A 57,671-nucleotide genomic window follows, 5' to 3' on the forward strand; every position below is an offset into this window, starting at 1 on the left:
GGGGGTTTAGGTCCATCCTGACCCAAACATGACACTAGAACCCCTAGTCAGGAAAGGATAAGCTCCTCAAAAGTTCTTCGAAAAAAGTTTAAAAACCTTCAAAAGAACCCAAAAAACCTGCAGAATGCCCTCTCGGAGCATCCAAACAGAACAGACAGCGCCCATCAAACAACCAGGCAGCGCCGACCAACTCGAGAAGCGTACAACGGAGGAACACCTGGACAGCAAAGATACAGAACGACATATATGTAGAGCCTCTCCTGACGAAGGGGCTCTACATATATAGGGGACAGAAAAGGAGGAGCACTCCCCCACCGAACTGTCAGTACCAAACACTCAGTACTAAACACTCAGCAGAGAAGACTCCTCCCCTTCTATATATCGAGAAGACTAAATCAACTCTGTATTAGATAAGCTCTACAGCCCCCTGGTTCTTCTTGCCACGGCGAACCATCGCAAAACGACCGTGCAGCAGATCATCCTTAGAAATAGCTGCGTCCTCGCCCTGAACCTTCACACCGTTCACCGAAGCACCGCCTTCCTTCAGAATGCGACGAGCCTCAGAGTTAGACTTCGCAAAGCCCAGCTCAGTCAGAACAGAAATCATGTCCAGACGATCCTCGGACAGCTTAGCTGAAGGAAGCTCAGCAACCACAGACTCCAAGGTAGCCTCATCCAGAGCAGCGAAATCGCCCTTACCGAACAAAGCCTCCGAAGCAGCCACAGCCTGATCAGTAGCCTCAGTACCGTGAACCAGTGAAGTCACCAGGTATGCCAGAGTCTTCTGCGCCTCGCGCTTAAACGGCTCCTTCTCAACCTTCTCCGCAAACTCAGCAATCTCAGCACGAGTCAAGAAAGTAAAGACCTTCAAACGATCCACTACATCCGCATCCGCAGTGTTCAGCCAGAACTGGTAGAAAGCGTACGGCGAGCACATCTGCGGGTTTAGCCAAATAGCGTTACCCTCGCTCTTACCGAACTTAGTACCATCAGAGTTAGTAATCAGCGGAGTACCAATAGCGTGAACGCTCTTACCCTCCACCTTACGAATCAGCTCAGTACCGCTCGTCAGGTTACCCCACTGATCAGAACCACCGGTCTGCAGAGTACAACCGAAACGACGGTTCAGCTCCAAGAAGTCCAAGCCCTGCAGAATCTGGTACGAGAACTCAGTGTACGAAATGCCCTCATCAGAGTTCAGACGCTTCGCAACAATCTCCTTCTTCACCATGGTGCCCACGCGGAAATGCTTACCAACATCGCGCAGCAGCTGCAGAGCAGACATCTGACCGCTCCAATCCAGGTTATTCACCATACGAGCAGCGTTCTCACCCTCGAAAGATAGGAAACGCTCAATCTGAGCGCGCAGAGACTTAACCCACTCAGCAACAACCTCAGGAGAGTTCAGCACACGCTCAGAAGTCTGACGCGGATCACCAATCAAACCGGTGAAACCACCTACCAGACCCAGCGGCTTGTGACCAGCAAGCTGCAGACGACGCATCACCAGCAGCTGCACCAGGTGGCCCAGATGCAAAGAAGCCGCAGTCGGATCATAACCCGTATAGAAAGTCAGGCTCTCCTCGCTCAGCGCCTTCTCCAGAGCAGCCTCATCAGTGCTCACGTGCACCAGGCCGCGCCACTTCAGCTCCTGCCAAATATTCTCGAAGGTATCGTCATTATGCTGCGCGTTGAGGATCTCGGCAGACATGCTTCTCCCATTCACAAGGTAACAACGCCCGAAGGCGCTCGAACAAAATATGTAACAAGCCTAGCACCGCACCAGCCCAATCGCTCAGAAAAAACCAAGCGAGCGCCCAAACCGGTGCGGAACCGGCTCAAAGAAATAGAAATAACCGATAGAGGCTACACGAGCCACAAAGCTACAGACCCGCAGGCATCCGCGAACCCACCATGTGCAGGCGCTGAGTCGGACGAGTCATCGACACGTACAAATCACCCACAGCACCATCAGCATCATCAATCAGCTTCTGCGGCTCAACAATCACCACAACATCAAACTCCAGCCCCTTCGCCTCCCACGGAGTCAAAACCAGCACCTGATTCTCCAGCGCTGTCTGCGCAGTACCCGTACGATCAGAATGAGCACGAGCCACAGCCTGAACCGTCTGAACATACAGGCTCGGCGGGCACACCACACCAATCAGAGCACCACCCGAATGAGCGACCTCCTCACTGACCACAGACACGGTCTGCTCCACAACAGACTCGGAAGCAACCTCATGAACCAGCGGAGCCCAACGGCCCTCACGCACCGCACGAGGCGCAGACACCTCATAGCCAGCAGCCTGAGCAACCGACACCGCCGCCTCAGCAATCTGAGCCGGGGTACGGTAATTAATCGTCAGCTCCTCCAGAGTGAAACGCTCACCCACAAACGGCTCCAACGCCTGCGACCACGACGAAGCAGCCGCAGCAGAAGAAGCCTGAGCAATATCGCCCACAATCGTGAACGACTTCATCGGACAACGACGCATCAACAGACGCCACTGCATAGGTGAGAGCTCCTGAGCCTCATCCACCACAATATGGCCATACGCCCACGTACGATCAGCCGACGCCGCAGTCGCAGCAGTCATACGCTCGCCACGAACCTCATTCATCATCGCAATCTGCTCTGGAGTAATTACGCCATCGGCGCCAATATCCTCCAGCGACTGGTGAACATTCTCCAGAGCCTTCGCCGCATTCTCAAGGTTCGCACGATGCTCCGCCGCAGCACGAGCCGCAGCAGCCGCACCGGTCACCTTCGAAAAATCACCCAAAAGTTCAGCAGCCTCATCCAACAGAGGAACATCAGCCTCCGTGAAAGGGGCATCCGCCGGGCGAACCAGCAGCTCACGCTCAGGCTTCGACAACTCACGAGTCGCAGACTCCAGATAGTGCGGCTTCGAGAACAGCGAACGCAACAGAGTCTCCGGCGACAGCGGCATCCACGCCAAGTTCAAGGCACGGCGCACATCCATCGAGGCACGCACATCATCCTGCAGATACGGACGCTCCACCACACGACCCGCCGCACGGTTCAGCTGATCATCCAGCTTCGCGGTCAGTTCCTTCAACAGAATCTTCACGAACGTCTCACGAGCCTCATTATGCGGCTTGCCAGTCGAACGAGCGCGAGAACGAGCCGAACGAACCATCTCCGGAGTCAGCTCAACATCAGTACCCTCAACATTCAGACGCTGAACCTGAGCCAGCACCTTCTGACGATCCGCCACCGCACGCTTAATAACCTTCACCATGCGCAAATCGCCCTTCAACGCAGCAACCGCGCGATCCTTCTCAGGCACAGCACGCAAACCCGGGTACAGGGTCGCCAACGAAGACATCACCACGCCGGTCTCACCCAGCGAAGGAAGCACACGTTCGATATACCACATGAACGAATTCGACGGACCAACCACCAGCACGCCAGCCTTCGACAGGCGCTCACGGTTCGTGTACAGCAGGTACGCCGCACGATGTAGCGCCACAGCAGTCTTACCGGTACCCGGACCGCCCTGCACAACACGCACACCCGGTAGCTCCGAGCGGATAATAGCATCCTGCTCAGCCTGAATCGTCGCCACAATATCGCCCATGCGGCCCGTACGCTTCTTATTCAACGCCGCCAACAGAGCACCCTCACCGTGGAGAGTGTCCTCATCCTGCAGCATCTCCGAATCGAAGACCTCATCCTCAATATTTACGACAGTGCGGCCCTCAAGCATCAGGTGACGGCGGCGGCGCACGCCCATCGGCTGAAAGGCAGTCGCCTGATAGAACGTACCCGCCTCCGGGGCACGCCAGTCCATCAGCAGACGCTGCTGATTGCTATCCGTAATACCAATACGACCGATATATCGCACCGCATCAGCGCCCTCACGGTCCATATCCAAACGACCAAACGTCAGACGAGAATCCACAGCATTCAGCTGCGCCAAACGATCCTCATAGTGAGTAGCAAAAGAGTCACGCTCCGAACGGTTCTGATGACCGCCCACCGCCTGATTCTTACGAACAGCAGCCAGCATCTCAGCCGTCTCCTCACGGAGCTTATCCAGACGAGCATACACGCGAGCAACATACTCACGCTCCGCAGCCATCTGCTCGGCAAACAGCTTCTCAGCCGCCGAAGAATCAGCAGACTTCTGGGGTAGAGATTCAGATGACACGTAAGCTCCTTAAACCTATAGTGTCTCAAAGACAGGGTGCGACAGACACCCAAAAATACGGGTCACTATTTTACAGGACAGGCTCCGAAGGGCAGAAATATTGCCCCCACAGAAAAGTACCCCACCGGTTCAACCGGCGGGGCACCCCTCATCAATATCAGCTACACACACCCAAACGGCGGTAGCCTCAAACTCTATAAAACTACTTCGACGGCAGCGGGTACTCAGACACCAAGCTCAGCGTCTCAAGACGGTAACCGTCCAACGCCTCACGACCGCCCAGGCCCTCCAGCTCCAGAAGAGCGCCAACGCCGGCAACCTTCAGGTTCGCGCGCTCCACCAGCTTCGCGGCAGCCACCAGGGTACCGCCAGTCGCCAGCAGATCATCCAGCAAAAGAACACGGGTGCCCGGCGCGAAATCATTACAGTGAATCTCAATCGCAGCACTACCGTACTCCAGTGCATACTCCTCACGGTACGTCTCACGCGGAAGCTTACCCGCCTTACGAACCGTCATAATGCCAGTGCCCGTAGCGTATGCGAGTGCAGAAGCCAGCAAGAAACCGCGAGCCTCAACACCAGCCACCACATCAAACTGACCCTCAAAACGAGCAGCCAGCTCATCAATGCACGCCTTGAACACCTCAGCATTAGCGAAGAGAGTGGTCACATCGTAAAAGAGGATACCCTCGTGCGGGTAATTCGGAATTGTAGCGCAAGCAGCCGGAATCAACTGCTCAATAGGGGTTCGCGAAGCCTCAGAAGCGGGAACGCTCATGCTCTCTCTTTCGTGAAGGGGATAGCCCCGGAAAAACCGTCCGGGAACAATAGCGCGGTAGAAGCCGCCTACAAGATTCTACCCTCTTCATCTACAGTTGTCCTCAGATGAGCACCAAGAACTCCCTATCGGAATTAGCCCCGCTGAATCAAAACCCGCAAGTCACGCTTAAGAATCTTACCGGTCGGGCCCAAAGGCATACTCTCCACCATCACGTAGCGGCGAGGGTACTTATACGCCGCCAAACGAGTACGAGCCAACGCATTCAACTCCGCCTGCAGCACACCCTCATCAGCACCCGGACGCGGCATCACCACGGCGACAACCTCCTCGCCCACTCGCTCATCCGGCACGCCCAACACCGCTGCAGACTGCACCTGCTCATGGGTATAGAGAACATCCTCAATCTCACGCGGATACACCGAATAGCCGTTACGCAGAACCATGTCTTTAATACGATCCACAATAAAAATATTGCCCTGCTCATCGACACGAGCAACATCGCCGGTCGCAAACCACTCGCCGTCAAAAACCTCAGCAGTAGCCGCCGGGTTATTCCAGTAGCCAGCCATCACGTTCTCACCGCGCACCCACAGCTGACCGCTCACACCCGGAGCGCACTCGGAGCCTTGCGGGCAACGGACCTGCACCTGCACACCCGGCAGCACACGACCCACCGAACCGAGCACCATGCCAAACTCCGCCTGATTAAACGAAACCACCGGCGACGTCTCACTCAAACCGTAGCCCTCATATACCGGGCACTCAATCAGCATTTTCAACGCAGAATGCACCGGCGCAGGCAACGGCGAACCGCCCGAAATACCGAAACGGATGCAACCACGCAGCGAGCGTGCACGCTCAGGCTCAGCCTCCAGCGCCGCCGCTAACGACACATACATGCTTGGGACCGCAGCCAACACCGACACCCCTGCACCCTCAATCAGATTCAGCGCACCATCAGGGGTAAAACGTGGCAGCAAAGCCACAGTAGCCGACGCCGCAAACGCCGCGTTCATCGACACCGTCTGCCCAAACGCGTGGAATAGCGGAAGTCCACCAAAAATGACATCCTCAGCGGTAAAACCAAAAACGCTGACACAGCTACGAGCATTCGAGAGGATATTCGCGTGGGTCAGCGTCGCACCCTTCGGTTTGCCCGTCGTACCCGAAGTGTACAGAATAATCGCCGGCTCGCTCACCGCCACCGGGACAGGCTCCAGAACAGTAGCCAACAGCGCACTATCGGCAGGCGTATCAAAAGGAGCCACCGGCGAGCCCTCTCCCCCGGTGAAAATCTCGCAATGAACCGAACCGTTCTTCACCGGAACCGTCGAGGATGCCACCGACGCCAGACGAGTACCCGCAAAAGCAAAAAGTACCTTCGCCCCGCTATCGCGCAGATGATACTCCAACTCAGCACCCGACAACAGCGGATTCAACGGAACACAAATCGCACCCGCAGCCACAATGCCGTAATACAGCGCCGGCATCAACGTCACATTCGGCATAGACAACGCCACGCGGTCACCACGCCCAACACCGAGCGCCGCCAAATGACGCTGAACCTGCGCGGCCGCAGACGCCAACTGCGCGTAGCTCACTACCCGCACATCAGCAGAGTCAGAAGCCGGAATCGCCAAAGCTGTCTTAGCTCCCGAACCAGAAGCAGCCTCCGCCAAAAGGTAGGCAATATTGTTCGCTGAATCGTGCATTTCAGACATAATAGAAAACTCTCACCACAGAAAAATCGGTATATCTAGAAAAGAAGTCGAGCTAGAAGCCCGGCAAAAAGCCCGAAGACAGCAGAAGGGCGTACCTTCAACCGCTCTCCCGAAACATCAGAAGAACAGGCAAGATACGCCCCAGCTACTACTGAGCAGCAGACCAATCCAAGAAGCTCTCGGCAAGCGCAGCCCCACCATTGGGGTCACGAGTAACCACTATTACCGTATCGTCACCGGCAATAGTACCCATAATCGCTTCGAGACCGCCCTGATCAATAGACGACGCCAAGAACTGCGCAGCACCCGGAGGAGTACGCAGAACCGTAATATTTGCCGAACCCTCAGCGGTAATCAGCAGTTCCTTAAACAGGGAAATCATACGGGCGTCAGGTGCAGTACCGCTGCCACGACGAGCAGGGTAATTCGGCACAGCATAAATCAGGCCAGCGCCTTCATCACGGATGCGCTCAGCGCCAATTTCAACAAGATCACGGGAAAGGGTGGCCTGAGTAACCTTCATACCATCATCGGTCAGGTACTGCGCCAGTTCAGCCTGGGAGCGGACACGTCGGGTCTGCAGCAATTCAACGATGCGTGCCTGACGCGCGATCTTGGTCGAGGGGAAAGGCATAATATCTCTTCTTCCTACGGTGCCAATCACGAATTCAGAACGGAGCTGCCCAACGGTGGCGCAGCGCAACATTCTTTACTACCCAAGATAATACATATGCACATAAATATGCGCACCAAATATGGATTATTCCAAGATATGGGGGAAATTTCAGGGTTTATCTCACCAACTGTCACGCAAAATGCCGTGAATGTAGCGTGTATCTACACATTCAGGCGCATAACCTCGCAATGAATGCATAGCATGCAAGAACATTGTGGACTGGTCCGCTGCGCCCATCAAGAGGCCTCCGGCAGGTGAGCACAAAAAAGGAGCCCGCCTCCAGCACACCACGTGCACCAGAAACAGGCTCCCTCAACAAAACATCAACCGGTCAATCCTCAAGATTCAGAACGCCTAGCGCTCATCCTCCACCAGACCATCCAGGTCCTCATACTCGACATCGCGCGAACGGCGGTTCAGCCACACAGCAAAACCCATACCCAGCAGAAGCACCAGCACCGAACCAACAATACTTGCGATACCGGCAAAGCGCTCAGCATTCACGCTGTCCTCAGTCACAGGCTTCAACGTGCCCTTCTCAGCGGTATACACAACTTCAAGGCTACCGTTCTTCTCCACCAGCAGGCCGTCCACCTCACGCGGGAACTCGGAGGGAACATCTCCAGTCTGCGAACCTCGGAACTCAATCGGAGCCCCCGAAGTCACCTGATACTTATCCTTCAGGTTCGACACATACGTCTTACCATTCAGCGCATCATCAGCCGGCAGGTTGCCCTTATAGCGAGCCACATTACCCTTCGTAATCAGGTCAGGAGTCAAATCCTGATAAGTGCCCTGAATAACCCAGCTCTTGCCAGCATACTCGGCGTTATTATTCACCGACGCAAAAGCACGAACACCCACAACAGCCAAAACAATGGAAAGAATAACTGCAACAACAGCAGAAAGAACCGACAGCCAATTCACGCCCGGACGGTGATCCAGCTCTTCCTCACTCATCGCGAAAAGAGAGGAGTTCTCTTCCTCATCGTCGTCGTAATCCTCGGGCTCGTCGTACTCCTCATACTCAGAATCTTCAAAGTAGGTTTCTTCGACCTCAGGCTGCGACAGCTCATCCTGTTCGCGCGAGTTCTCTAGATTAGCCATTACTCTCTCCCTCACTTCATCTATCCTCTAGGGTACCCATAACCACATGAGTTCATCAATGAAAGCGCTTATCAACGCTTCATAAACCAACCCAACAGATAAACCCACCACGCAACGCCAAAAGCTACGGGGCGGGAGCCAACAACTCCCACCCCGTCAGCACTAAGCGTTACGTCATAGGGTCAGCCCCGGTTAGACACGCGGTTCTGCACCCAGCTGCTCAACAGTCGCAGCCACAGCAGCCTCACGAGCAGCCGACGCCTCATCAGCAGTTAGCGTACGATCCGGCGCACGGAAACGCAGAGCAAACGCCAAAGACTTCTTTGACTCATCAATACCGACACCTCGGTAATCATCAAAGACGCGGATATCCTCCAGCAGCTCACCAGCGCCCTCACGCAGAACACGCTCCACTTCAGAAGCAGGCAGATCGCGGCCCACCAGAAGCGCCACATCCTGAGTAGCAGCCGGGAACGTCAGCACCGGAGTAGCCTGACGCGCCTCAACACGATCAGCAAACAGCGCCGAGAAATCCAGCTCAAACGCGCAGGTACGCTCCGGCAGGTTCAGCTCCTGCAGTAGCTTCGGATGCAGCTCACCAGCGAAACCAACACGCTCACCAGCAGCACTCAGAACCTCAGCCACACGGCCCGGGTGGAACGCGGTATGCACACCGTTACGCACCTGAATCTCAGCCGAAACAGCGGCAGCAACCAGACGCACAGCGTCCAGAGCGTCACGCCAATCGTAAGCGCGCGGAGCAATGCCGGGCATTACCTCATGTTCAGTACCAGCAAACAGGCCACCAATGAACGTGGGCTGCTGCGGAATACCGGCATTCAAATCAACCAGAACCTCATCCGAAGGACGAGCACCCAGCGGCGGAATAGACTCCGAACCCAGCTGCTCACCCGGAATGAACACGTGACCCGTCTCAAAAATAGCCAGGTTCTTGAAACCGCGAGACAGGTTACGCTTCAAAACCTCAACCAGGCCAGGCAGCAGCGAGCGGCGCATCCAGCCCTCAGCCGAAGAAATCGGGTTCTCCAGGCGAACCGAAGGAACCTCAGTTACCGGATTCTCAGGGGTGCTCACCCACGGAGCCGACCATAGGTTATTCGCATCAGCCGACACGAAGGGGTACGCGAAAACCTCAGTCAGGCCCGAAGCTGCCAGCGCATTCAGCGCACGACGCTTACCCGCCTGCTCCGGAGTGTAACCGCGACCCGCAGGAGCCACCGGCAGAGTCGAGGGGATGTTCTCGTAACCGTCAATACGTGCGATTTCCTCAGTCAGGTCCTCCTTCGCACGCAGGTCAGTACGCCATGACGGGACAGTCACCGCGTAACCAGACTCGGTACGCTCCACCGAGCAACCAATCTCACGTAGGCAAGACTCAATCTGCTCCGGCGAGTAATCCACGCCAATACGACCGGCAGTGTAATCAGCAGGCAGGTCAATCACGACCGGCTCATAGCCAAGTGACACATCAGTAACGCCCGGCTCAGCCTGGGCGTCAGCCAGCTTAACCAGCAGCTCAACCGCACGCTGAGCAGCCGCAGTCTGAATCTGCGGATCCACGCCACGCTCAAAACGCTTCGAGGACTCAGAAATCAGCTTGTGACGGCGAGCAGTACGAGCAACCGACACCTCATCAAAACGAGCAGACTCCACCAGAATGCGGGCGGTCGAATCGGTCACCTCAGTCGAGGCGCCACCCATCACACCGGCAAGACCAATCACCCCGGAACCATCAGCAATGACAATATCCTCGGGATGCAGAATACGCTCGACACCGTCCAGGGTCACCAGCTTCTCACCAGCAGCGGCGCGGCGCACCACAATCTCACCCTGGACCTTGTCAGCATCGTAGAAGTGCAGAGGCTGACCGGTCTCCAGCATCACGTAGTTCGAAATATCTACCGGCAGCGACAGTGAACGCACACCCGCCAGACGCAGACGCGAAGACATCCAAGTCGGAACTGGCGCATCCGCCTTCACGCCCGACACCTCACGCATCACAAAACGAGTGCATGCGGGGTTACCGTGAATCGGGGCCTCATCACGCAGAGAAACCGCGTGACCGGACTTGTTCGCCTCCGGGGCACGCTCGCCGTACGCCAGCACAAAATCCTCAAAAGAAGAACCGGTAGCGTGGCACCACTCGCGAGCGATACCGCGCAGAGAGAACGCGTAACCGCGGTCCGGAGTCACGTTCACCTCAGCAGCCTGATCGTACAAGCCCAGCAGCTCCATCGCATCGGTGCCGACCTCCGGGTCCAAGCCCAGGGTCGAAAGCACCAGAATGCCACCGTGATCATCGCCAATACCCAGCTCACGGGTAGAGGCAATCATGCCAGCCGACTTATGACCATAGGTCTTACGGGCGGTAATCGCGAAACCGCCGGGCAGAACAGCACCGGGCAGGGTCACAACAACCTTGTCACCGGGCTTGAAATTGTGGGCACCACAAATAATGCCCTGCACTCCGGAAGGCTCAATGCCCTTACCGGTCAGAGTCTGCTCCTGGCCCTCCGGAACAACACGCACCTGGCACCAATTCACGGTCTTGCCATTAGAGTGGGTCTCCGGCTCCATAGAGAGCACCTGACCAACCACAATCGGGCCGGACAGCTCATCAGAGGGGCGGTGAACGTCTTCTTCTTCCAGGCCAACCTTCACCAGGGTTGCCATCAAATCTTCAGCGGAAGCATCCTCAGCTACAGGCACGAACTCGCGCAGCCATGACAGGGGTACACGCATAATTTAGATCTCCATCCCGAACTGTTCAGAGAAACGGATGTCGCCTTCAACCATGTCATGCATGTCAGCGACGTTGTTACGGAACATGAGGGTACGTTCAATACCCATACCGAAAGCGAAGCCCGAGTACTCCTCAGGATCAATACCCGCAGCACGCAGAACATTCGGGTTCACCATGCCGCAGCCACCCCACTCAATCCACTGCGGGCCGCCCTTAGCGTTCGGGTGCCACAAATCCAGCTCCGCGGAAGGCTCAGTGAACGGGAAGAAGTTCGGGCGCAGGCGAATCTTAGCGTTCTCACCGAACATGGCGCGTGCCATATACTCCAGGGTGCCCTTCAGATCAGCCATGGTCAGGCCCTTATCCACGGCAAGACCCTCAATCTGGTGAAAGACCGGGGTGTGGGTCGCGTCCAGCTCATCGGTGCGGTACACCTGACCCGGGCACACAATGTACAGCGGCAGATCACGCGAAAGCAGCGAGCGCATCTGCACCGGCGAAGTGTGAGTGCGCAACAGCAGGTGAGCGTTCTTCGGCTCAACGTAGAAAGTGTCCTGCATTTCGCGTGCCGGGTGGTCCGGCTTAATGTTCAAAGCGTCAAAGTTGTACCACTCAGACTCAAGCTCCGGGCCGTCAGCAACTTCCCAGCCCATACCGACGAAAATGTCGGTCAGGCGCTCCTGCATCAGAGCAATCGGGTGGCGACCGCCCAGGGAACGGCGAGCCGAAGCAGCAGAAACGTCCACAGCTTCCTCAGCCAGGATGCGAGCCTCACGCTCAGCCTCCAGCTCAGCGGTGCGAGCCTCAATAGCCTCAGTCAGGGCGGCACGAGCCTGACCCATCAGCTTACCCACCGGGCCCTTGTGCTGGTTCTGAAGATCACGCATCTGACGGTTAGCGATGCTCATGATGCCCTTCTCACCGAAGAAGCTCAGGCGCACCTCCTTGAGGCTGTCAAAGTCCTTAGCCTTCTCGCGAATCTCCTGCTTGGCACGCTCACGCTCAGCCTCAAAGGCCTCACGGATAGCGTCCAAAGCGTTCTCGGGGTTCTCCTCCAGAACCTGCGCAATGCGGGCGAGAACCTGAGCCGGGCCGTTAAGACCCTCGTGTTCCTGCACGGAATCGGTCATTGTCACTCTTCTCTGCATACCACCGGCCGAATGCCGGCTGGCTCGTTATACAACTTAGGCAGCACCGTCTGCTCTCTCCCGACTGCCCGCACAGGGTGCGGAACAAAGGTAGGCGACGGGCGCATATCCTATCCATTTTAGACCAGAGAAGGAAGCGCAAACAGCAGAACGCCCGGATAATCCATCCGGGCGTTCTAGAGTATATCTTTTCAACAATAGGGTTGAAGGGGTGCTTCTACTTCAGAGCCTGCTTTACAGCCGGGTCGAAAGAAGCACGAATCCACAGCACGTTCGCAATGAACCATGCCGCGTACAGGGGCACAAAGCCGTAACGCTGAGCGTCAATAACATTACCAATCAGAGACATAATCGCCACGAACGCACCCAGAATTGCAAAAACCAGACCGACGGTTAGGCCCTGACGCTTGCCCTTCTGAATCGTGAAGTACACCCAGATGTACACAACCGCAGAAACGACCAGCAGAGCGATACCGCCGACAATACCAAACTGCGGCAGCCCATGTAGCGGGGACAAGTTACCCGGCGCCAACGAGGAAATAACACCGTGGATAAAGCAGAGCAGTGCGGAGATAATCATAATCTCCTGCAGACGCAGAATCTTCGGGTGCTTGGTCGGCGAGTGGAACAGAATTCCGCGCGGCTCAGCGCCGCCTTCCTGAATATAAATAGCTTGAGTGTCCGAGGGAACCGCGTCGGAGCGGTAGGCACCCGGATCAAACGGGGGTTGAGCAGTCATCATTGTCTCCCAATACGTATGTGATTTCTCCCTCAATACTACCCGCCTACCGGTTGGTTTCCAAAGTATGCCCCCGTGTTGAAACCATATATGACAAAATCCCCTCCCTCACAAAAACCCACAAAGAGTCAATCCAGGCACCCCCAACACCCGCAAAATAGTGGCTGTGCACGCATTAACAAGAGAAAGCAGGAGGTGACAGCACCTCCTGCTTTCAACAGCATAAACACGCCGCTTAGCAAGCCTAAGCAGGCGCTAGTCCCACACATCCACTAGCTGAAAAGACCCGAACAGATGTAGTCGTTCTCATCCTTCACACCCGGAGGCACCGCAAACAGCCCACTACCGGTATGACGCAGATACTCACTCAACGCATCCGAAGAAGTCATCGTGCTCAGCATCGGAATAAAATGCGTGCGCGGATCGCACACGTACGCAATGAAGAACAAACCAGCATCCAGGCGGCCCAGTTCATCAGTACCATCCGTGTAGTTGAATCCGCGGCGCAACATCTGCACACCCTGATTCTGGTCAGGATGCATCAGACGCATATGCGAATCTGCTGGAATCAGAGGACCCGAGCGGCCCTTCTCCGAAAAGTTAGGAGCCGTGAACTCGTCACCACCAGACAGCGGCGCGCCACTGACCTTAGTGCGGCCCACAATCTCCTCCTGCTCACGCAGACGAGTGCGGTCCCACGTCTCAATATTCATACGGATACGACGAGCAGCCAGATAGCTACCACCCTCCATCCATGCCGGGCTATTCGCCGAATTCTCAGAAGAAGTCCACACATGCTTCTTCAGCAGATTCGGGCTCTCCACCTTCAGGTTATTTGTACCGTCCTTGAAACCGAACAGGTTACGAGCCGTCACCTGGCTCGTCGAGGTCGAAGAAGTACGACCAAAGCCCTGCTGATTCCATGCCACCACAGCGCGACCGCCAGCAATGCGAATCAGATTACGAATCGCATGGAACGCCACCTGCGGGTCATCAGCACAAGCCTGAATGCAAATATCACCGTTGCTACGCTTATCTTCCAGCGCATCACCGGTCATATGAGGGATGCGGACCAGCGCCTCCGGGAGCTTGCTCGCAAAGCCAAAGCTATCCTTACCCTCATCATCAACGAAGAAGCTACGACCCAGCCCAAAGGTGAGGGTCAGGTTCGCGGCAGACAGGTCCATCGCCTCGCCGGTGTCCTTAGGAGGCACCTCATAGGAGCGGTCCTCCCCCACCAGCTCACCCGCCTGCAGCTTCGCAGCAGCGGCACTCCATTCCTTGAACAGGGACTGGATTTCGTCACGGTCGGTAGTCTTCAGGTTCAGCGCCGCAAAGTACATGCGGTCCTGAACCTCAGTAGAGATGCCGCTCTGATGCTCCCCGTAAAACGAGTGGGAATCTTTCACAGCGGTCGAGGAAGCACTCGCAGAAGTCTGCGCGCTGGAATTGGAGGAGCAGCCGGCGAGCGCGCCAAGGGCACCCAAGGCACCGGCACCAGCCAGTGCGGCACCGAGAGCACCGCGGCGGGAGGTGCCCGCAGGCTTAGCTTCGGGGGCTATTTCCGGGGTGTGGTGGTTAGATTCGGTAGGCATGGGAAGGCCTTTCGTATGATGTGTGAATAATGAATAATGCGCCCGTGCCGGGCAGAGACACGAATCAACCGTAGTCCCCACCCGGCATCACCCGCATTCAAGCGCAGTGAGGTATCAACCCGCAGGGTACTACTTAGTACCCGCGCCGGTCACAACCTCAGTCATCTTCGAAACCGGCTCGGAGAGCGCCTCGACAGCATCGGACAGCTCACGCACCTGTTCCTTGGTCAGCTCATCGTAGGAAGCGAAACCGTTGCCCTTCTTGTGGTGGTTCAGCAGCTTCTGCACGGCGTCGAACTTCTTCTCGATGTCCTCCGCCAGCTTCGGGTCCTTCTGCTTCAGAATCGGCAGAACATCCTCGTAGGCCACGCGGGCACCATCAATATTGCCCTGGAAGTCGGAGAGGTCGGTGTGCGACCAGGTTTCTTCCTCACCGCTAATCTTGGTGTTTACCACTTCGTCCAGCAGTTCCTTGGCACCGTTAGAAATCTGGAAAGCCTCAAGCTTGAACTCGGAGGAGTGAACCTCGTCGTAGAGCTTTTGAGTGTCAGCAACAAGCTTCTTCGCCAGCTCAGCGCGCTCCTGCTCAGTCAGCGGAGTGTATTCCTTACCACCATTCTTCTCAGCGGTGGGCTGCCACAGGTCCTTCTCAATCTTGTGCCAGCCGGTCCACTCCTTGCCCTCCTCCACGTCTGTTTCACGTGCATCCAGGGCGGGGTCCAGGTCACCGAAGGACTCAGCCACCGGCTCAATGCGTTCGTAGTGCAGGCGTGCGGAAGAGTACAGAGCCTTCGCTTCTTCCGCCTTACCGGCGGTGTACAGCTCAGCGAACTGCTCAGTCTTAGTCTTCAACGACTCCACCTGGTCCTTGACGTAGGCGGTGTACTGGGAAACAGCGGTGTCGCGCAGAGCCTGCTCATCAGCGGAGATTGGGATTGCGTTCTCGTTCTTGGTCACAGGGTTCGCGGCCAGTCATTGCCGCAAAATCTAGGAGTGCCTTCCCTCAAAAAGTGGAGGCTAGTTTCGGTTGAGGATGCCGGCTATTAGGCCGCAGCCTTTTCGGTTTCCGGCTTCTTAACCGATGCCTTCACACCCGAGCGCTGCGCACGGATAAACAGAGGCATCACGATGCCCACGTACAGGATCCAGGCGCCCGCCTCAAGCCAGGTGGTGGTCGAAGACAGGTTGAATACAGCCTTCAGCAGTGTGCCAACAAAACTGCTCGGGTCGATATAACGGTAGGACTCAAACGCGATGTTGTTCAGACCCGGCAGGATAGCCGCCTCCTGCAGATCGTGAATACCGTACGAGAGTACGCCCGCCGCCACAATGACCAGGAACGCGCCGGTAATCGTGAAGAATCGGGAGAGGTTAATACGCATCATGCCGCGCATCATGCCCCACGCCATGACAACAGCGATTGCGATACCGACCAGCGCACCGAGCATGGGGATTGCGTTAGCCTCCTGACCGGCGGTGCGGGTAGCCGACCAGATAAAGAGGGTGGTTTCCAGGCCTTCACGGCCCACGGAGAGCGCTGCCAGCAGAACCACAGCCCAGACGCTGGTCTGCACAGCGTCCAGTTTGCCCTTGAGCTCGGCGGAGAGTATGCGGGCGTTTTCAGCCATCCAGAAAATCATCCAGGTGACGAAGCCAACCGAAATGATGGACAGGGAACCACCGATGGCTTCCTGCGCTTCGAAGGTGAGGGTTTGGGGGCCGAAAGTCAGCAGGGCGCCGAAGCTGAGGGACAGCAGCACCGCCACACTGACGCCAGCCCACATCGGGGCCAGCAGGTGGGTGCGCTGCGTTTTGCGGATGTAGGCGAGCAGGATACCTACGACCAGAGCCTCTTCGAGGCCCTCACGTAGGCCAATCAAAAAGTTTCCGAGGAAGGCCCCCAAAAGTTCATCTCAGTATCACCAATTAGTTAGTTTTCTCTTACCTAATAAACATACGGTGATTGGTGCTAGATTGCATCCCGGATGATGGGGCTACACATGCCTAAAATCGCCTATATCTTTACGGTGCCGGTTCTTAGACACGACCTGTCGCCATAACTTTACGCACTTTGAATAAACACCCTAATAAACACGCAAGTCAGGATCACATGGCGCATAAATCACCCTTAAAACATGAATAAAGGCGGGACTCCCCACAGGGAATCCCACCTTCAAACAGTGTCAAAAAAAGATAGAGAAAATTTATCCTGTTACCGCCGCGAACTTGTTACACAACGGGAATTAGCCTTGCACCAAACTAACACAGAGTCTTAGCACTACGGCATTAGGATTATGCCTCGCCAACACCTGCATCCTGCAATTGCTGAAGAAGAGCCACAACAATCGGCAAATCCGCCGGAATCCACGGCAAACCCAGCAAATCATCATACGCCTGCGTGTCATCCCTAGAGTTCGGTAGCGGCATCCACCGCAGAGCACTGTGATCTTCCAAAGTATCCGGAGTACCAGAAAAAATCTCAGCAAAGAACACACGCATCGCCAGGCGCTCGTTTAGTGGCCAACCTTGAACGTGCGGTCCGGGCACCTCAGCACCCACAAGAATCCGTACGCCCAGTTCCTCACTCAGCTCACGCGCCAGAGCCTGCTCGCAGCTCTCTGCCGCCTCGACCTTCCCACCGGGAAATTCCCAGAGGCCCGCCAGGATGGGTGGCGCCGAGCGTTGGGCAATCAGCAGGCGGGTGGGATTCTTGAAAGAATCCAAAACTGCTGCACCTACCACCTGCACTTCAAAGTGTTCGGGCACCTGGTTAGAGGTAGACACTACTGCTCCTTCTTCTCCTTAGGGGCCACCTGAGCGTCAGTAGCCTTATCCATGTCCTCAGAATTGCCGTCCTGCTGTTTATCAGTTTTCTCGATGCCTGTCTTCCACTCTTCTTCCTCGTCATTCATATTCGAGGTTTCTACCACCTCACGGCGAATATTAGTGCCGTCGTTCAGCAGAATCAGCAAGCGGTTGCCGTTCTTAAACTCCATAAGGAAGATATCCTCAAGCTCAACCTTAGCTGCACGTAGCTGCAAACGCACCCAATCCTCAGTCTTGTGAGCATCCGCAATATCGCGAGTCACCAGGGTTCCCTTCACCACCAGGGTAAAGTTTGGAACACCGTCACCCTTACGAATCACGCTCAGCGCGCCATTCAGCTCAATCTGAGCGAACTCAATTTCTTCCAGGTCGTAAATACCTTGCGCACGCAGATCTGCTACCAGACGCATCGGGTCAAGTACCACGTCGGACTGTTGGAAGCTCTTAATATCGATATCGCCATCAGTAATGACCGGCACGCGCTGCTCACGCACCGCCATATGCAAAAAATGAATCTTCGAAGTCGCCACATTCAGCAGCTGAATCATACACAACGTAAAGACCAGGTAAACGATGAAGTAGAACAGACTAATCTGCTCGCTATACAGTACACCACCAATCAGACCACCAATCACAAAGTTACCGATGGTATCAATCGGGGTCTGGTGCCCCGCCTGAGAACGGTGGGTCAGGCGTAGATACACCAGGATGATGACCAGACCGAAGAAAATCTTCAGCAAGCCGTCAGTCACCATTTCGACAGTCATGAATCGTCTCTCCTATACGTTTGTGTGTTTAAGTGGATATGCCTCACCTGCTGTGTCTGCGCGGTATGATACGCCCACAAGAGGCGCCAGCACAGGTGCCGCCCCAAGGAACCAGTATCTAGGCGTCGGCCCGCAAAATATCCGGCTCCAGGTAGATTATGCGGGCAGCAGGGACAGCCTCGCGAATACGAACCTCAGCCGCATCAATCTCATCAGCCACAGCGCGGCCAGTATCAGCATCATGAATACGGATCTTAGCCGCCACCAGAATCTCCTCAGGACCCAGGTGCACGGTCTTAATATGGATAATGCGCTCGCTATCGCCATCCTCAATTGCTGCACGGATCTTCGCCAAATCCTCAGCAGAAGCAGCCTCACCCAAAATCAGCGACTTCATCTCCACGGCAAGGAACACAGCGATAAAGACTAGCAGCACACCGATAGCCAGCGTACCGAACGCATCCCACAGACCGTTACCGGTCAGCAAGGTCATACCCACACCGAAGAGCGCAAACATCAGACCCAGCAACGCACCCGCATCCTCCAGCAGAAGAACCGGAAGCTCCGGGTTCTTCGAAGTACGCAAGAAACGCATCCAGCTCTGCTTGCCCTTCAGCTCACGCGACTCCTTCACCGCCACGCGGAACGAATTACCCTCCAGCAGAATCGAACCCACCAGAACAGCCACCGGAACCCACTGCCACTCAGTAATACCGTGCGGGTCATGTAGCTTCTCATAACCCTCATACAGAGCAAATAAGCCACCCAGGGCAAAGATAATAATCGACACAATAAACGCGTAAATATAGCGATTACGGCCATAACCAAACGGGTGCTCCTCATCAGCTTGCTTCTGCGAAGCACGACCGCCCACCAGAAGCAACACCTGATTACCGGAATCAGCCACCGAATGGATACCCTCCGCCAGCATCGACGAGGAACGAGTCAGCGCAAAAGCCAAAAACTTCAGCGCCGCAATACCCAGGTTCGCACCCAGCGCAGCAACAATCGCGCCCGAACCCGAATGACCAGAAGGAGCAGACATAATTTCCCTTTCTACAGCCCTAATCCTGCATTCTCAAACCTATACGGTCGAGGCGGCCCGCCACTGTTTCACAGCTACGAACCGCCCCGAAACCTCGTAAAAATATAGCGAGATAAACCCTAGCGAGAAACACCACGCTGAGCCATCGCCGAAGCATACAGACACACAGCAGCAGCCGTACCCACATTCAAAGACTCAGCCGAACCATAGACAGGCACCGCCACGCGCATCGTGGCGGCAGCCTTCTCCTCAACATTCAGGCCCTGAGCCTCATTACCAAAAAGCCACATGGTCGGCTTAGAAAGATCAAAATTACCCTTCACACCGGAAGGGGAACTCGCCTCCACACCGGCACGACAAGCCGCCGTGTACTCACTCAGCTCCTGCAGATTCACCGCACCGTAGCCGTCAGCAGCCAGCACTACAGTACCCTGAGACTTCACATCCTCCGCGAAGTCCTCCAGCTGCACACCCTGAATAACTGGCACGTGGAACAGAGAACCAGCAGTAGAACGCACCGTCTTCGGGTTATATAAATCCACCGAACCCTTAGTCGTAATCACCAGGTCAGCACCAGCCGCATCAGCCACACGAAGAATAGTGCCCGCATTACCCGGATCCTGCACACGAGACAGCACAGCAATCAGCTTCGGGTTCAACGCGCCCTCACCCCACAGCAGCGCGAACGACGCATCAACCATAAAGGAAACCGCAATAATGCCCTGCGGGTTCACCGAATCAGCCATCGCCTCCAGCACCTCATCGGTCACCACACGCATAAAGACGCGGCGGCCCTCCTCCGGGGTGGGGGTGCCGTACACCTGCTCCAGCAACTCAGCGATATCCTCGTGACGGTCGAAAGCCGCCTCCGTGACATAGACAGCATCCAGAATCGGCTTCTTCAGATGCGCCTTCAACGCCTCACGCACAGCCTGCGGGCCTTCCACCAGGAACTGGCCCTTCTTCGTGCGGGCAGCGCGGGTACGCAGCTTGGCAATATCACGCACACGATCTGCCTGCGGATTGGACATCACAACGGGGGTACTAATACGTTCAAAAAAGTTCACTCTTAAAGGGTACACAGCCAAAGGCACACCCAAAAAACGCAGAACAGTCACGCAAGCAACCCCCAGATACGCAGAAAGCGGCCGCCCACACTCAAAAGTGCAGACGGCCGCTCACGACGCTTACGCATCTTACCCCGAACCTAGATCTTCGAGGTAAGAACACAACCTAGGCTCATTAAGCCTTGGGAGCCGAGGTGTCCTCGGGCAGGTTGTTCTTAGCAATCTCAACCAGTGCGTTGAAGGCAGCGGGCTCGTTAACAGCCAGCTCAGCCAGCATACGGCGGTCAACCTCAACACCAGCAGCCTTCAGGCCCTGGATGAAGCGGTTGTAGGTCAGGCCCTGTGCGCGGGAAGCAGCGTTGATACGCTGAATCCACAGGCGACGGAAGTCACCCTTCTTCTTACGACGGTGGTCGTAGCTGTAAACCAGCGAGTGAGTGACCTGCTCCTTAGCCTTACGGTACAGGCGAGAACGCTGACCGCGGTAGCCGGATGCACGATCGAGAATAGTACGGCGCTTCTTGTGCGCGTTAACCGCGCGCTTCACACGTGCCACGTGTGTCTCCTTCGTCTTATGTCCTGAACAGCTCACATATCACGCTGAACAGGAGCGAGTCTTTAATCAGTGCGCACCGCTATCGGTACGCCAGGTGCAGAGAGTAAGCGGTGCTTACTTACCCAGCATCTTCTTGACAACCTTTGCCTGGCCGCCGGTAACGATCTGGTCAGAAGCCAGACGACGGGTCAGACGAGAGGACTTGTGCTCCAGGTAGTGGCGACGGTTCGCCTGCTGGCGCTTAACCTTGCCGCTACCGGTGAGCTTGAAGCGCTTCTTAGCACCAGAGTGGGTCTTCTGCTTCGGCATAGCTGCCGTTCTCCTTACATTCATCCCCCACCACAATGGCGGGGTAGCTTAGTGGGGTTGAGCGATAGACGCATCAGCCCCAAGGACCAAAGATGAGGCACTCCTGAGGAGGCGCCTCGGAACCGGCACCGGGTGAACCCGCAACACCCACCCAACGGTGGAGGCGCGTGCCCATCCTAAAGTGACGACCCGGTTCCCTACTCGGCGGAAGCCTGTGCCTTCAACTCGGCAGGCATAGCGTCTGCCAGAGAATTAGTTACGGGCTTCGCCTTGGTCGTGTCAATACGCTCGCGACCCTTGCGACCGCCGGCGCCCTGCTCACGGCGAGCCTCTGCCTTACCGCGAAGCGGAGCCAGAACCATCACCATATTACGGCCATCCTGACGGGGGCGAGACTCAACAGTACTCACCTCAGCCAGCTCAGCCGCCAGACGCTCCAGCAGACGCACACCCATCTCGGGGCGCTGCTGCTCACGACCACGGAACTGAATCATTGCCTTGACCTTGTCACCACCGGAAAGGAAACGACGAGCGTGTCCAACCTTGGTTTCGTAGTCGTGGGTATCAATCTTCAGGCGGAAACGGATCTCCTTCAGAACGGCATTAACCTGCTTCTTGCGGGATTCACGAGCCTTGATTGCGGCTTCGTACTTGTACTTACCGTAATCCATGAGCTTGCACACGGGCGGCTTCGCGTTCGGGGCAACCTCGACTAGGTCGAGTTCAGCGTCCTCAGCCAGACGCAGAGCGTCCTTCAGAGGGACAACGCCTACCTGCTCGCCACCGGGACCGACAAGACGGACCTCGGGAACGCGGATACGATCGTTAATGCGTGGTTCGCTAATGACTAGCTCCTGTGCTCTGTGGGTTTCCCCGTGAATACTATCCGTTGCGGGCACTAAAAAAGCCCCCGCAGTTACACAAGCGGAGGCACAAACCAGCGTACGCCGAAAGCGGTGGACAAACCCGTTCACCTCAAAACTCGCAAGCTAACGCCTGCAGCGGTCAACCGGGTGGGAGGCATGCTCCACTTGCAAACTGCCTACAACCATACCGCAGAATCCCCGACAGACGCAAGGATTTAGACGTAAAACACCATAAAAATTGCGGGAAATCGCGCAGGTGGCTCGCCCGACGGTCACGCTTAAGGACGCATTTACCGAAACAAACGAAATATGAGATTCTAGGACTATGAGCACTGAAAACACGAGTTTCCGCTTCACAGCGGAAGAAGAAACCCCCGTACACGGACACACCGACCTCACCGAAGAGCAGGTCGAAGCCGTCAACGAACAGCTTCGCGACATTGCAGACGTACCCGCCATCGAAGTCATCAGCTCCGCAGCCATCCACATGATGAGCGCCGCAGCCGTCAAGTGCGGCCTGGCAGCCGAGGAAAACGCTGACGATCTCAAGGACCTCGACGAAGCACGCAAGCTTATCACCGCACTGGCAGGCCTCGTCACCGCCGCCGCACCCGAAATCGGCTCCCAGCACGCAGCACCCTTGCGCGACGGCCTGCGCACCCTACAGCTCGCCTTCCGCGAAGCGTCTCCCTTCCCGGACGAGCCCGGCAAGGGCCCCGGCGAAAAGCTCACCGGCCCGGTGTACTAAACCAAACTGGTGCACTAAGCCAGGACGTGCACTAAACCAGCTGGTCTACTAAGCCGTATCTGGTGTATGTCATCACGAAGCCCCGCCTCCCTTGTGCTGAGGAAGGCGGGGCTTCGTCATACATAAAACCTATGCGGATAAGAAATCTACTCGGATTTGAGCGGAGCGGTAACTTTAGCGGGAGCCAGCGGCCTCAAGAGCCTGCTCAAAACTAAAGTTACCCACATACAGCGCCTTACCAAGCACCACGCCCTCCAAACCAGAAGGCACAATAGAACGCAGCTTCACAAGATCAGCCAGCGACGCCACACCACCAGACGCCACCACCCGACAGGCAGTCTGAGCCAATACCTCATCCAGCAGCTCCGCACCGGGGCCCGCCAGAGAACCGTCCTTACTGACATCCGTGACGATATAGCGGCGCACGCCCGCGCTCTCCAGCCACGCCAGCGCCTCCGCCAAATCAGGACCCGACCAGTCGGTACCGCGAGCCACCGTCACCCAGCCCCGCTCGGGGTTGTAACGGGCATCGAGGCCAAGAGCCAGAAGATCAGAATTGGCATAACGAGCCAGAACACCTTCAAGCCAGGAAGAATCCGCCAGAGCCGCACTAGTCACGTTTACACGGTCCGGGCTCAAGCTCAGGGCGCGCTCCAGACTCTCAGCATTACGCACACCGCCGCTGACCTGAACACGAACCGGAGCGGAGCCGGTCATCCGGGCATTCTCAGCACGGACAGCGGCAACCACCTCAGCCAGAACCTCAGTATTCGTGCCACGACCAAACGCTAAATCAAGATCAACCAGGTGAATCCAGCGAGCACCAGCCTTCACCCAGGTCAGAGCCGCCTCAACAGGGTCAAGGCGCTGCTCACCACCGGAGAGGGTGCCGCCCACCGGGCGCACCGCGTAGCCTTCAGAAATATCAACAGCGGGCAGAAGTTCAAGAATGGGTGCAGACATTAGTTACCTCCCGCAGCAGTAGCGGAGCCCTCAGAAGACAGGCGACCAGTCACCGCCAGGGATGCAACCCAGCGGCGCATAAACTCCGCACCCAGCTCGCCAGATTCCACCGGGCAGAATTGCACCGCCGTCAGCGGACCGTTCTCAACTGCCGCGATATAGGCAGGTTCGGTGACAGTCCAAGTCACCGCGGGAGGGGCAATATATTCAATGCTCTGATCAAAAGCCCACTCAAAAACGGCGTGCTCAGATTTGAAGTGAGCCTCACCCTCAAGATCCTTGAGCAGCGCGCTATCGGAGGATGAACGCAGGGCAGACACACCGGGCACCAGGTCGCGGGTAGAAAGCTCCACACTCTCACCGGGCCATTCCCCCATGCACTGCACCTGAATCTGCCCCATCTGCGGATGCTTCACCGTAACGGAGTCGAAGAGGCAAGTCAACGCTGCACCGGCAACCAACACCGGACGACCGCCAGCCACACGGCGACCAATCACGCGCTCAGCATCCTTAGCTTTCAGATCTTCGTACGCCTCGAGAGAGCTCGCACCGCCGGTAACCACCATTCCGTCAGCCTCACGCAACTGATTGGGCACAGCGGTCACGATAACCTGAGCCCCCGCATTCTGAAGAAGCTTCACCAGGGCGCCACGAGTTCCGGGTTCCCCCAAAACAGCAACCACAGGACGAGTGGTCTGAGCACTCTGTACAGATTCAGTTTCGACGGGTGTGGGTTCAACGGGAACAGGCATCGGTGCGCTCCTATTTCATAGGCTCAAGAATTTGGCTCAAGCGCTCTAGCTTGAGAGATGAAGAGTTCGGAGTCAAGACACCAACCTCATGCAGAAGCCAACCACACACGGGTCCATGCTTAGCGCTGAGTCTGAGGAATTTCCAGATGCTGACCGGTATCAACAGAGGTGCTAGTCAACGAGTTCAACTCCATAATACGAACCACAGTATCACGGGTGTCACCTTGCGGATCCACCGCCTGAGCAATATCCCACAGGGTCTCGCCGTGCTTGACCACAACGATGGTTCGAGTCGCCGAAGCGTTCTCCACGGAAGCAGAAGCCGCCGGGCCAAAGAAGCTAATAGCACCGAGCACAATCAGCACCGCCAAAGTCAGCAGAGGCAGCCCTTTCAGGAAACCGCGCACAGTACCAAGACGACGGATAGAAGAGGGAATCGCACGCAGAAGCTCGCCGCCCTTAGCCTGAAGAACGCTCTTCAGTCGAGGCGCCTGTGGATCAGAGACAGCCTGCACACCAGAAGCTACAGAGCGAACCGGCGCCTGAGTGGAAGCAACGGTGGCAGAAACGGTAGGAGCATGGGTAGGCAGAGCCACCGGCACAGGGCGGGGTGCATGAGCCGCACAAGAAGAGCGAACAGACTGCGAAGATGCAGGCACACGAGAACGCCCCTGCACGGTGCGGGCGGACACAGTGCGGGCGGGGTGAAGTACCACCAAACCTGCCGGAAGGTGTGCAGAAGTGCCACGAGAAGCAATAGGTGCTGCAAGAGTCATTGTGGTTCCTTTCTCTCAGCTCGCCCCGGGGTTACCCCGCGGGTCTAGCAATGCCGAGCGATACCCGCTCGGAGGTCCTAGTTGAGTGATAACTATGGAGTGGTGATTGTTAAGCAATAACTATTGGATAGCTATTCTCTAGTTAGGTCAGAGCGCCGGATACACCGGGTTGCGTTGGGTCGCCCCAGCACCCCCATCCCCTGCGCTCTCTCTTCGCCAGATGACCCCTAGAGCATCCGGGGTAGATAGTGCGAAGAGAGACAGAGGATTCGAATACATTCGAACACCCATTCACTCACCCCTCCTGGAAGACTCCGGACCGAATCTTCGAATATTTTTCGAACATTCACCCGCAAATCCTGAGTTTCAGGAGAGATTCAAGAGTATATACGAAATTTTATTCTAAAGTATAGCAGATATGTACTAAAAATTTCTTCGAGCTTCGAAGAAAAAATCTAGAATATTTGTTTGAGTTTTTCGGTGTAGTGTTCTACACTGGTGTCAAGAGACGTTCCACACGCTCCTGATGAGTCCTACTCACAGCAGGTTTCTGTACCCGTTACAGCTTGGTTCTGTATCAAAATGCAGGTGCTACTGAGTGAGTTTTATAGGGCGGAGGCGCATACTCGTTGCCCGCGTATCACTCCGGCACGGATAGAATTCCTCCACCCCCTGACGAGATAAGACCCATTTCGGCAGAACCAAAAAATCTTTAGGACACCATCGGAAAACGTGTGAAGCACCCATCCGTGCCCCGACCGGACTGTGTCTCAAACAGACTACAGAGACCGGAGTACAGAATTCGGGGCACAGACCGAAGGAAAAGAAATGGCAACAGCACCCCGTCCGGCGCTGACCGCGCGCCAGCAGAAGATTCTTGACGCGATCCGCACCGAGATTGAACAAAAGGGTTACCCGCCGTCCATGCGCCAGATTGGTGACATGGTGGGTCTTGCATCCCTATCCTCGGTCACTCACCAGCTCGGTCGTCTCGAGACCATGGGCTACATTCGTCGCGACCCGAAGCTCCCCCGCGCCATTGAGGTGCTGGATGAGAACGGCGTCGGCATCCACGGTAGTTCCTCCTCGTCCCTGCCCGAGCTGCCGAATTTCGAAGTCGGCGATGAAGACCTCGTACCCGTTCCCCTGGTTGGACGAATTGCAGCGGGCGGACCTATCACCGCCGAGCAGTCCGTGGAGGATGTGCTTGCCCTGCCCCGCCAGCTGGTAGGTAACGGCAAGCTCTTCATGCTCAAGGTCAAGGGCGATTCCATGATTGACGCCGCAATCTGCGACGGCGACTGGGTGGTTGTCCGCGAGCAGCACACCGCAGACAACGGCGATATCGTTGCCGCTCTGCTCGACGATGAAGCAACCGTGAAGGTGTTCCGTCAGGTTGACGGCCACACCTGGCTCATGCCGCGCAACTCTAACTACGAGCCGATTATGGGTGACCGCGCAACCGTCATGGGTAAGGTCGTCTCCGTGCTGCGCAGTCTCTAGAAGACGCGGGCTCTCACCAGCGCAGCCTCTAAAAGCAGCTGGGTCTAAATAGCACGACTTCTAACAGACATAACCGTTAGGCCTTTTAGCTCTCTATAGAAATCATCCCGGTGATACTTGAACGTTCACGTATCACCGGGATGATTCCTATATGTCCAAATTTATAGCCCAAAGCGGAGCGGCGGTGCGGCATGGAATGATCTCGCCCGAGCTAACGCTCAATACTTGCTGAAAGACGAGCCAGCGCACCCATCACGGCTGCCTTATTCTGCGTCGACCACATCGGCGGCATCGCCTTCATCAAGAAACCGCCGTAACGTTTAGTCGCAACACGAGAATCCAGCACAGCCACCACGCCGCGGTCAGACACCGAACGAATCAGGCGGCCCGCCCCCTGCGCCATACGAATCGCCGCATGGTGAGCAGAAACCGCCATAAAGCCGTTACCGCGGTGACGGTTCACCGCCTCCGTACGCGCCTGCGCAATCGGGTCATCCGGGCGCGGGAACGGAATGCGGTCCATCACCACCAGGCGGCAAGAGTCACCCGGAACATCCACGCCCTGCCATAGGCTCATCGTGCCGAATAGGCACGAGTCAACGTCCTCGCTGAACTCCTCCACTAGAGCCTTGAGCGAAGACTCACCCTGCAGAAGAATGTTCAGGTCGCTATGCTCACGCATGTACTCGGTGGCACGCTCGGCGGCACGCTTCGAGGAGAACAAGCCCAGGGCACCGCCCTCCGACGCCTCGCACAGCTCACGCAGACGCTCCAGCTGACCTTCATGCACACCAAATCCCGGAGGCTTCAAATCCCCGGCAACGTACATGATGCCCTGCTTACGGTAGTCGAAAGGTGAACCCACATCGATACTCGTCCAGCGCGGCGCACCCTCGCCCTGCAGTCCCAGGGCAGCGGCTGCAACATCAAAAGAGTCACCCACCGTTAGGGTCGCACTCGTCAAAATCACGGTGCGGTCAGCGAACAGTCCGTCACGCAACTGCAGACCAACGCTCAACGGAGCGATATTCAGGGTCGCCGGGTCGGTATCGGAAGCAGCCACGTAGCGGCCGTTCTCCCAACCACCCTGACGAGAAATCCACAGCACATCCTGCTCAGCAGATGCCTCCAGAATGCGGCTACTCATATCGTGCACCTCAGAGACACGCGAGCGCGCCATCTGCAGGCCAGCGTCAACGTCCTGACCGTCCGGTTTGGTATCGGACAGGGCGGTGCGGGCGGCATCATTTACCGCAGAAATAGCGGTCAAAAGGCGACCGTCCAGGCCCTTCAACAGGCCTTCAGCAAGACCCTCGAAAGCAGTCTCCAGGGTGCCGGCAGCCATTTCCAGTGCGCCGGAATCAGCCTTCGAATGCTTCTTCACGCTACGTGCCGCACGGCGAACCATCGCAACCGTCAAAGAACCAGACACGGCACCGGTCACACGGTCCACCAGCTCATGAGCCTCATCAATAATGACCGTCTCATGTTCGGGTAGAACCTTCATGCCTTCAAAAGCGTTAATCGCCAGCAGGGCATGGTTCGTAATGACAATGTCAGCCTCAGCGGCGCGGCCACGCGCCATCTCGCTAAAGCACTCTTCCACCAGCGGACAGCGGCGACCCAAACACTCGGCGGCGCTGACCGATACCTGAGCCCAGGCGCGGTCAGAGACGCCGGGCTTCAGCTCGTCACGGTCGCCGGTCTCCGTGCGGTCAGCCCACTCGCGCAGGCGCACCACTTCCTCACCCACGCGGGAAGTCGAAGAAGGCATGTCAAAGAGAGCATCCGGCTCGTCTTCCGGGTAGCCGCCCTCCAGCTTGTGCAGGCAAAGGTAGTTATTCCGGCCTTTGAGCAGAGCCACCTGCGCCTGCGACTCCGGGCGCGGTTCAAGCGCTTGTAGAAGACGCGGAATATCGCGGTTTACAATCTGCGCCTGCAGTGCGAGGGTCGCCGTCGCTACCACAATCGGCTGGTCTGACTCCCCCACCCGCGCCAGGGCAGGAACCAAGTAGCCCAGGGACTTACCGGTACCGGTACCCGCCTGGACCAGCAGGTGACGTTGCAGTTCAAGAGCCTGCGCCACATGCGCCGCCATGGTGCGCTGACCGGCACGGTTCTGACCGCCAGTGGCGGCAACCGCTTCATCCAGCAGGGTCAGGGTATCCTTCGCACCGGGCAGGGTCTCAAGCTCCTGCCCGGTAAATCGGGTGCCACCGGTTGCCAATCCGGGTACGGTTCCCGGGGCGTTTTTGGGCGCGTTGATGCTCTCGGTCACGCTCATCCGCCCTTAGATAGCCTCGGAGGTAGAAGACTGCTCGGAAACAGAAGCGGTCGCTTCAGCCAGGGCGTGCGCCTCCGCAAGTTCTTCCTCCAGAACCTCCAGCAGGTCGCCTTCCAGCACATACTCGGACAGTTCGGAGGCGACATCCTCACGGACCAGAGCAACCACGAAGGTACCGTCCGATACGAAATCGGTGCTCCTAATTTCGGCATCCCACTCGTGCAGGCGCGAAATAATCTCACCGTGCGAGTACGGAATCAGCAGCTTCACCTCAATGGAGGGGCGCGGAATAGTGTCCGCAATCTTCTGCTTCAGCTCCTCAATACCCTCACCGGTACGCGCCGAAACAATCACGTGCTCCGGCTCGCGCTGACGCATACGCTCCAGCACGAACGGGTCGGCGGCATCCGCTTTATTCAGCACAATGATCTCGGGGATATGGCGGGCGTCAACCTCCGCGATGACCTCGCGGACAGCACGAATCTGCCCCTCCGGGTCCGGGTGCGAAGCATCCACCACGTGCAGGATAACGTCAGCGTCAGCGACCTCTTCCAGGGTGGAGCGGAACGCCTCCACCAGCTGGGTCGGCAGCGAACGCACGAAACCCACCGTGTCAGAGAGGGTGTAGCCGATACCGTCCGGAGTCTGAGCCTTACGGACGGTCGGGTCCAGGGTCGCAAACAGGGCGTTCTCCACGAGCACGCCGGCATCGGTCAGACGGTTCAGCAGGGAGGACTTACCCGCGTTCGTGTACCCGGCGATAGCCACCGAAGGCACGCGGTTACGGCGACGGTTCAGACGCTTCGTCTCACGCGCCGGCGCCATCGCAGCGATCTCACGCTTAAGCTTCGCCATGCGAGCGCGCAGGCGGCGGCGGTCCATCTCAATCTTGGTTTCACCGGGACCACGCGAACCGATACCCTCACCGGCTGCGGCGCGGCCACCCGCCTGACGGGACAGGGAGGCACCCCAACCACGCAGACGCGGCAGCATGTACTCCAGCTGAGCCAGCTCAACCTGCGCCTTACCCTCGCGGGACTTAGCGTGCTGAGCGAAAATGTCGAGAATCAGGGCGGTGCGGTCAATGACCTTGACCTTCACGATATCTTCGAGGGCACGACGCTGCGAGGGAGCCAGTTCGGAGTCGACAATGACGGTGTCGGCGCCGGTCGCCTCGACAATGTCCTTGAGTTCCAGCGCCTTACCGGAGCCGAGGAAGGTGCCGGGGTCCGGCTTGAGGCGGCGCTGAACCAGGCCGTCCAGAACCTCGGAACCTGCGGTTTCAGCCAGTGCCGCGAGCTCACGCAGGGAGTTCTCTGCGTCCTCTACGGTGCCTTCAGTCCACAGGCCAGCCAGCACCACGCGCTCCAGGCGCAGCTGGCGGTACTCGACCTCGGTGACGTCTTCAAGTTCGGTGGAGAGGTTCGCGATACGGCGCAGTGCGCGGCGCTCAGCGAGATCTTCCTGGTCACCGTCATATTCGGAGTGCTCGCGCTGAACGTCAGAAATTTCGCGCGCACGAGTATCCAGCACACGGCGGCTATTGTTGCCGTGGGTGCTGGAAGAATTATCGCTGTGATGCGCGGTACCGGCGGCGTCATACGTAGTGACGGAGGCGGCGGCCTGGGAGCGGCCCAGAACGCGGTCTACGGTGCGGCGCAGCTGCTCATCGCTGGGCAGCTTTTCGGTATCAGATACGGGGGTATTCTTAGAATTCATACGACTATAATTCTACCGCCGTTGCCCGCATCGGGTAGGGGGTTCGGTCGCCTGTGCGCTCAGGGCGTGTAAGCTGCTGACCCGCCCCGTGCATTCTCTGCCCGTGTGCGGCGGGTTCTTGCCCTACCGGTACACTGGATAGCATGAGCGAGCAGCATTATTTCTCTGAAACCCCCGAGACCGAATTCAAGCCCCGCCCGGTGCAGGTGGAGCTTGCCGACCGCAAGGTCACCGTCATCACAGCTAACGGCATTTTCAGTCCCTCCGGTATTGATAAGGGCACCGCTATTTTGCTGCAGGAAGCACCCGACCCGCAGGGCGAACGTATGCTCGACATCGGCTGCGGTTGGGGTCCCATTACCCTGACTTTGGCGATGCTCGCGCCGCAGGCGCAGGTGCACGCGGTGGATGTGAACTCCCGCTCCATTAGCCTGACCGAACGCAACGCCGCCGCGCTCGGCCTATCCAACATCACCGTGGGAACCCCCGAATCGGTTGACCCCGAACTGCGTTTTGACACCATATGGTCGAACCCGCCGATTCGCGTGGGCAAGGAGGTTCTGCACGAAATACTGCTGACCTGGCTGCCTCGCCTGGCATCCGGTGGTGACGCCTACCTGGTGGTTCAGAAGAACCTGGGCTCCGATTCTTTGCAGAAGTGGATGGACGCGCAGCTTGAGGAGCTGCGCCCCGGCGAGTTTGAGGTGTCGCGCTATGCGACTTCGAAGGGCTTCCGTATTCTGCAGGTGCACCGCTACGAGGACTAAAACCTCTGGCGTTCATGGCTTAAAAATATAAAAGCGGCGGGTGTTTTCTGACAATAAATTCAGAAAACACCCGCCGTTTTTCTCTATAAAATCTCTGGTCTAGGACTGTTCGCTATTGGAACCGACTATCGCAACACGACGGTCGCAACCATCTGCGCCGGGCCAGCCAGAACAACATGCTCCAGGTCGTCCGGGCCCAGCACGAAAGTCACCGCGAGGGTACCGCCGGGCACATGCACCAGCCACTCATCCGGTGCTTCCTCACCACCCCAGAAACGGGTCGCAGCAGCAGCCGCACACGCGCCGGTACCGCAGGACAGAGTCTCGCCCACGCCGCGTTCGTGCACACGCATACGGATAGCACCCACATGCGCGCCGCTCTCAACATCCAGGTCGACCGGCACCACAAACTCAACGTTCGTGCCATTGACCGGGGCGGGGCTCACTTGAGGCAGGCTGTGCAGGTCCAGACCGTCCAGCTTACCATCGGAGCCGAGCATCACCACGGTGTGCGGGTTACCCATCGAAATGGACAGACCAGCACGCGGAGTCTTCAGGCCGCGGGCAGACACCAGGCAGTCCTCGCCACCCTCGCGGGCAGCCTCACCGTGGATGAAGCTCCACGGACCCATATCAATCGCGTAACCCTCTTCGGTGCGCGCCACAGTCTTCACGCCGGCACGGGTACCGATCTTGACGGTCTCGCCCACCTCAAGCTCAATCAGGCCCTCAGTGCGCAGGTACTCCACGAACGCGCGCACACCGTTGCCGCACATTTCAGCGATAGAGCCGTCACCGTTGCGATAGTCCATAAACCAGACAGCGTCCGGGTGCTCCTCGAGCAGCTTCTGACCCGCGCGGGAGGCGGTACTGCGGGCAGCACGAATGAAGCCGTCCGCGCCAATGCCGAAGTGTCGGTCGCAAGCGCGGGCTACCAGCTCGGGGGTGAGGGCAATTTCTGCGTTCTCGTCCGTCAGAAAGATGAAGTCGTTACCGGTGCCGTGACCCTTGGTGAGGGTCAGGCCTGCCAGCTCGCCCCAGATGGAAGGGTTCTCGCTCATATGCTGTCCTTAAGGTTGGTGACCTGTCCGTTTATGATTTTACCGCGCCAGATGGTGAACCTGGCATTCTTCCTTGGGAATACTTCTGCGGCTCCCGGTTTACTTGATGAGTTCATCAAGATCACCGAAAGCCGCAGAAATAGGCGGGATACTTTACCGGTTTATGAAGATGCCGCTACGGTGCCTGCGGGACGATTACGGCGAATGCGCAGAAGCTTGCGATCCTTCAAAGCCAACGCAGGTTTCTCAACATACAGCCAAGACAGCCACGCCAGGCCAACAGTAATAACGAAAGTAAGGATGGCGTTCAGAACCCAGCCCAGCGACGCGCTACCAAAAATCACCAGAAGAATCTGGACCGGGAACGCGTAAATGTACACACCGTAAGAAATATCGTTATGTCGACACATGTCAGTCTTAATCGCAGCACTGAGAGCCAGGATTCCGTAAGCCACAGGCAGGTGCATGTACTGGGCAATACCAGGTGCAAACCATTGCAGAGCAAACCCTAGAACCGTGACCACAATAGCCACAGTAGCGTTATAACGAATACGCTTACCCCACATGTACAGGAGGGTACCAGCGAAGAAGTATGCGTGCAGGCGGAGAATGGCCCCTACAAAGTGATTGGGCTCGCGACCCATCAGCTCAAAAATCTGGTGCCCGAAAAATAGCCCAGCATAGATGACAGGAACCAGCCATTTTGCGTTCTTACGAATAAACCCAATGTAGAAAATCGGGATAAGTGCTAGGTAAGCGAGGAATTCAAAGCTGAGGGTCCAGGCTGACCCATTCCATGCGTGGGTGAAAGGGATGCCAGTGGGGCCACCGAAAAGGGGGGTATTGCAGGTTGAAAAGATCAAAGTTGCGGATGATGTATCCGCCTGCACCCTTAATGGAGAAAGGGTCTGCAGTGTGTCCGGTTGCGACGGCGATGGGCCCACACAGAAAAACAACAAAAAGGATAGAGACCCAGTAACCGGGGAAAATGCGCAGAATACGACGCTTCAGATAGCCAGTGATGGTTCCTCGCTGAGCGCTGTGAGCAATCAAGAAACCGGAAATGCAGAAGAACATATTTACGGCCCAATGCCCCAGCGAGTCGATACCGTGAGGCGCAGGGATACCCAGAAAGCCAGTAGTAAAGCCAACGAGCGGCGCGGAATGCGCAATAATGACGAGCGTCGCCATAGAAAGGCGAATGAAGTTCAGCGAATTCGTTCCGCCTAGAATGGCATCGTAGAGGGAACGCGGAGTGGATTCTGTCGCGGACAGAGTGGCAGAATTTTTCGTATGTGATGTGAGCGACATATTTCCTCTGTAGCTGAGTTGAATATGTCCCTAGACTAACCTCAATTTCCCAGCTTTGATACGTCTATTCGCTTATTTTTACAAAATTGTAGCCAATGTCTCATCGGCAAGGGTAGGTGAGAGCGCATCCAGCCAGTGCACGCGCGGGTCCGCACGGAACCAGGTCAGCTGGCGGCGCGCAAACTGGCGGGTCGCAATCGTCGTATCCTCAATCGCCTGCTCCACACTGTACTCCGAATCATCAAGGGCGCGAGCGAACTGCGCGTAACCAATCGCGCGGGAAGCAGTCTTACCCTCCTGCAACCCCTGCGTATTCAGGGTGCGAATCTCATCGAGCAGACCCTGCTCGTGCATCAGCTCCACGCGGCGGTGCAGACGCTCATGCAGCAGGGCACGATCCATATCCAAACCAATCTGAATACTCTCGGTCACGTACTCGCGCACCGGCATGAACGCTGAGAACGGGCGGCCCGTCACCTCAAACACCTCCAGGGCTCGAATAATGCGGCGTTCATCCTTCACGCGCGCAGCCGACTCCGGGTCGACCTCTGCCAGGCGGGAGTGCAGAACACCAATACCCTCGGTACGTACCTGCTCCTCCAGGCGCTCACGCACCCGCGCATCCGTGCCGGGGAACTCCAACTTATCCAGGGCAGCACGCACATACAGGCCGGAACCACCCACCAAAATCGGGTAGCGGCCACGAGCACGAATCTGCTCAATCAGCTCACGGCTACGCTCCTGAAACTCCGCCACAGACGCCTCATCCCGCACGTCCATAATGTCCAGCAGGTGGTGCGGAACGCCGCGCATCTCCTCCGCAGTGACCTTCGCGGTACCAATATCCATACCCCGGTAGAACTGCATAGAGTCAGCGTTAATGCACTCACCGTTCAGGCGCAGAGCCAGCTCAATAGCGAGAGCACTCTTACCGGTGCCGGTCGGGCCCACAATAGCGATAACGGACAGAGTTTCGGAGATAGTCATGCGCCCCATTCTACCGGTTCCCTCACCCCCACTTGCGGTGGGCGGCAAGAGCCCGAAGAACAGGGCGCATGATTCGTTATAGGTTTTAGGGGCGCAGACCGATAGTCGGCATGCCCAGACCCACCGGTGCTCCGGGCACCTGGGTGGTGCCGGTACCGCAAGAGTCAGCCTGGGAGCGGTCCCACGCGTCACCGGCGCGGGTGCGGCGCAGCTGATACTGCTCGGCGGTCGGGTCAGAAATCAGGTGGAAGGAACCAGCCTCGGTAATGGGCACGGTGACCATGTCACCGGGGCGGGGAATCTCGCAACCCTCGGGCACCGAAAAGTGCACGAGGCGCTGGTCCGGGCCACGACCGGAGAGACGGTAAGTCTGGTCAGCCTTACGACCAGCCTCCGCAACGACCATCAGCTCAACGGTCTTACCGAGCTGCTTGCGGTTCTCTTCACCGGCGATACGGTCCTGCAGGGCAATCAGACGCTCGTAGCGTTCCTGCACGACCTCCTTCGGAATCTGGTTCTCCATGGTCGCCGCCGGGGTGCCGGGGCGGATCGAGTACTGGAAGGTGAATGCGGAGGAGAAACGAGCCTGCTCCACAACCTTCAAAGTGTCCTGGAAGTCCTCTTCCGTCTCGCCGGGGAAGCCCACAATGATATCGGTGGTAATCACGGCGTTCGGGATGCGCTCACGCACCTTGTCCAGAATATTCAGGAACTTCTTGGAACGGTAGGAGCGGCGCATATCCTTGAGCACCTTGTCGGAGCCGGACTGCAGCGGCATGTGCAGCACGGGCATGACGTTCGGGGTCTCCGCCATCGCGTCAATCACGTCGTCGGTGAACATTGCCGGGTGGGGGGAGGTGAAGCGTACACGCTCCAGGCCCTCAATCTCACCGCAGGCACGCAGCAGCTTGGAGAATGCCTGGCGGTCTCCGAACTCCACGCCGTAGGAGTTTACATTCTGGCCGAGCAGGGTCACCTCAATAGCGCCGTCATCGACCAACGCCTGAACTTCTGCGAGAATGTCGCCGGGGCGGCGGTCCTTTTCCTTACCGCGCAGGGACGGCACGATACAGAAGGTGCAGGTGTTATTACAGCCAACGGAGATGGACACCCAGCCGGAGTACACGTGATCGCGCTTAGTGGGCAGGGTGGAGGGGAAAACTTCGAGGGATTCGAGCAGTTCTGCCTGCGCCTCGTGGTTGTGGCGGGCGCGCTCCAGCAGGGTGGGGAGGGCACCAATGTTGTGGGTGCCGAACACGACGTCAACCCAGGGTGCCTTCTCAATGATGGCGTCCTGGTCCTTCTGCGCCAGACAGCCGCCCACAGCAATCTGCATGCCCTGGTGACTACGCTTGACCGGCGCCAGCTGACCGAGATGACCGTAAAGGCGGTTGGAAGCGTTTTCGCGGACCGCGCAGGTGTTGAAAACAACCAGGTCGGGCTGGGTGCCTTCCTCTGCGCGAACGTAGCCGTTAGCCTCCAGCAGGCCGGACATTCGTTCGGAGTCGTGCACGTTCATCTGGCAGCCGAAAGTGCGTACTTCGTAGGTGCGGGGGCTGGTTTCGGGGGTCTGGGCGGAATCGCTGAGGGTCGAAGTCATGCCCTATAGGGTATCCGATGGGGGATAATGGCTCTATGCAGGTTTCCCTTAGTAGTAACTTTCCGGCTCTGTCACCGAACGATTCTTCCGCCCCCACCCCTGACGGGGAGCTTCTGAACACCCTCATTGAGGAGGCGATTGCCGCCTACTCCCCCGTGCCGCCTCAGGCGAGCGCTGATTCTGCCTCGATGCGTCAGACCCTGATGCAGCTGCTCAGCTGGGCGTATTCTTTGGAGCAGGTGGCTGGCCGCGCGGTGGAGCGTGTGCAGATTCTGGGCACCGGCATGCGTTCCGTTGTGGTGCGTGTAGCGTATGAGCCTGCCGCCGAGTCTGCACAGTCTTTCGAGTCTACACAGTCTTTGCCGGCCTCGATTATTGTGAAGCGTTACCGCCGTAAGGATTCGACGGTGAACGCGGGCGGTTTCGGGTACCTGCGTGAGCGCTACGGTTTGGAGGCACTGAACCGGCAGGTTCCGGGTCTGTTCCCGCAGCTCTACGGCGCGGATCCTGAACTGCGAGTGCTGGCGCTGGAAGATGTGAGCGCCGGAACCGTTGAGGGCGAGCAGTATTCGGTCGCACACGCCCTGCTGGAGGGCACCGAACAGCAGGCGCTGGATGCGCTGACCTACTACATTGAGGCGTACCGTTCCCTTGCCGCCAGCGGCATTATGGGCGAGGCGGTGGAGGATTACCGCCTGAACCTGGCGCGTGCCGACCGCAAGGCACAGTTCCCGGGCGCTATTGCCTCGCCGGGGTTGGCTGAGCGCGGTTTGAAGAAGCTGTACGGTGTGGCTGATGAGGCGCGCGTCCCCGAGCCCGATGCTGACAGCACGGATTCCAGCTCTGCCGAGCATGAGGACGCACCCGTTCTTCCCGCCGCTGTTGAGGAGCTGTCCTTCCGTTTCCGCCGCGTTCTGCAGCCCTTCTTTACCAAGCGTCCGCCGGTACCCGAGCAGTTCAAGCTCAACCGCGGCAAGGTCTATATGCTCTCTTCGGGCGATTTTTCGCCGCAGAACGTGCTGATTGGCTCGGCGGACGGCGCGCAGGTGCGCATGGTCGATGCGGAGGGCACCTGCCTGCACCACCGCGGCTTCCCCTTCGTTGAGGCGATGCTGGGCTTCCCATCCTCACCGGAGTACCCGCGCTACCGGGTGGATCGTAAGAAGGCGCTGCCGGCGCTGTACTCTGCGCTGTTCGAGGACGCCCCACTGGATGAGCACCTGGCGGAGGATTTGGCGGTGTGCACGGCGGTAACCGTGTGCGCTCTACTGGAACTGTACTCTTCTTCGGCACGCTCCGGCTTGTTACCTCGTATTCGCCGTGAGGGTGCGCAACTGATGCGCCTGCTGCTGGAAATCGCTGGTTCTCAGGATGCAACCCTCGCCGAGTTCGCGAACCGTCTGGGGGCCGCTGAATAAGCAGCAGAGTAAACAGCGGATATAGCTTTCGACAAGGCGTTTTATAAAGCTCAAAAACGTAAGGGTGAGCCCGCTACAGAGTATGTCTGTAGCGGACTCACCCTTTTAACTCATTGATGGAAGCCTTAGGCGGAGCGACCTACTCATCCTAGACCAGAGCCGCCAACTACCAGAGCTCGTCATCCGCACCGTAGTCGGCAAGTTCCTCACGAATCACCGACATCGACACCGAGGAGGAGTACCCGCGGCGAGCCAGCATCCCCAGTAGTCGGCGGGTCACCTTATCCTTTTCGGCACGGTCGCTCAGGTCCATACCGGGGCGCAGCTTCTTACGCACCAGCTCGGCGGCGTCCTCACGTTCCTGCTCGTCGGTGCGCTGAGCCAGTGCGTTCTCTGCCTCTTCACCGCGCACCCCGCGTTCAGCGAGCTCACGACGCAGCGCGGCGCGGGAGAGCTTCTTGGTGCGGCTCTTCTGTGCCACAAACATTTGGGCGTATTCGGCGTCGTCAATGAGTTTTGCCGCCTCAAACTTATCGAGCAGCGGCTCAATGAGCTCCGCCTCGAAGCCTTCTGCCTGCAACTTCTTACGCAGCTGACCTCGGGTTTTTGCCGAGTACGCCAGCTGGTTGTACACGATGGTTTTAGCGCGAGTGTAGGGGTCTGTTTCTTCCGCGGCGCGGGCGGTACGCACCTTCTGCTTCCAGGAAGGCACGTTGCTTTCCGACGGTGAGGAAGCATGTCCTATCTGAGAGCCGCCCGGTTGGAAGCCCCGAGCTCGAGAACCGCCCTTTGGGGAACCCGCCGAAGCGGCACGGCTCTTTCCGGTACCAACGCCCTGCGCCTCTTCCTCAGCAATGCCGCGAATGAGTGCTTCTTCAGCCGGGGTGAGTTCTTCGTTCAAGCTGCTTCCTTCCCTGAATAGGTTGCTCCCCGAGCCGCGGCCGGTTGGACTCTTGCGGGTTTCCTCATCGTCACTGCGAGCTCCGAAGGCGGGCGCGTAGGGCGAACGGCTCCGCATTTTCTCTTCCTGCGCCGCGCTCATACGACGGAACCCACGCTTGTAGTCTGTGTTCTTGGAGGCACGCGAAGAGTTGCGTTTCTTCTGCTTATCCCGCTGAGCTGCTTGCCGCTCAATCTCTTCCTTTTCTTCGGCGGTGAGCCCCGACCCGATGGATGCGGCACCGGCTCGACTCATACGGCCAGCCGCCATGGGGCGCGGCTCGGCACCGCCGGGGGTGAAGGCACGAACGGGCGCTTCGTCAATGGAGACGGCGGGCAGGTTCGGGTCAACGAGCAGGCTACGACGCGGGGGCTCGCTACTTTCTTCGGAACTGCCATCTTTAAAGTTGGCGGGCGCAGCTTTCAGGAGCATCTCGGGTACGCGGAACTCCCCCGCGTAGTCGCCGCCGTTATCGCGGGCGATGCTTTCTTCAACAAAGCCGTGCGCGGCGGGGTGCCAGTCCGGGAACTCCTCAGCGGCTACCGAATCCGCGGCCCTGTTCCGCGCCCACTTTTTGGGTCCGTTTTCTCTAGCCGATGGCTTCTTCTTAGGCGTAGGCTTTTCAGCCTGCCGCGCTTTCGGCTTGGTTTTTTGGGGTGAGGGTTCTTGACCCCCAAGCGTCTCCGCTATCGCTTCTGCAGGTGCTACTTCGTCCGAGGGTACCCAATATTCCCCTACGTACTTAGGCTCTGCCGGATACTGAGGTTCAACCTCATAAGGAGGCTCGTCAGGGTACGGGGGTTCATCCTGATACGGGGGCTCTCCGACAGCAGGAAGCGTAACAGCAGGAGGCGCCTCCCAGCTGAGGGTGGGCTCCGCCAGGGCGGTAGGCGCCTCAAAATTGAGCGCTTCGAAGCCGCCTACCTCAACAGGCGGGGCTGCCGGTTCAAAGGAAATAGCGGTCTCAAAGGAAACAGACGTAGAGAATGCAGAGTCTTGGAAGGCTGAACCTTCCAGAGCCAAGGAACCGAAGTGCGGTTCGGTCGCATCCAGCGCCGCAAAACCGGCATCGTCGTCACGCGCGCTGTTTTGCTCGTGCTCTTCATGACCGTGCTGTTCCGTCATGCTCAGTTCCTCCTTTGCCCTGTATTGGATCGTTTATTGACGGGTCGCTGTTGACCCGTGCACCAGACTATACGGCGCTCCCCCATTGTAACGAGGCGCTGTCTCGGCACCCCCGATACTCTCTTTAAAGCACTCTCCGTTAACGACAGATTGCCGTGCACCGTGCGGAATGCACAGCACACGGCAATCAGTCGTGGCGTTAGCAAGAAGCTACGCGGGCCGGTTTAGAAGTCCTCAGCCAGCTCGTCCAGCGGGTCGTTACCCTCGGATTCAGAAGCAACTGCCTGCTCTTCAGCTTCTTCCTCAATGATGCCCAGCTTCACCAGAACCTTGTACTGCAGTTCCTCGGTGAGCTCGGGGTTGTCCTTGAGCAGCTTACGAACGTTCTCACGGCCCTGACCCAGCTGCTCACCATCGTAGGTGAACCATGCGCCGGACTTCTTGACGATGTCGTTCTCCACCGCCAGGTCCAGGATGCCACCCTCAACGGAGATGCCCTCACCGTAGAGGATGTCGAACTCAGCCTGCTTGAAGGGCGGAGCCATCTTATTCTTCACAATCTTGGCGCGGGTGCGGTTACCGATCGGGTTAGCGCCGTCCTTGAGGGTCTCAATGCGGCGGATGTCGATACGGACCGAAGCGTAGAACTTCAGTGCCTTACCACCGGTGGTAGTTTCGGGAGAGCCGAAGAAGACACCAATCTTCTCACGCAGCTGGTTGATGAAGATTGCGGTGGTGCCGGTTGCGGAGAGGCGGCCGGTAATCTTACGCAGAGCCTGGCTCATGAGGCGAGCCTGCAGGCCCACGTGGGAGTCACCCATGTCACCTTCAATTTCGGCGCGGGGTACCAGTGCTGCAACGGAGTCGACGACCACGATATCAACGGCGCCGGAACCAACCAGCATGTCCATGATCTCCAGTGCCTGCTCGCCGGTGTCGGGCTGAGAGACCAGCAGCTGGTCGATGTCCACACCCAGCTTAGCCGCGTAGATCGGATCCAGTGCGTGCTCGGCGTCGATGAACGCCGCCACGCCGCCTGCCTTCTGAACGTTCGCTACAGCGTGCAGTGCAACGGTGGTCTTACCAGAGGACTCGGGACCGTAAATCTCGATGACGCGGCCACGGGGCAGGCCGCCAATACCCAGAGCTGCATCCAGAGCGATAGCGCCGGTGGAGATCACCTCAGTCTTGGTGATTTCCTTATCACCCAAGCGCATGACCGCGCCCTTGCCGTAATTCTTATCGATCTGTGCCATCACGGCTTCAAGTGCCTTGGCGCGACCCTCTTCGGGAACGCGAGCTACGCTCTGAGACTTGGTGTTCTTAGCCACGGTAGTACCTCGTTCTTTGTGTTGTCAGTGGTTGACGGGAGTAATGTTTCTTCGGAATCGGTGGGACTCGTAATCGAGACCTCGAAGGTTTTGGCCTACCGGTTCCTTCTGAGACTACTCTAGGGTCACAGCCTGACAGGATAAGGCCATTTTTTAAAATCTGTGGAAAACTTTGAAGACTTTTCCAAAAAATTCCTGATGTGGAAAAGTCTAGCATGAGTCGAACAAAATTACGACCCGGTTTCGAATAAATCGGATAGGGTTTCGGCATATATTTTCGAAAAACCCGGATTCTCGGCTAATTATTCGAAAATACTTCCCGCACAGGCGCCAGCACTCGAACAATTGCCAGGGAACAGCTGGTAGGCACCGCACAGGCGCTAGAACACGCCAGGCTCACTACCTAGCGCAACGGCTCCTTATCGGGACCCAGGCGGCGTTCCTGCGGAATCTCCTGCTCCTCACAAATCGCAAGCCACACATCCTTCGGGTTAACGCCCTGATCCAGCGCCTCCGCAGCGGTCACATGACCCAACGACCCCAGCACCAAGTCACGCGCCAGCACCGGAGCATACCCGGCACCGAACTCATACTCCATACACACCCAAAACTCGCTCAGCTTCACAAGCGCTCCTTCCTCTTCACCGCTAGTTTGCTTCATAATTCGTCACATCGCCCGAGAATAAACTGAGAATAAGCGATGCCGCACACCACCTTACGGGGATGCACGGCATCGCTTCACATTTAGCGCGGCATGTGCCGCCTTGCGTTACTTCGAGAGAATGTAGTAATCGCTCTTGTACTGCTCAGACATCTCAGCCGGAACAGTATCCGGAATCTGAACACCCTCGAGAACTGCCATACGATCAGCAACCTCACGCAACATCTGGGACATCGGAATATCCAGAGCCTGGCAAATCCATGCCAGCAGTTCGGAGGAAGCTTCCTTCTGACCGCGCTCAACTTCGCTCAGGTAACCGAGGGAAACACGGGCACGCTGGGAAACCTCGCGCAGGGTGCGACCCTGACGCTGGCGAACATCGCGAAGAACCTCACCGATTGCCTGTCGCAGGGGAACAACCTTAGCTTCCTCAACGACCGGGGCGACCTGTCGGGGGGTCTCCTCGATTTCCTTCCACTTAGTAATGCCATTAATCGATACACGCTGCTTAGCCATGAGCTTCTATATCACTTTCCTGAGTAGGTATTCCCGACGCGCGGGACTGTACAGAATAAGCCTAACTGATTTTTGGAGCGTGAGCTAGGTGCCCCGCCACTTTCGTCTTCTTCTTACGGCTTGTATCTATTCAAACAGACGAACCTATGCCTTTATTCCTGCGGAGCTGAAAGAACCCTGTGAATATATTTGAACCGTAAAATTTTTTCTCAGGTAGGCGCTGCACAGATGATTACACAGCCATTCCAGGCGCCACACAGCACAGTCTAGCCGAGTCGCTACGCCAGCTCATTCTCCAGAACCCCCACCAGCACCACCGCGCACCGCACGCGCCAGCAGAGCAATCGCATCCGCGCTCGCCGCCTCACGAATCTGCGCCCGATCCCCCGAATAGTGCCGCTCAAACACCTCAGAACCGGACGGAGAACACACACCAATATAGACCGTACCCACCGTCTGACCATCCGCAGGATCAGGACCGGCAACACCCGTGGTCGACACCGCATAATCAGCACCGCACACACGCGCCGCACCGACCGCCATCTGCACCGCCACCGCAGGATGCACCGCCCCCTCACGCGCCAGCAGCTGAGCATCCACACCCAACACCTGAGCCTTCACCTCGTAGGCATAGGAAATCACTCCGCCACGGTAATACGCGGATGCGCCCGGCACCGTACAAATCGCGCCGCCCACATCCCCGCCGGTCAGCGACTCAGCCGTTGCCACCAGCACCGGCCCCTCCTGGGAGGCACGCAACCGCACCGCATCACGGAGCAGCAGAGCCGCCGCCTCCGGGGTACCGGAGAAAACCTCAGCAGGATCAAGGGACGGAGCATCTTCAAGTATGAGGGGAACCATTATTCTCTCCTTTCAGCGGCGAACCGCCGACCAAAACCTCACGCGGCACACAACGCACCGCAGGTACAGCGAAGGGGAGCAGCACACGCCACTCCCCCCTCGCCTCTAATGACCGCCGCCCTGGGAGGCCTGAGCCTGCAACCAGTTACGACGCAAAATATACGCATCACGCACATACACCAGGCCGGTCCACACGGTAATCGCGGTGACCGCGCCCATCAGAATCCAACCAGGAATCAGCCACCCAAGACCCAGCTGACCCAGCGGCAGAAGCATCAGCACCAGCGCCACCGTCTGTAGCACGGTCTTAATCTTGCCGCCCTTGCTAGCGGCCATCACACCGTACTTAATGATGAACAGACGCATGATTGTAATGCCCCACTCGCGCAGCAGAATCACAATCGTGACCCACCACCACAGCTCACCCAGCGTCGACAGCACAATAAACGCCGCGCCGGTGAGGAACTTATCGGCAATCGGGTCAGCAATCTTGCCGAAGCTCGTAATCAGATTACGCGAGCGCGCCAGATAGCCGTCCGCCCAGTCCGTGAGCATGGCAAGAATGAAAATAATCCACGCCAACCAGCGGTGCATCGAATCTGCGGCACCAAAAGTACCACCCGTAACCAGGGCAACAATGAAGAAAGGAACCGCAATAATACGCAGAACCGTCAACACATTCGGTACATTCCAGTTCGAAGGCTTCGCTGCGCTGACCGCACCTGCGGGTGCGGAATTGCGAGCTTCACTCATAACGGCTCCTTACGGGTAGATCGCTTTCGACGGTGAGAGACCGCGTACGCGCCGACACCTAAACGTATCGGGGATACGCAAACACCCCCGTACCATCCATTATACGTGTGCCGTAGCAGACATCACGGGGACAATGCGGGGTGCATGTCGCGGGTTCACTCAGCTGAGTGGGCAGGGCGCTGGAGGACTAGCGGCCAGTCAGCTGCCAGGCGTCCTCTGAACCCTCATCATCGGGCTCATCGAAATAGTCGGTGACCGCTTCACCCGGGTCCACCGCATTCGCGTACGGGTCGGCAGCCGGAGGCTCCTCACCGCGAATACGTGCCAGGGTCACCTGCAGGTCATCCGGGCGGATCAGCACCTCACGTGCCTTCGAGCCCTCCGAGGGGCCCACCACGCCCTGCGATTCCAGCAGGTCCATGATACGGCCAGCCTTCGCGAAGCCCATGCGCAGCTTACGCTGCAGCATCGAGGTCGAACCGAATTGGGTCGTAATCACAATCTCCGCCGCCTGTAACAGATCGTCGAGGTCATCGCCAATTTCCTCATCAATCTGCTTCTTCGCGGCAGAGACCATCACGTCCTCACGGTAGATGGTCGGCGCCTGTTGCTTCACGTGCTCAACCACTGCGTGAATCTCAGACTCAGACACCCACGCACCCTGAACACGCATCGGCTTCGAGGCACCCATTGGCAGGAAGAGTGCGTCACCCTGACCGATCAGTTTCTCGGCGCCGGGCTGATCCAGCACCACGCGAGAGTCCGTCACCGAGGAGGTCGCAAACGCCATACGAGACGGAACGTTCGCCTTAATCAGACCGGTCACCACATCCACCGACGGACGCTGGGTTGCCAGCACCAGGTGAATACCCGCCGCACGCGCCAGCTGCGTAATACGAACAATCGCTTCTTCCACGTCACGCGGAGCGACCATCATCAGGTCGGCGAGCTCGTCAACAATCACCAGCAGGTACGGGTACTCGTGCACCGTGCGCTTACTACCGGGATCGGGCTGAACCTTACCCTCACGCACCGCCTTATTGAAGTCGTCCACGTGCTTATAGCCGTAATGGGCGAGGTCATCGTAGCGGGCGTCCATCTCACGAACCACCCACTGAAGAGCCTCAGCTGCCTTCTTCGGGTTCGTAATGATGGGCGTAATCAGATGCGGAATGCCCTCGTAGGCGGTGAGCTCCACACGCTTCGGGTCGACCATCACCAGGCGCACCTGGTCCGGGGTTGAACGCATCAGAATCGAGGTAATCATCGAGTTCACAAACGAAGACTTACCGGCACCGGTCGCACCAGCGACCAGCATATGCGGCATCTTTGCGAGGTTGGCCAGCACGAAGCCGCCCTCAACGTCCTTACCCACACCCATGACCATCGGGTGGTGGTTCGCATGAGCCTGTGAGGAACGCAGCACGTCACCCAGCGCAACGGTCTCACGGTCCGTATTCGGAATCTCAATACCAATAGCAGACTTACCCGGAATCGGGGACAGAATACGAACATCCGGGCTCGCCACAGCGTACGCAATATTCTTGCTCAGCGCGGTCACACGCTCCACCTTCGTGGCGGGACCCAGTTCAATCTCATAGCGGGTCACGGTCGGGCCGCGCGAGAAGCCGGTGACCTGCGCATCCACCTTGAACTGCTCCAGCACATTCGTCAGAGCCTCAACCACATGCTCGTTGACCTCGGAAGATTCCTTGGCGGGAGGACCAGCAACCAGTAACTCCTCCGAGGGCAGCACATAGGTGCCGCGGGAGGACTGCACAACCTGCTCGCCGCGCGCCTGCTCGGTGGTTGCCACCTGAGTATTGTTCTGCAGCGGGCGGGATGCGCCAGCCTCAGGCGCTCGCGAAGCCGCGGGAGCCACGTTCTTCGGATGCGCACCCGGCGAGTGCATGCGGGTCGGAATCGGAGGCTGAGCCGCGGGGGCAACAGGAGCCTGGGGTGCAGAAACCGGGGCCGCCGACCGTGCTGCAGGCTGTGCAGAGTTAACTACCTGGTGGTGCTTCGTCTGCGGTGCAGCTTCCTCAGAAGCGCCGAAGCCATCGTATGCTTCAACGTCAAAGAGGGGCTCCTCGCCAGGAATACGGTTCACGCGGCCATTCGCCACGGCGGCACGCTGCACCTGGTCCAGGCGGGCTGCGGGTGCATCCGATGCCTCAACATCGAAGAGGTCCGGGCTGCTCGAATACGCACTGTTCTGCGCAGAAGTACCCTGCGCAGCCGGTGCCTGGTTGAGGCGGCCCGGCAGACGGGACAGGCGGTTCGGCTTAGCCGCCGGGCGCGCCTGCTGAGCGGATCCCTGTGCAGAGTCCACGGGCTGTACCGGCATCTGCGTGGTCTCCGGGTGAGTCTCATCCACCACGGCGCTCACGAATGCTTCATCACCGGCGTACTCGTCCAGGGAAGAATCCGTCGACGCAGCGGGAGCAATGCCCAACCAACCGCGCAGACGAGCGAACAGGCCGCCAGACTTCGGAGCCGTACGTGCCGGCTTCTCATCCTCGTACAGGTAGCTACGGTCGTGCTCCTCAGCGTTCAGATTCACGGTCTGAGTTGCATCCGAAGGGCTGTCCTTCACGGAGGTTCGAGTCGTGCCGTTGGGCTTCTCACCCAGAGCCAGACCGACCATGTGCAGGGTACGCGGCACCACCTGACGAATCGGAGTATTCGTCAGAACCATCAGACCGGCAATACCCAGCAGCAGATGAATCAGAATCTCAACGAACGCAATACCGCCGCTCACACGCACAATGGGGGTGCCCAGCAGAACGCCAGCCACGCCTCCACCAGCCCAGACGGCGTCAAAACCATCCGCGAAGGTCGGGTGACCCGCATGGCGGGCAAAGAACAGGGAGGTCGCCACCAGTATAATGAAGGAGCCCACCGCCACGCGGTTATTACGTTTAATGAGGTCAGGTCCACGGAAAATGCACCACGCCATGATAAGGCAGAACACCGGAATCAGCAGGGCACCCTGACCGAAAATACCGCCCAGCATGGTGTGCCAGGCATCCAGCGGCGCTCGCAACAAACCGAGGGAGGTATGGGAACGCCAGTTGTACCACTCCACCCCTGCGCTAATCATGCCAAACAGCAGGATGGTGAGCGCGCCACCGTCACGGCGGTCTTCGGGCGCAAGGTCGGTGCGCACCGCACCAATGGAGCGGAAGAGCCCACCGATAGCGTGAGCTATACTCAGCCAGACGGAGGAGATAGCGCCCGCTACAGGGTTCGCTGTGTTGGCACCGCGCTGGGCGCCGCCTCGGGAGGTGGTGCGCTTGCGGGTGGTCTTTTTAGTGTTTGCTTTAGTAGAGGTCGTGTTACGACCCTTCGTGGTCCGTGGAGCCATACCTTTTAGGGTATCAACCTTCCCGTTAATGTACCGATTCTTTCGTTATCAGTGAGCTAAAAAGTGCACCTCGCCCGGCGCCTATGTGGGCATTGATAGGGCGCTGATAAGGCGCTTCTCCCCCTCCCCACTGCGTTCGCTTTCGCGTAGCTTTCGCGCATACGTTCTGCAGATACACAGCAGGCGGAGCCGACACAACGTATCGACCCCGCCTTTTCGCTATGACAGGCAGCTAGCCTCGCGCAGAGTATTAGTTCTTCGCGGCCTTCGAGGTGTTCTCAACAACCACGGGAACAATCATGGGCTTGCGGCGCAGACGGCGAGAAATCCAGGCGCCGATGGTGCGGCGCACAATCTGCTGCAGCTGCTGCACGGTGTGCACCTTCTCCGGTGCGCGGTGCAGAGCATCCTCCAGAGCGGCAGTAATCTTCGGAACAATCTCGTCAAAGACCGAGTCGTCCTCAGCGATACCGCGAGCATGAATATCCGGGCCGGTCACCACGCGCTTAGTTGCGCGGTCAATGACGGTCACAATGGACACGAAGCCCTCTTCGCCCAGGATGCGGCGGTCCTTCAGATCGCTCTCGGTGACCTCACCGACAGAGCGGCCGTCAACGTACAGGTACTCGCAGGGAACCTCGCCCACCACAGAGGCCACGCCATCGCGCAAATCCACGACGGTGCCGGACTCGCAGAGCAGCACGCTCTTCTTCGGAACACCGGTCTCCATCGCCAGGTCGCCGCTGGCAATCAGGTGGCGAACCTCACCGTGAACCGGCATAACGTTCTTCGGCTTGAGAATGTTGTAGCAGTACAGCAGCTCACCCGCAGCAGCGTGACCGGAAACGTGAACCTTCGCATTGCCCTTGTGCACCACGTTAGCTCCCAGCTTCATGAGGGCGTTAATGATGCGGAAGACGCTGGTCTCGTTACCGGGAATCAACGAGGATGCGAGCACCACGGTATCGCCAGGCTCAATTTGAATCTTGTGGTCACCGTTCGCCATGCGCGACAGTGCCGCCATCGGCTCGCCCTGCGAACCGGTGCACATCATCACGATCTGGTCGGGGCGATAGTCATCGACCTTCTTCAAGTCCACCAGCACGTTCGCGGGAACCTTCAGGTAGCCCAGCTTCTCAGCAATGGTCATGTTACGCACCATGGAGCGGCCCACGAGCACGACCTTACGGCCACGCTCAGCGGCTGCATCCAGCACCTGCTGCACTCGGTGAACGTGCGAGGAAAAGGACGCCACAATAATGCGACCGCTTGCGTCACGGAAAACGTTCGATAGCACCGGACCGATATGCTTCTCGGTCGGGGTGAAGCCGGGAACCTCAGCGTTGGTGGAGTCCGGCAGGAACAGGTCCACGCCCTCCTCGCCCAGGCGGGCGAAGTGGCGCAGGTCGGTGATACGGCCATCCAGCGGCAGCTGGTCCATCTTGAAGTCACCGGTGTGCAGGACCTTACCCGCCTGGGTGCGGATGTAGACAGCCAGCGCATCCGGAATCGAGTGGTTCACGGCAACGAACTCACACTCAAACGGGCCGAAACGCTCCACCTGGTGCTCCTTCACCGCGAGGGTGTAGGGCTTGATGCGGTGCTCGGCGAGCTTCGCCTCAACCAGCGCCAGGGTCAGTTCGGAACCAACCAGGGGGATATCGGGGCGGCGGCGTAGCAGGTAGGGAACCGCGCCAATATGGTCCTCGTGGCCGTGGGTCAGAACCATGGCAACGACGTCGTCCAGACGGTCAACAATGTAGCTGAAGTCGGGCAGGATTAGGTCCACGCCGGGCTGGGACTCTTCGGGGAAGAGCACGCCACAGTCAACAATCAGCAGCTTGCCGTTAATTTCGTACACGGTCATATTACGACCGACTTCGCCCAAACCGCCCAGGGGCACCACGCGCAGGGTGTCCTTCTTCAGGCGGGGCGGGAGGGGAAGATTCGCTTCAAAGACGCTCATCGTGTGTCTCCTCTTTCTTCTATGTTTTCTTGTGATGTCTGTGATTCGTAGGCGATGCTTCGTACCGCAAGCACTCCAGCGGGTTCGGCTCTCACGTGCCGAGGCTGCGGAAGTGCTGCCGGTGCGTCCAAATCACCGAAAGTATTAAAAGTATTGGGGACGTACTGCACGGGTGCCTCTGCCTAAGTTAAGTCCCTGCCTGAGTGGGGACCGAATCATTGGGCAGTAAACCGCGGCAATACGTCAGAGCGGACCCCTCACCCATTGCTAGGTGTGGAGTCCGCGTCCGTTGGCTATATCATGCCCCCCCCCGAAGGCGGGGTATGACGGTAGCCAAAATCCTCTATATATGCGCTCCCCGCACTATTGCGTGATTGGGCAGGCATCAAAGTTTAGGAGTTCTTCAGGGTGTGAGCGATACTCGAGGAGAGCAGGTCAGCTCGCATCGCCTGGGCAACATCCGGTTCGGAGAGTACGTGCGGCAGGCGAACGACAGGCTGGTCCAGTACACCCTGCCAGGAAAGAATTTCCTTGGCGGCAACGCAACCGGGGGCACGTCCCATGGTCGCTCGGACAATCGGAGTCAGTTCCAGGTGAAGACGCTGCGCTTCCACCAGATCCTGTGCAACGACAGCATCAATCAGGGCACGGAAGAGTGCGGGTGCCACATGTGCGGTCACCGAAACAAGGCCGACGGCACCCGTTGCCATCCAGGGAAGGGTCAGTCCGTCGTCGCCGCTGTAGTAGTGCAGGTCGGTGGTTGCCATGACTTCGGTTGCGGCACCGAAGTCTGCCTTGGCGTCTTTCACCGCTACAATACTATCAATTTCTGCCAGGCGATGGTAGGTTTCGGGTGCGATGGGGATGCCCGCACGACCCGGAATATCGTAAAGCATGACGGGGGTCTCAGTTGCCTTCGCAACGGTCGCAAAATGAGCGTAGACACCCGGCTGAGTCGGCTTGTTGTAGTACGGAGTCACGACCAGCAGGCCGTCCACACCAACCTTTTCGGCGCGGTGCGCCAGCTCAATAGTATGCGCGGTATCGTTCGAACCAACACCGGCAATAATCTTTGCTCGAGAACCAACAGTGTCCTTCACGATTTGGAAGACGCGCTCGTTTTCGTCATCGGTCATGGTGGAGTATTCGCCGGTGGTGCCGCAGACCACCAGGCCATCGTGGCCATTCTCCACAAGGTAGCTCGCCAGGTCTGCGACCTGCTTTTCGTCAACGGAGCCGTCCTTCGCGAAGGGGGTTACCATTGCGGTCAGAAGGCGACCGAAGACTGGTTCAACAAAAGTGCCGGGATTCGAAAGGTTCTCAGACATATGTCCAGAGTACGCCCGAACTGCAGATTTTTGCCACAGAGCGCATAAGTTTTCATATCTGTTCTACTATTCGGACTCTTTCAAACCCACGGTACTTTCGCGAAGGTTCACCCGCAGGGGCTATGAAACCGGGCGCGAAGCCTCAGCGTTATCAACCACACATCAAAAAAAATATGCGGCATTGAGAATGAATCACCGCGGCTACGCCTAGTGAATAGCCTTCGCCTGACGGCCCGAACGCAATGCCCACGCGTTACGCATTGCCGCACGGGCACGCTTGCGCTCACCACCCGCATCGTACATGCACGACAAGTTGAACCACGCCTTCCAGTTATTCGGCTCCTGCTCCACCGCCTCCGCGAAGCTCTCAAACTCCGCAGCCGCAGCCTCACGGTCCACACGGCCGGAGGGGGTGCGCGGCAGGTTATCCTCCACCAGCTCGTTCGAAGCCGCCAATTCCCGAGCCATACGCTGAATACGGGCGCCGAAAAGCACCTCACGCACCAGCGCCCACGCGCCCAGAATCGGCAGCAAAATCATACCCGCACCAAGCACAATGCCAGCCACCGAACCGGAAGCCAGCATCACAAAGCCCTGTTGCGCAATATGCGCCAAATACAGGGTCAGTAGGGCGCAAGTCATTGCCGCGAAGGTCTTACCCCAACCGCCGGCATCCACCGCAACGAAGACGGCGCTAAAAATCAGTACGCCCAAAATCAAAGCACGCACCGTCAGCGGCAGCGGCAGAATCAGCACAGTCAGCACCATCAGCGCACAGGCGCAGACAGCCCACAAACGCAGGGAAGTCCACCAGGGGCCACGGCTACGCGCCTCAGACGGAGCCGACGAAACCTCGTGTGAAGTCTGTTCAGACAATACTCTCTCCTAGGACAAATCCATGTAGGCGTCCAAGCCCACGCTCAAACCGGGATACGCCGCCACCTCACGCACACCCAACAGCACGCCGGGCATAAAGGAGGCACGGTCAAAGGAATCATGACGAATCACGAGCTGCTGACCGGGGTCTCCCAGCAGAATCTCCTGGTGCGCCACCATGCCGCGCAGACGCACCGCGTGTACGTGAATATCGTCGACCACTGCGCCACGCGAGCCCAAAGGATCGGAAGTGGTGGCATCGGGGCTTACACCCACGCCAGCCTCCGTACGGGCAGCAGCCACCTTGCGGGCAGTATGCACAGCGGTACCGGAGGGGGCGTCCACCTTATTCGGGTGGTGAATCTCAATAATTTCTACAGATTCGAAGTAGCGTGCCGCTTTCGCCGCAAACTCGGTGGCGAGGATCGAACCAATCGCGAAGTTCGGGGCGATGAGCACACCCACCTCGGTGTGCTCAGCCAGTAGCGCTCTCAGGGACTCCAGGCGTTCGGGGGTCCAACCGGTCGTACCAACCACAGCGTGCATACCATGCTCCACCGCGAAGCGCACATTTGCTTCGCTGGATTCAGGAACGGTCAGGTCAATAACAATCTCTGCGCCGGCATCGACCAGCTCCTGCAGGTCGTCGCCGCGGCCCAGCGCCGCCACCAGGTCCATGTCTGCGGAGGTGTTGACGGCACGCACCGCCTCGGAACCCATGCGGCCCGCAGCACCGAGTACCGCTACCTTCCAGATTTTTTCATCAACCTCGTGGGTCATGATTCTCTCCTCCGTAACTTGTTGGCGCCCCGACGATGGGGGTTGTGACGTACAGCCTCTATTATCCCCTCTGTGGGCACGGTGCACGCCATCGCACACACAGGGTGAGATACCCTGCGGAACCTCAGCAGTATAAAAACGAAGTATTATGTGCGTCATATACGGGTATTTATATGTCATCTAAAGGGAACAAACATATAATTAGCAAGTATTTCTATAATTTCCGTCCTACGGAGTACACAAACAGTATGAAGTCCCTCTTTACCTCCTCCGTGCGTCCAGATGAGGCTAACCGGCGTTATATTCTGCCGGGTTTGGACGGCCTGCGAGCAATCGCTGTGCTCCTCGTGATGGTGTACCACTTCTGGCCCACCGTACTACCCGGCGGCATGATCGGCGTAGATATTTTCTTCGTCATCTCCGGTTTCCTGATTACTTCCCTGCTTCTACGTGAAGGTACACTCACCGGCAAAATTGCCCTGGGTAGCTTCTGGATTCGCCGTGCCCGCCGACTGCTTCCCGCCATTGCCCTGCTGATTCTGGTCATGGGACCGGTCAGCCTGCTCGTTGGCGGCGATATTCAGGTGAACCTGGGTCGACAACTTGCCGGTGCGGCGACCTTCTCGTCCAACTGGATTTCCATTTTTTCCGGTAACGACTACTTCGCGCAGACTTCCCCGGAGCTTTTCACGAACTTCTGGTCCCTGGCAGTGGAAGAACAGTTCTACGTGGTCTGGCCCCTGCTGATTGTTAGCGCTGGCATACTGTTGCGCCGTTCATGGCGTCGTTTCAGCGTGGTCATGGTGCTTGGTATTATTGCATCGCTGAGCACTGCCACCGCACTGCTGATGTCCGGCTCCCCCATTAGCCGCATCTACTACGGCACTGACACTCACCTCTACGGTCTGCTACTCGGCGCCCTGCTGGCGTTCGCTCGCCCCTGGTCCCTGTATCCCCCGCTACAGCAGTCCGTACTGTACCGCGTAGCTCAGCCCTTCGGTCTGGTCGCTTTCGCCCGCGTCATGATTAGCTGGTTATCCCTATTCGCGCTGATTCCCTACGCAATTCTGGTTCCTGAGTCTGCACCCGGAGCGATTCCCTGGGGTCTGTTCGGTGCCTCCCTGTTGGCGCTGGGCGTAATTCAGGGTATGTTACCCGATATGCTTGCTGGCGCCTCCGAAATGTTGCGCCGCCTACTGAACTTCGCTCCCCTACGCTGGGTGGGCGAGCGCTCCTACGGCCTGTATCTGTGGCATTGGCCGCTTGCTGTAGTGATGCATTATGTGCTGGGCGCGGATCGCTCCCCGCTGGTGAACGCGGGCGTTTTTGTTGCGACCTTCGTTATTGCAGAGATGTCGTACCGCTGGGTTGAGACCCCGATTCGCCGCTACGGTTTCCGAGGTAGTGCTAACCGTGTGGTGGCGGCCTTCCAGTCCTCGCGCACTAAGTTCCTGCCGGTTTCGGTCGCCCTTGCGGCTGTCGTGGCGGCTGCTTCAACCGGTCTGGCGGTATACACCGCTCCGGCAATGACTACCGCCCAGCAGTCCGTTGAGGATGGCAAGCGTGCCGCCGTTGAGCGTCTGAAGGCACGTCAGGAGGCGCAGGCTGCGAGCGCATCAGCAAGCGCAAGCGCTACGGGTAAGGATACAAAGGCTTCCGCAAGCCCCTCAGCTTCGAAGGAAGCGACCGGTTCCGTGAACTCTTCACAGGTGACTATTGTGGGTGACTCCATTGTGGTGGCAGTATCCCCCGAGCTGTACGACAAGATGCCCGAAGCATCCATCGATGCGGCGGAGGGACGCACCATCGCCAAGGCTCTGCCGATTATTAAGTCCATGGGAGCCAGCGGCCAAATCCGTAAGACCTTCGTGCTGTCGGTGACCGCGAACTCGACCATTCTGGACGGTCAGCTCGACGAGGTTCTGGCGGCTATGCCCGCCGATTCTAAACTGGTGCTGGTCACCGGTTACGGCCCGCGCAACCTAACCTGGATTGACTACTCGAACGGTAAGATTCACGAGTTTGCGGCTCAGCATTCTAATCGTGTGATTATTGCGGATTGGAACTCTGCGATTCGCCAGGCTCTGCAAACTCAGAATGGTCTTCTCACCTCCGATGGTGTTCATCCGGAGGCAGCCGGCCAGGAACTCTACGCTCAAGTGCTGATGGAGGCTATCGCCAAGGCACAGAAGTAGCGTGCAGAAGTAGCCCTCAGAGGTAGTGTTCTGGGGTAGCTTTTCGATTCTGCCGCTCATGCTGAGCGTCAAGAGCATGGACGGCAGAGTGCCCCGGAAGCACTTCTCGGAAACGCCTCTGCAATAGGACCGATACAAACCAAATGCCCGTTCCCTCCCCGCTTTAGTGGGGTGTGGAAACGGGCATTCTATGCCGTAAGCATTGAGCGTTAGCGCACGATGGTGGTAATCATCTGCTGCTGCCCCAGGTACGCCGCCAGGTCGCGCACCTCCTCCAGAGAGACCGCACGGATCTTCTCCAGCAGTTCATCGGTGCTGGTGAACAGACCCGAGTCCAGCTCGGCGCGGCCCAGGCGGGACATGCGCGAACCCGAATCCTCGCTACCGAGCACGGTGGAACCAGCCAGCTGGCCGCGGACCTTCGTCAGCTCCTCTTCGGTAATACCGGCGGTGGCGAGCTTATCGAACTCGTAGCCCATGACCCCGCGCACCTGCTCGGTCTTAGCGGGTAGGCAGCCTGCGTACATGCCGAAGTAGCCGGCGTCCGAGTACGCACCGGAGAACGCAAACGTGCTGTATGCCAGACCGCGCTTCTCACGAATCTCCTGGAACAGACGCGAGGACATACCCGCACCGAACGCGCTGGTCAGTACGCTCATCGCGTAGCGGCGGTCATCCCCGGCAATAATGCTCGGGCAGCCCATCACAATGTTGGTCTGTTCGAAGCCTTTCTCCACCTCACGCAGCTCGCTCAGCGGAACAATGCCGCTGTCGGTACGTACGCGACGCGGTGCCGGTGCCACACCCTCCTGTAGGTTCCAGCCGTAGCGGGTCAGTGCCTCCAGCACGAGGCGGACCATAGTGCTGTGTTCCAGCGAACCGGCGGCAGAAATAACCAGGCGGTCCGGGGTGTAGTAGCGCTTGTAGTGCTCCCACACGGCGTCACGCGGCACCTCGGTAATCTCCAGCGGGGTACCGCCAATGGGTCGGCCCAGCGGGTTCTCACCCATGAGCTGCTCCACAAAGTTTTCGAAAGCAACGTCGGTCGGGTCGTCCTGGTCCATGGCGATCTCTTCGAGGATCACACCGCGTTCCTGCTCAAGATGAGCCGGATCCAGCAGGGCGTTGGTGACCATATCGGTGATGACGTCCACCGCCATGGGCGCGTCATCGTCGAGCACACGCGCGTAGTAGCAGGTGTGTTCCTTAGCGGTCAGCGCATTGGATTCACCGCCTACCGCATCGAAAGATGATGCGATGTCCAGGGCGGTGCGGGTGCCGGTGCCTTTGAACAGCAGGTGCTCCAGGAAGTGGGTGGAACCAAGCATGCCGGGGGCTTCGTCTCGGGAGCCGACTCCGACCCAGAATCCGATAGATACGCCGCGGGTACCGGGCATTTTTTCGGTAATCACGCGTACGCCACCGGGCAGGATGGAGCGGCGCACCTCGTTACCGCCTACACCCTCGTAGATGAGGCGGCCATGCTCGTAGTTGAGCTCTTCGGCAATGGCCTCAAGCTCGACGGGTAGGGAAATAGACATAGAGAGAAGAACCTTTCAACAGGTACATCTGAAGGTAAGCATTTCTGTCCCACTACCTGTAGGCAGTCCCACAGTTGGTGGGGCGGGTGAGCGTCAAAAGATGCAGGACAAGCACAGCGAAGGGGCGCCCGGTGCATCCGGCGGGGAATGAACCGCACCGGGTGCGCCGAACGCCCCTCATCACTTAGCGGGGGTTACGACTACTCGTCGTCGCCACCCTCAACGACCGGTGCCAGCGAGAGCTTGCCGCGGTCATCAATCTTGGTGATCTCCACCTGGACCTTCTGGCCCACGGAGACAACGTCCTCAGCGTCAACAACGCGCTTGCCGCCGTTGAGCTTACGCATCTCGGAGATGTGCAGCAGGCCGTCCTTACCGGGGGTCAGGGAGATGAACGCGCCGAAGTCGGTCACCTTCACCACGGTACCCAGGTAGCGTTCGCCCACCTCGGGAACCTGCGGGTTAGCGATAGCGTTCACCGCCGCACGGGCAGCCTCGGCGGAGGGGCCGTCAGCTGCACCGATGTACACGGTGCCGTCGTCCTCAATGGAGATGTCTGCGCCGGTGTCTTCCTGGATCTGGTTGATCATCTTACCCTTGGGGCCGATGACCTCACCGATCTTGGCAACCGGGATCTTCACGGAAATAATGCGCGGTGCGAACTCGCTCATCTCATCCGGTGCGTCAATCGCGCTGACGAGCACCTCGAGGATGTGCAGGCGAGCCTCACGTGCCTGAGTCAGTGCGCCAGCGAGCACGGATGCGGGGATACCATCGAGCTTGGTGTCCAGCTGGATAGCGGTCACGAACTCGGAGGTACCTGCAACCTTGAAGTCCATATCGCCCAGTGCGTCTTCCGCACCGAGGATGTCGGTCAGGGCTGCGTAGCGGGTCTCGCCGTCAACCTCGTCAGAGACCAGACCCATTGCAATACCTGCAACGGGTGCGCGCAGCGGCACACCGGCGTTCAGCAGGGACAGGGTCGATGCGCAAACCGAACCCATGGAGGTCGAGCCATTGGAGCCCAGAGCCTCAGAGACCTGACGGATTGCGTAGGGGAACTCATCGCGGGAGGGCAGCACCGGGGTGATTGCACGCTCTGCGAGTGCACCGTGGCCGATTTCGCGGCGCTTGGGCGAACCCACACGGCCGGTCTCACCGGTGGAGTACGGCGGGAAGTTGTAGTGGTGGATGTAGCGCTTGGACTTGACCGGGTGCAGGGAGTCCAGCTGCTGCTCCATCTTGAGCATGTTCAGGGTGGTGATACCCATAATCTGGGTTTCGCCGCGCTCGAAGAGAGCGGAACCGTGAACGCGGGGCAGGATTTCAACCTCAGCGGTGAGCTGGCGGATGTCGGTCAGGCCGCGGCCGTCAATACGGACCTGCTCGGTGAGGAT

General features: G+C 58.2%; 45 protein-coding genes and 1 pseudogene (1 of these 46 running past the window's edge). 5 read left to right on the top strand and 41 right to left on the bottom strand.

Features of this window, described 5'->3' with window-relative positions:
- Nucleotides 1-406: 406 nt before the first annotated feature.
- The 19 genes from tyrS to infC form a co-directional block, all read right to left on the bottom strand.
- Nucleotides 407-1,711, bottom strand: a complete 1,305-nt coding sequence (gene tyrS / locus O3648_RS02285) for a tyrosine--tRNA ligase (protein ID WP_279742178.1) — start codon at nucleotides 1,709-1,711, stop codon at nucleotides 407-409.
- Nucleotides 1,712-1,883: 172 nt separating this feature from the next.
- On the bottom strand, nucleotides 1,884-4,178 hold the full coding sequence (locus O3648_RS02290; RefSeq protein WP_371568163.1) for an AAA family ATPase: 2,295 nt from the start codon (nucleotides 4,176-4,178) through the stop codon (nucleotides 1,884-1,886).
- A gap of 202 nt (nucleotides 4,179-4,380) precedes the next feature.
- A complete protein-coding gene (locus tag O3648_RS02295; protein WP_304192852.1) occupies nucleotides 4,381-4,956 on the bottom strand; it encodes an adenine phosphoribosyltransferase in 576 nt (191 codons plus the stop codon).
- 134 nt (nucleotides 4,957-5,090) lie between these two features.
- A complete protein-coding gene (locus O3648_RS02300) occupies nucleotides 5,091-6,680 on the bottom strand; it encodes an AMP-binding protein (RefSeq protein ID WP_371568166.1) in 1,590 nt (529 codons plus the stop codon).
- Between the two features lie 148 nt (nucleotides 6,681-6,828).
- The gene (locus O3648_RS02305) at nucleotides 6,829-7,314 is read right to left on the bottom strand and encodes an arginine repressor (RefSeq protein ID WP_279742174.1); all 486 of its coding nucleotides are present in this window, start codon (nucleotides 7,312-7,314) and stop codon (nucleotides 6,829-6,831) included.
- A gap of 396 nt (nucleotides 7,315-7,710) precedes the next feature.
- The gene (locus tag O3648_RS02310; RefSeq protein WP_279742173.1) at nucleotides 7,711-8,463 is read right to left on the bottom strand and encodes a hypothetical protein; all 753 of its coding nucleotides are present in this window, start codon (nucleotides 8,461-8,463) and stop codon (nucleotides 7,711-7,713) included.
- Nucleotides 8,464-8,655: 192 nt separating this feature from the next.
- A complete protein-coding gene (pheT, locus tag O3648_RS02315) occupies nucleotides 8,656-11,226 on the bottom strand; it encodes a phenylalanine--tRNA ligase subunit beta (protein ID WP_279755196.1) in 2,571 nt (856 codons plus the stop codon).
- A 3-nt stretch (nucleotides 11,227-11,229) separates the two neighbouring features.
- The gene (pheS, locus tag O3648_RS02320; protein ID WP_371568171.1) at nucleotides 11,230-12,357 is read right to left on the bottom strand and encodes a phenylalanine--tRNA ligase subunit alpha; all 1,128 of its coding nucleotides are present in this window, start codon (nucleotides 12,355-12,357) and stop codon (nucleotides 11,230-11,232) included.
- Between the two features lie 235 nt (nucleotides 12,358-12,592).
- The gene (locus tag O3648_RS02325) at nucleotides 12,593-13,114 is read right to left on the bottom strand and encodes an ABC transporter ATPase (protein WP_279742170.1); all 522 of its coding nucleotides are present in this window, start codon (nucleotides 13,112-13,114) and stop codon (nucleotides 12,593-12,595) included.
- A 272-nt stretch (nucleotides 13,115-13,386) separates the two neighbouring features.
- Nucleotides 13,387-14,709 (bottom strand): iron uptake transporter deferrochelatase/peroxidase subunit, encoded by a 1,323-nt coding sequence (gene efeB, locus O3648_RS02330; RefSeq protein WP_371568174.1) that lies wholly within the window; start codon nucleotides 14,707-14,709, stop codon nucleotides 13,387-13,389.
- Between the two features lie 129 nt (nucleotides 14,710-14,838).
- The gene (gene efeO / locus O3648_RS02335) at nucleotides 14,839-15,666 is read right to left on the bottom strand and encodes an iron uptake system protein EfeO (protein ID WP_279790880.1); all 828 of its coding nucleotides are present in this window, start codon (nucleotides 15,664-15,666) and stop codon (nucleotides 14,839-14,841) included.
- An 86-nt stretch (nucleotides 15,667-15,752) separates the two neighbouring features.
- Nucleotides 15,753-16,589, bottom strand: a complete 837-nt coding sequence (gene efeU / locus O3648_RS02340; RefSeq protein WP_371568178.1) for an iron uptake transporter permease EfeU — start codon at nucleotides 16,587-16,589, stop codon at nucleotides 15,753-15,755.
- A 412-nt stretch (nucleotides 16,590-17,001) separates the two neighbouring features.
- Complete coding sequence (locus tag O3648_RS02345) at nucleotides 17,002-17,493, bottom strand: (deoxy)nucleoside triphosphate pyrophosphohydrolase (RefSeq protein WP_371568181.1); 492 nt, start codon at nucleotides 17,491-17,493, stop codon at nucleotides 17,002-17,004.
- Nucleotides 17,493-18,302, bottom strand: a complete 810-nt coding sequence (locus O3648_RS02350) for a DUF421 domain-containing protein (RefSeq protein ID WP_371568184.1) — start codon at nucleotides 18,300-18,302, stop codon at nucleotides 17,493-17,495. The genes O3648_RS02345 and O3648_RS02350 overlap by 1 nt, the downstream gene beginning before the upstream one ends.
- A 118-nt stretch (nucleotides 18,303-18,420) precedes the next feature.
- Nucleotides 18,421-19,347 (bottom strand): cation diffusion facilitator family transporter, encoded by a 927-nt coding sequence (locus O3648_RS02355; RefSeq protein ID WP_371568186.1) that lies wholly within the window; start codon nucleotides 19,345-19,347, stop codon nucleotides 18,421-18,423.
- 119 nt (nucleotides 19,348-19,466) lie between these two features.
- Nucleotides 19,467-20,378 (bottom strand): TrmH family RNA methyltransferase, encoded by a 912-nt coding sequence (locus O3648_RS02360; protein ID WP_371568324.1) that lies wholly within the window; start codon nucleotides 20,376-20,378, stop codon nucleotides 19,467-19,469.
- Nucleotides 20,379-20,589: 211 nt separating this feature from the next.
- A complete protein-coding gene (gene rplT, locus O3648_RS02365; RefSeq protein ID WP_005507127.1) occupies nucleotides 20,590-20,970 on the bottom strand; it encodes a 50S ribosomal protein L20 in 381 nt (126 codons plus the stop codon).
- A 114-nt stretch (nucleotides 20,971-21,084) separates the two neighbouring features.
- Complete coding sequence (rpmI, locus tag O3648_RS02370; RefSeq protein ID WP_004006287.1) at nucleotides 21,085-21,279, bottom strand: 50S ribosomal protein L35; 195 nt, start codon at nucleotides 21,277-21,279, stop codon at nucleotides 21,085-21,087.
- Nucleotides 21,280-21,476: 197 nt separating this feature from the next.
- On the bottom strand, nucleotides 21,477-22,178 hold the full coding sequence (gene infC, locus O3648_RS02375; RefSeq protein ID WP_083294482.1) for a translation initiation factor IF-3: 702 nt from the start codon (nucleotides 22,176-22,178) through the stop codon (nucleotides 21,477-21,479).
- 292 nt (nucleotides 22,179-22,470) lie between these two features.
- Between infC and O3648_RS02380 the strand changes: the two genes are divergently transcribed.
- Nucleotides 22,471-22,893, top strand: a complete 423-nt coding sequence (locus O3648_RS02380) for a DUF1844 domain-containing protein (protein WP_371568188.1) — start codon at nucleotides 22,471-22,473, stop codon at nucleotides 22,891-22,893.
- Nucleotides 22,894-23,067: 174 nt separating this feature from the next.
- Here the strand turns inward: O3648_RS02380 and O3648_RS02385 are convergent, their stop codons facing one another.
- The 3 genes from O3648_RS02385 to O3648_RS02395 all read right to left on the bottom strand — a co-directional run bounded on the left by O3648_RS02385 (nucleotide 23,068) and on the right by O3648_RS02395 (nucleotide 25,384).
- Entirely contained in the window at nucleotides 23,068-23,856 is a 789-nt protein-coding gene (locus tag O3648_RS02385) for a HisA/HisF-related TIM barrel protein (protein WP_371568190.1), read from the bottom strand.
- Entirely contained in the window at nucleotides 23,856-24,608 is a 753-nt protein-coding gene (locus O3648_RS02390) for an imidazole glycerol phosphate synthase (RefSeq protein ID WP_371568193.1), read from the bottom strand. The genes O3648_RS02385 and O3648_RS02390 overlap by 1 nt, the downstream gene beginning before the upstream one ends.
- Nucleotides 24,609-24,727: 119 nt before the next feature.
- The gene (locus O3648_RS02395) at nucleotides 24,728-25,384 is read right to left on the bottom strand and encodes a LysM peptidoglycan-binding domain-containing protein (RefSeq protein WP_371568196.1); all 657 of its coding nucleotides are present in this window, start codon (nucleotides 25,382-25,384) and stop codon (nucleotides 24,728-24,730) included.
- Nucleotides 25,385-26,212: 828 nt separating this feature from the next.
- Between O3648_RS02395 and lexA the strand changes: the two genes are divergently transcribed.
- Nucleotides 26,213-26,887 carry a transcriptional repressor LexA gene (lexA, locus tag O3648_RS02400; protein WP_070614766.1) on the top strand — a complete coding sequence of 225 codons (675 nt, stop codon included), beginning with the start codon at nucleotides 26,213-26,215 and terminating at the stop codon, nucleotides 26,885-26,887.
- Between the two features lie 211 nt (nucleotides 26,888-27,098).
- On the opposite strand, the gene O3648_RS02405 is transcribed toward lexA, so the two are convergent.
- Nucleotides 27,099-29,171, bottom strand: a complete 2,073-nt coding sequence (locus O3648_RS02405) for an ATP-dependent DNA helicase (RefSeq protein ID WP_371568199.1) — start codon at nucleotides 29,169-29,171, stop codon at nucleotides 27,099-27,101.
- A gap of 6 nt (nucleotides 29,172-29,177) precedes the next feature.
- Nucleotides 29,178-30,890, bottom strand: a complete 1,713-nt coding sequence (gene hflX, locus O3648_RS02410; protein ID WP_371568201.1) for a GTPase HflX — start codon at nucleotides 30,888-30,890, stop codon at nucleotides 29,178-29,180.
- A gap of 143 nt (nucleotides 30,891-31,033) precedes the next feature.
- Here hflX and O3648_RS02415 point away from each other — a divergent pair, with 143 nt between their 5' ends.
- On the top strand, nucleotides 31,034-31,657 hold the full coding sequence (locus O3648_RS02415; RefSeq protein ID WP_371568204.1) for a class I SAM-dependent methyltransferase: 624 nt from the start codon (nucleotides 31,034-31,036) through the stop codon (nucleotides 31,655-31,657).
- A gap of 125 nt (nucleotides 31,658-31,782) precedes the next feature.
- Here O3648_RS02415 and dapF read toward each other — a convergent pair whose 3' ends face one another.
- The 4 genes and pseudogenes from dapF to miaB all read right to left on the bottom strand — a co-directional run bounded on the left by dapF (nucleotide 31,783) and on the right by miaB (nucleotide 36,616).
- Nucleotides 31,783-32,718, bottom strand: a complete 936-nt coding sequence (gene dapF / locus O3648_RS02420; protein ID WP_371568206.1) for a diaminopimelate epimerase — start codon at nucleotides 32,716-32,718, stop codon at nucleotides 31,783-31,785.
- Nucleotides 32,719-32,879: 161 nt separating this feature from the next.
- Nucleotides 32,880-34,029: pseudogene (locus O3648_RS02425) on the bottom strand (acyltransferase family protein).
- Between the two features lie 78 nt (nucleotides 34,030-34,107).
- A complete protein-coding gene (miaA, locus tag O3648_RS02430) occupies nucleotides 34,108-35,016 on the bottom strand; it encodes a tRNA (adenosine(37)-N6)-dimethylallyltransferase MiaA (RefSeq protein WP_371568208.1) in 909 nt (302 codons plus the stop codon).
- 85 nt (nucleotides 35,017-35,101) lie between these two features.
- Nucleotides 35,102-36,616 carry a tRNA (N6-isopentenyl adenosine(37)-C2)-methylthiotransferase MiaB gene (gene miaB, locus O3648_RS02435; protein ID WP_371568210.1) on the bottom strand — a complete coding sequence of 505 codons (1,515 nt, stop codon included), beginning with the start codon at nucleotides 36,614-36,616 and terminating at the stop codon, nucleotides 35,102-35,104.
- A gap of 35 nt (nucleotides 36,617-36,651) precedes the next feature.
- Here miaB and O3648_RS02440 point away from each other — a divergent pair, with 35 nt between their 5' ends.
- Nucleotides 36,652-38,034, top strand: coding sequence for a hemin ABC transporter substrate-binding protein (locus tag O3648_RS02440; protein ID WP_371568212.1), 1,383 nt, complete (start codon nucleotides 36,652-36,654; stop codon nucleotides 38,032-38,034).
- A 166-nt stretch (nucleotides 38,035-38,200) separates the two neighbouring features.
- Here the strand turns inward: O3648_RS02440 and O3648_RS02445 are convergent, their stop codons facing one another.
- The 11 genes from O3648_RS02445 to dapB all read right to left on the bottom strand — a co-directional run bounded on the left by O3648_RS02445 (nucleotide 38,201) and on the right by dapB (nucleotide 52,538).
- Nucleotides 38,201-40,099 (bottom strand): RecX family transcriptional regulator, encoded by a 1,899-nt coding sequence (locus O3648_RS02445; RefSeq protein ID WP_371568214.1) that lies wholly within the window; start codon nucleotides 40,097-40,099, stop codon nucleotides 38,201-38,203.
- 224 nt (nucleotides 40,100-40,323) lie between these two features.
- Nucleotides 40,324-41,430, bottom strand: coding sequence for a recombinase RecA (gene recA, locus O3648_RS02450; protein WP_279742153.1), 1,107 nt, complete (start codon nucleotides 41,428-41,430; stop codon nucleotides 40,324-40,326).
- Between the two features lie 403 nt (nucleotides 41,431-41,833).
- Complete coding sequence (locus O3648_RS02455) at nucleotides 41,834-42,091, bottom strand: DUF3046 domain-containing protein (protein ID WP_279742152.1); 258 nt, start codon at nucleotides 42,089-42,091, stop codon at nucleotides 41,834-41,836.
- Between the two features lie 108 nt (nucleotides 42,092-42,199).
- Nucleotides 42,200-42,607, bottom strand: a complete 408-nt coding sequence (locus tag O3648_RS02460) for a helix-turn-helix domain-containing protein (RefSeq protein ID WP_005507109.1) — start codon at nucleotides 42,605-42,607, stop codon at nucleotides 42,200-42,202.
- 288 nt (nucleotides 42,608-42,895) lie between these two features.
- Nucleotides 42,896-43,468: a CinA family protein gene (locus tag O3648_RS02465; protein WP_371568217.1), complete on the bottom strand. Its 573-nt coding sequence runs from the start codon at nucleotides 43,466-43,468 to the stop codon at nucleotides 42,896-42,898.
- Between the two features lie 105 nt (nucleotides 43,469-43,573).
- Nucleotides 43,574-44,221, bottom strand: a complete 648-nt coding sequence (gene pgsA / locus O3648_RS02470) for a CDP-diacylglycerol--glycerol-3-phosphate 3-phosphatidyltransferase (protein ID WP_279754385.1) — start codon at nucleotides 44,219-44,221, stop codon at nucleotides 43,574-43,576.
- A 187-nt stretch (nucleotides 44,222-44,408) separates the two neighbouring features.
- A complete protein-coding gene (locus O3648_RS02475) occupies nucleotides 44,409-47,588 on the bottom strand; it encodes a DNA translocase FtsK 4TM domain-containing protein (RefSeq protein ID WP_371568219.1) in 3,180 nt (1,059 codons plus the stop codon).
- A 250-nt stretch (nucleotides 47,589-47,838) separates the two neighbouring features.
- Entirely contained in the window at nucleotides 47,839-49,554 is a 1,716-nt protein-coding gene (locus tag O3648_RS02480) for a ribonuclease J (protein ID WP_279754382.1), read from the bottom strand.
- Nucleotides 49,555-49,946: 392 nt separating this feature from the next.
- Nucleotides 49,947-50,882, bottom strand: a complete 936-nt coding sequence (gene dapA / locus O3648_RS02485; RefSeq protein WP_279789213.1) for a 4-hydroxy-tetrahydrodipicolinate synthase — start codon at nucleotides 50,880-50,882, stop codon at nucleotides 49,947-49,949.
- 207 nt (nucleotides 50,883-51,089) lie between these two features.
- Nucleotides 51,090-51,758, bottom strand: coding sequence for a hypothetical protein (locus tag O3648_RS02490; protein ID WP_279789211.1), 669 nt, complete (start codon nucleotides 51,756-51,758; stop codon nucleotides 51,090-51,092).
- 9 nt (nucleotides 51,759-51,767) lie between these two features.
- Complete coding sequence (gene dapB, locus O3648_RS02495; protein ID WP_279789209.1) at nucleotides 51,768-52,538, bottom strand: 4-hydroxy-tetrahydrodipicolinate reductase; 771 nt, start codon at nucleotides 52,536-52,538, stop codon at nucleotides 51,768-51,770.
- Nucleotides 52,539-52,786: 248 nt separating this feature from the next.
- Between dapB and O3648_RS02500 the strand changes: the two genes are divergently transcribed.
- Complete coding sequence (locus O3648_RS02500) at nucleotides 52,787-54,733, top strand: acyltransferase family protein (RefSeq protein WP_279754380.1); 1,947 nt, start codon at nucleotides 52,787-52,789, stop codon at nucleotides 54,731-54,733.
- 209 nt (nucleotides 54,734-54,942) lie between these two features.
- Here O3648_RS02500 and O3648_RS02505 read toward each other — a convergent pair whose 3' ends face one another.
- Nucleotides 54,943-56,274, bottom strand: a complete 1,332-nt coding sequence (locus O3648_RS02505) for a M16 family metallopeptidase (RefSeq protein WP_371568223.1) — start codon at nucleotides 56,272-56,274, stop codon at nucleotides 54,943-54,945.
- A 200-nt stretch (nucleotides 56,275-56,474) separates the two neighbouring features.
- On the bottom strand, nucleotides 56,475-57,671 hold the 3' portion of the coding sequence (locus O3648_RS02510; RefSeq protein ID WP_279742056.1) for a polyribonucleotide nucleotidyltransferase. The gene runs 1,023 nt beyond the window's last position; the window shows 1,197 of its 2,220 coding nt (coding positions 1,024-2,220); the start codon falls outside the window, past its right edge; it ends in the stop codon at nucleotides 56,475-56,477.

This window comes from Rothia sp. 27098_8_161 (genome assembly GCF_041432905.1).
Classification (GTDB): Bacteria; Actinomycetota; Actinomycetes; order Actinomycetales; family Micrococcaceae; genus Rothia.

Bases quoted from the DNA above. Each gene is read 5' to 3' on its own strand.
- O3648_RS02300 (WP_371568166.1), bottom strand. From the start codon at position 6,680: ATGTCTGAAATGCACGATTCAGCGAACAATATTGCCTACCTTTTGGCG.
- O3648_RS02405 (WP_371568199.1), bottom strand. From the start codon at position 29,171: ATGAGCGTGACCGAGAGCATCAACGCGCCCAAAAACGCCCCGGGAACC.
- dapB (WP_279789209.1), bottom strand. From the start codon at position 52,538: ATGACCCACGAGGTTGATGAAAAAATCTGGAAGGTAGCGGTACTCGGT.
- dapA (WP_279789213.1), bottom strand. From the start codon at position 50,882: ATGTCTGAGAACCTTTCGAATCCCGGCACTTTTGTTGAACCAGTCTTC.
- O3648_RS02395 (WP_371568196.1), bottom strand. From the start codon at position 25,384: ATGACTCTTGCAGCACCTATTGCTTCTCGTGGCACTTCTGCACACCTT.
- O3648_RS02360 (WP_371568324.1), bottom strand. From the start codon at position 20,378: ATGTCCAATCCGCAGGCAGATCGTGTGCGTGATATTGCCAAGCTGCGT.
- O3648_RS02465 (WP_371568217.1), bottom strand. From the start codon at position 43,468: ATGGTTCCCCTCATACTTGAAGATGCTCCGTCCCTTGATCCTGCTGAG.
- O3648_RS02295 (WP_304192852.1), bottom strand. From the start codon at position 4,956: ATGAGCGTTCCCGCTTCTGAGGCTTCGCGAACCCCTATTGAGCAGTTG.
- O3648_RS02455 (WP_279742152.1), bottom strand. From the start codon at position 42,091: ATGAAGCAAACTAGCGGTGAAGAGGAAGGAGCGCTTGTGAAGCTGAGC.
- miaB (WP_371568210.1), bottom strand. From the start codon at position 36,616: ATGACTTCGACCCTCAGCGATTCCGCCCAGACCCCCGAAACCAGCCCC.
- O3648_RS02390 (WP_371568193.1), bottom strand. From the start codon at position 24,608: ATGCCTGTTCCCGTTGAACCCACACCCGTCGAAACTGAATCTGTACAG.
- dapF (WP_371568206.1), bottom strand. From the start codon at position 32,718: ATGAGCGAGAACCCTTCCATCTGGGGCGAGCTGGCAGGCCTGACCCTC.
- O3648_RS02415 (WP_371568204.1), top strand. From the start codon at position 31,034: ATGAGCGAGCAGCATTATTTCTCTGAAACCCCCGAGACCGAATTCAAG.
- O3648_RS02325 (WP_279742170.1), bottom strand. From the start codon at position 13,114: ATGACTGCTCAACCCCCGTTTGATCCGGGTGCCTACCGCTCCGACGCG.
- O3648_RS02310 (WP_279742173.1), bottom strand. From the start codon at position 8,463: ATGGCTAATCTAGAGAACTCGCGCGAACAGGATGAGCTGTCGCAGCCT.
- efeB (WP_371568174.1), bottom strand. From the start codon at position 14,709: ATGCCTACCGAATCTAACCACCACACCCCGGAAATAGCCCCCGAAGCT.
- pheT (WP_279755196.1), bottom strand. From the start codon at position 11,226: ATGCGTGTACCCCTGTCATGGCTGCGCGAGTTCGTGCCTGTAGCTGAG.
- O3648_RS02480 (WP_279754382.1), bottom strand. From the start codon at position 49,554: ATGAGCGTCTTTGAAGCGAATCTTCCCCTCCCGCCCCGCCTGAAGAAG.
- pgsA (WP_279754385.1), bottom strand. From the start codon at position 44,221: ATGAGTGAAGCTCGCAATTCCGCACCCGCAGGTGCGGTCAGCGCAGCG.
- hflX (WP_371568201.1), bottom strand. From the start codon at position 30,890: ATGAATTCTAAGAATACCCCCGTATCTGATACCGAAAAGCTGCCCAGC.
- O3648_RS02385 (WP_371568190.1), bottom strand. From the start codon at position 23,856: ATGTCTGCACCCATTCTTGAACTTCTGCCCGCTGTTGATATTTCTGAA.
- O3648_RS02380 (WP_371568188.1), top strand. From the start codon at position 22,471: ATGAGCACTGAAAACACGAGTTTCCGCTTCACAGCGGAAGAAGAAACC.
- O3648_RS02445 (WP_371568214.1), bottom strand. From the start codon at position 40,099: ATGACGGAACAGCACGGTCATGAAGAGCACGAGCAAAACAGCGCGCGT.
- O3648_RS02460 (WP_005507109.1), bottom strand. From the start codon at position 42,607: ATGGCTAAGCAGCGTGTATCGATTAATGGCATTACTAAGTGGAAGGAA.
- miaA (WP_371568208.1), bottom strand. From the start codon at position 35,016: ATGACTATCTCCGAAACTCTGTCCGTTATCGCTATTGTGGGCCCGACC.
- O3648_RS02500 (WP_279754380.1), top strand. From the start codon at position 52,787: ATGAAGTCCCTCTTTACCTCCTCCGTGCGTCCAGATGAGGCTAACCGG.
- lexA (WP_070614766.1), top strand. From the start codon at position 26,213: ATGGCAACAGCACCCCGTCCGGCGCTGACCGCGCGCCAGCAGAAGATT.
- tyrS (WP_279742178.1), bottom strand. From the start codon at position 1,711: ATGTCTGCCGAGATCCTCAACGCGCAGCATAATGACGATACCTTCGAG.
- O3648_RS02355 (WP_371568186.1), bottom strand. From the start codon at position 19,347: ATGTCTGCTCCTTCTGGTCATTCGGGTTCGGGCGCGATTGTTGCTGCG.
- O3648_RS02440 (WP_371568212.1), top strand. From the start codon at position 36,652: ATGCAGGTTTCCCTTAGTAGTAACTTTCCGGCTCTGTCACCGAACGAT.
- O3648_RS02475 (WP_371568219.1), bottom strand. From the start codon at position 47,588: ATGGCTCCACGGACCACGAAGGGTCGTAACACGACCTCTACTAAAGCA.
- rpmI (WP_004006287.1), bottom strand. From the start codon at position 21,279: ATGCCGAAGCAGAAGACCCACTCTGGTGCTAAGAAGCGCTTCAAGCTC.
- pheS (WP_371568171.1), bottom strand. From the start codon at position 12,357: ATGACCGATTCCGTGCAGGAACACGAGGGTCTTAACGGCCCGGCTCAG.
- O3648_RS02350 (WP_371568184.1), bottom strand. From the start codon at position 18,302: ATGACTGTCGAAATGGTGACTGACGGCTTGCTGAAGATTTTCTTCGGT.
- O3648_RS02305 (WP_279742174.1), bottom strand. From the start codon at position 7,314: ATGCCTTTCCCCTCGACCAAGATCGCGCGTCAGGCACGCATCGTTGAA.
- O3648_RS02505 (WP_371568223.1), bottom strand. From the start codon at position 56,274: ATGTCTATTTCCCTACCCGTCGAGCTTGAGGCCATTGCCGAAGAGCTC.